Below are 56,379 nucleotides of genomic sequence, written 5' to 3'. Positions count from 1 at the left end.
CAAAGATCTCTTCACCAGACTCGGGAACCGGCGTTGCATAACCCGTTGTTGCGATAGACCAATCTGTAGCGAATTTTTTGGCCACATTAAGCGCCATTGCATCCGTGATCTCTTTTGAAACACAGTTGGCGGATCTGCCCTGCTCCGGATCGATACCAAGATGTTTTACTTTCTCTTCCAGAGTATATGCCGTTAATCCTCCTCTGAAAAACCGTTCTGCATCAGGCATCTGAGAAAAAGCCAGCTGCACGAATCCCGATGTTACGCTTTCTGCAATAGAAATTGTCTCATTTCTGTCGATCAGATAATAGCTGATTTTGTCTAATAGTATCTTTGGAAATTCCATAAGTTTGATTTTTTGTGTAATTATATATATTATCTATTTCTGCCTAACAAAAGCTTTGCCAGATTATGTTAAATAGAGACATTAACATATTTTTCAAAATAATGAAAATCTTCCTTCTTGTTTATCGTCAAATGAAACATCAATTGGATCGGATCTTTACAACCTATACTTTCAAAGCAATCAAAATTTGCAATAGATGCGTATATTTTGTTGATGTCTAAACCTTTAAGAATCACAAATAAGAGAAATATATTATGACTTATTTCCTTCGCGTATACAATAGCTTCTTTTTCAAACTTTTTTCCGTTGTTGATTACATTCAGAAAGCTTTCGGATTTCAGGGATTTTTGTAGTTTTTCACAGTTCATAGTTCTGTTTTTTTGGAAGTTAGAAGAGACTGCCTCCCAACCAATATTGATGAGAGGCAACCTCGAAAAAGAATGGATTGATAAGAGTCTGTTGTAACTTATACATCTCCGTCATTAAACGAAGACGCATAATAAAGTGCATTTCATTTCTCTTAAAAAAAGAGACTTTCTATTATTGTATTCCAAAGTTACAAAACATGACATTTGTCAGTTTATGATCCAAATCATATCAATGAAAATAAATTCTAATATAATATTTTCCTATTACGAATTTTCAGGATATTTTTCTTTTCCATTACCTTCAATGTCCTTATTGTTGTTTCCACACAAAGGCCGGTAAGATTTGCCATTTGTTGCCTTGTAAAAGGAATCTGGTAAGAAAAAGGTTCTTTGACCCGGTTAGAACTTTTAAGATAATCCATAAGGATTTTCAGTTTAACAGCAGGACTTTGTGAACACATATTCTGTGTCATTATTTGCTTGAAATACAAATTCTCAGAAATAAATCTGTTAATATCCATCCAAGTCTCCGGGTATTTTTCCAACATTTTGAAAAACTGAGCTTTCGGTAACTTGAGTATTTTGCAATTTGTTGTGGTAACTGCATTCATAGGATAACTTTTATCCATGAAAAGTAAAGACTCTCCAATACTTTGTCCCTTTTCAAGGATGTTCTGGAGAATCTCTTTACCTTCTTCGTTGTAATTATTCAGTTTTACCTTACCTTCAAGAATCTGATAATAATGGTTCGGGTTATCTCCTTCTGAGAATATATTTTCGGAAATATTGTAATTTTCAATTTCCGCACCCATTGCTTGTAAAATGTTTTCGTTGATAATCATAATAGATTAATTTTAATTTTCTTATGATTTTAGAATTCTTCACAACTGGTGAAATCAGGAGAAAATATGATTTGATTGAGTGTATATCCTTTAGGATAACGACTGCTTAACGTCTCTGAACAGAATCGACTCGAGTTGTCGCTGTATCAGTTCTAATAGATGCTGTATCTGCACCTGCTTGATTGTTAGTGGCTGCATTATCCTGTGTAACAGTACTAGAGTCAACGCCGCTGTTTTGATAGCCTGTGTCTTTTTTTGAACAACTCAGGACAAATATCATTATTCCGAGAATTGTGAACATTAAGTTTTTCATAACAATTATTTTTTATAATTACATCCGCAACAACATCTATTCCATAAAACAAAAAATTAATCTATTATGATTATCAATAAAACACCTTAATTAACAAATTAGTCAAACATTACAACTTTACAACTAAAATAATTAACAATAACAAAATTAAATTATAAAAAAAAATGCAATGATATAAACAAATACAATAGTGAAGGCCGTTAAAATCTGAAAATTAAAGATTCGTAATGAATGAGAGATTTAATTGTAAAATAAATTTTATTAAAAATATAACCATTTAAATTACAGACAATTTATAATACTTCATTACACAATGAAAATTAAATAATGACTGACAATAATTTATTTTTTTTGAATTGCGACGATAAAGTATCTATATTCGTAAAACAAAACTGATGTTATGAGAAAAATAATTCTTTCTGTCTGTACCGTTGCAATTTTGCAGTCGTGTGTCGTTTCTACTGCCGCAAAGGTGGTAAAAGGTGTTGCAAAAGTTGGTTACAAAACGGTAAAAGGTACGGTGAAAGGTGTAAGCTGGGCGGTAAGCAAAGCTAACGGAAAAATTGATGAAGACCGTATCAACGGAACCTGGAAAGTTGTCGGTGTTTACAAAGGTTCGTTTGAAACCTTCAGCAATGATCAAGCCCCTGACAGTTCCTTTAATAGTGATTGTGCAGAAGGTTTTGACCAGATTATCTTCAATTCCAAAAAATCCAAATTCAAACCGGTACATTGCAGCACCGATAAAGAAGACTGGCAAAAGTATGATTTCGAATTTGGAAAAAATCCTTTGACCAAAGAGAAAGAAAACTACATTGAGTACAATTCCAGCAATTATATTTCTGTAATCGATATCAACAGCAAAACTATGATTCTTGAAGGTAATCTAATGCCAAAACTAGCTTTTTCAGGTGCTAAGCTTTATCTTTTGGAAAAAGTAAAGTAACTGATATTTAACAAAATAAAAAAACCGTCTGAAAATCTAGACGGTTTTTTTATCAAGTTTTTCAACTTTGCAGAAAGGAAGGGATTCGAACCCTCGATACAGTTACCCGTATACTACCTTTCCAGGGTAGCTCCTTCAACCACTCGGACACCTTTCTAATTGAGGTTGCAAATATAATGAAATATCCGGATTTGCAAAATATTATTAAAACTCTTCTGTAATTTCGCCACAAATATTCTCACTAAAGATTTCAGGGAAAGCTTGGTCATATTTAGGATTTTTGAGAATATGCATGACTTTGGTAATAGCAGATTCTGCGGTCATATCTTTTCCACTGATTGCACCTATCTCCGTAAAAATATTACTATTGCTGTATTTTCCGAAACTAATACCTCCCGATATGCACTGACTTATCACCACAATCTCGATTCTACGGCTTCTTAATTCCTGAAGTACCGATCGTGTTTTATCACTATTGAAAATTGTTCCCGAACCAAAAACCTGCAAAACAATAGCTTCGGGTGTTTTTAGCTCCAGTAAAGATTCAAAGTTCATTCCCGGGAAGATTCTGTAGAACAGAACATTTTCATTGAGATAAGTATCCAATTGAAATTCGCCTTTCGGTTTCCAGAGCAAATCTTTTTCAATATTGAGATGAACACCGGATTGTCCAAGAATAGGGTAATTGGGACTTTGATAAGCATCGAAAAATTCTGCAGAATATTTTAAGCTTCTATTTCCGCGAAGAAGTTTGTATTCAAAGTAAACAGCCACTTCTTTTATAACCGCTTCATCATTTTCATAGAGACTTGCATAATATAGACTTGTCAGAAGATTTTCCTTAGCATCGGTTCGTAAATCTCCGATTGGCAATTGAGAACCTGTTAAAATCACTGGTTTGCCCAAATTTTTCAGCATAAAGCTCAATGCTGAAGCCGTGTACGACATTGTATCTGTCCCATGAAGAATCAGAAACCCATCAAATGTGTCGTAATTCTTATGAATCCATTCCGCAATCATCCGCCACTCTTTCGGTCCCATATCAGAAGAATCTACAGGATTTTCGAATGGATGAACCGAGACTTCACATTCCAAAAGATTCATTTCCGGGATTCTTTTGAAAATGGTAGAAAAATCAAACGGAACGAGACTGCCTGTGGTGTAATCCTTTTCCATCCCGATTGTTCCGCCGGTATAGATCAATAGAACTTTTCTTTTCATATAATAATTTGATTCGAAGGTCAAAACTGCAGCCTACTTTCTCAGGATAAACTCACGCCAATTAAGCAGCCATAAAAACCTCAGCAAAAGTAAAATTTTAATATGAATCGGAAAAATAAAAAATGCCCGTTTAAAAAACGAGCATTAATTTTATATTTAAGTTAAATTATTTAACCAAAAGGATACTGGCAATTTGATTAGCCAACTCGGTTCCGATTCTGTCCTGGGCTTCTTCTGTTGCTGCGCCGGTGTGAGGCGTTAAGGATATTTTTGGGTGTGTCAGGATTTTCTCGGAAGGTGTCGGTTCTTTCTCGAAAACATCAAGACCTGCAAACGCTAATTTTCCAGAGTCTAAAGCTTCAATCAAAGCTTCCTCATCAATTACGCCGCCTCTTGCACAGTTTACAATCGCGGCACCGGTTTTCATTTTATCCAGTTCTGCTTTACCGATAATTGGCCCATTCTGAGCAGGAACGTGAAGTGTGATGAAATCAGAATGCTGGATCAACTGCTCCAACGGCTCTGTTTCAATCTCCACATTAATATATTGCTGATTGTAGAAATCTACGCGTACACTTGCCTTTCCTATTTTGGTATCAGAAGCGATCACTTTCATTCCCAATCCAAGAGCGATTCTTGCAACCTCCTGCCCGATTCTTCCGATTCCGACAATTCCGATAGTTTTACCTCTCAGCTCAACACCTTTTTCGTAAGCTTTTTTCAGTTTTGCAAACTCAGTATTTCCTTTCACAGGCATCTGTCTGTTCGAATCCTGAAGAAATCTGCTTCCTGAGAAAAGATGAGCAAATACCAATTCCGCAACAGATTCCGAAGAAGCTGCAGGCGTATTAATCACATGCTTTCCTTTTTCTCTCGCATAGGCCACTTCGATATTGTCCATTCCAACGCCTCCTCTACCGATGATTTCCAGACTTGGACAGTTATCTATCATTTCCTTCGTCACCTTTGTTGCACTTCTTACAAGCAAAACCGTGATTTGATTTTCATTGATATAAGTAATTAGATTTTCCTGAGGCACTTTATCCGTAATTACCTCGAATCCGTTTTCTTTAAGCGCATCTATTCCGGACTGTGTCAATCCGTCATTTGCAAGTACTTTCATAGTATTATAATTGATAGTTGATAAATGATTATTGATGATGAATTGATTCCGAATTACTAAATCATTCACCATTCAATCGTTTATCATTGATATTGTTAGTCACGGAAAACTTCTATGGTCACTTGTTTTTCAACCATATCCGTGAATTTCCCTTTGTATCTTGTTGCTTTTACAAGGTGGTTGTCTATCCAGTGGTAGTTCCCGCCTCTTGGTTTGCCCATCAGCACACTGTGATATTTGAATCCGTGTTTGTCCAGCCATTCTTCTGTAATCTGTCTGAGATCCTCGGTTCTGGAAGTGAAGAAGCAAATCTGATGACCTTCATCATACCATTTGTTGATTGTTTCCAACGCATCCGGAAAAGGTTCGCAGGTTATCATTCTTTCCGGTTCTTCATTCGGAACATCATCCGTAATCGTTCCATCAATATCGATCAGGTAGTTTTTAATATCACCTTTCAGCATCGGGCTCAGATGTTCTATGTATTCTAATTCCATCGGGTTCAAAATTAAGTTTGCAAAATTAAATATTTCTATGCTAATTCACAAATCATTATCAAAAGCTTAACAAAAGGTTCATTTTATAGAAAATTTTTAAGAATAATTTACTTTTATTTTTACTAAAATAAGTTCTGGACCAAAAAATTTTAAGTTTCAGGGAAAATTATCGGGTATAATTCATCCGAAAAAGATATCATTAGTTTTTATATATTTGATTTCAAAGAAAAACTATGGAGAAAAAACTCAAACTTTGGGACGCTGTGATGATCGTAATGGGCTCGATGATAGGAAGCGGAATTTTTATCGTGAGTGCCGACATTATGCGAAATCTGGGTTCCGGCTATTGGCTGATTGTCGTCTGGCTAATCACAGCGGCTATGACCGTTGCAGCGGCGATAAGTTATGGTGAATTGTCAGCAATGTTTCCAAAAGCAGGTGGGCAATACACTTACATCACAGAGATTTTCGGCAAACCGATGGGATTTCTATACGGCTGGGGAATGTTCACGGTGATTCAAACAGGAACCATTGCGGCAGTTGCAGTTGCTTTCGGAAAGTTTACAGCTTATCTTGTCCCGGCACTTAATGATGCAGCCCCGATTTTCCAAAATGGTGATTTTAAAATCACCTGGATTCAGGTTCTGGCGATTTTGGTGATTCTTTTTTTGACTTTTGTCAATACACGGGGCGTAGAAAGCGGAAAGCTTCTCCAAAATGTTTTTACCTCATCCAAAATCATTGCACTTCTTGGTTTGATTGTTCTTGGTTTTGTTTTGATTTCTCAATCCAATTGGAATTCCAACATGAGTTTCGGTTGGGACGCATTCCAAAATCTGAAACAAACCGAATGGAAAAGTATTTCCGGAGCGACTATTCTGGGCGGAATTGCAGCAGCGATGGTTGGTTCGGTTTTCAGTTCTGTGGCTTGGGAGAATGTAACCTTCATTTCCGGCGAAATCGAAAATCCAAAGAAGAACGTTGTAAAAGCAATGATTCTTGGAACTTCTGCAGTAATGATTCTTTATCTTTTAGTGAATTTTGTTTACCTCAACGCACTCGACAGAGATTCTATCGCATTTGCTGCGAATGATAGAGTCGCCGTTGCTGCTGCCGAAAAGATGTTCGGAAATGCAGGAACCATTATCATTGCAGTTCTTGTGATGATTTCGACTTTTGGCTGTGTAAACGGCATTGTTCTCGCAGGCGCAAGGGTTTTCCAGACAATGGCAAAAGACGGATTGTTCCTGAAATCTGCCGTTGAAAATAACAAAAACGGCGTTCCCGCAAAATCACTTTGGATGCAAGGGATTTGGGCAAGTTTGCTTTGTCTGAGCGGACAATATGGCGATCTACTGGATATGATTTCGTTCGTGATAGTTTTGTTTTATATGATTACGGTTTTTGGTGTCATCTATCTGAGAATCAAAAAACCTGAACTGGAAAGAGGTTACAAAACATTCCTATATCCTTTCACACCTGTTCTTTATCTTTTAATCGGAACTGGATTTTGCATTCTGTTATTCATCTATAAACCGCAATATACTTGGCCTGGATTGGGATTGATTCTGCTTGGACTGCCGGTTTATTTTTTTATTAATAAGAAAACAAGTAGCTAATCATTTATGAAAAAATATCAAGTATTTGTAAGTTCTACTTATGAAGATTTAAAAGATGAAAGGAAAGAAGTAATTCAAGCCTTATTAGAATTAGACTGTATTCCTGTTGGAATGGAAATGTTCCCAGCAGCTGATGAAGACCAATGGAGCTTAATAAAAGATTTGATTGTTGATTGTGACTATTACATTTTAATTATAGGAGGTAGGTATGGTTCTTTAAGTAAGGAAGGCATAAGCTATACTCAAAAAGAATATGAATTTGCAATTGAAAACGGAATACCTTCTATTTCTTTTTTACATAAAACTCCAGACCAAATTATTGTTGCAAAAACAGATAAGGATAAAATTAAAACTGAATTATTAGAAAACTTCAGAAATATCGTCTCCGAAAAAATGGTTAGATTTTGGGAAACTCCCGAACAACTTGGTTCCATTGTGAGCCGTAGTCTTGTTAAGCTCATTAAATCAAGACCAAGAATTGGTTGGGTAAAATCCGATAGAATTAGTTCAGAGGAATCGTCATTAGAAATATTGAAATTAACTCAAGAAATACAAAAGTTAAAAAACACTTTAAATGATGCTACAAATAAACAAGTTGAAGATTTATCACAAGCTGATGAACTATTTGAGATTTCTTTCAAATATAAAAAATCACAAAATGTAAATTATAAAGATGAAAAAATAAAAATTAGTTGGAATGATATATTTACTAGAGCTTGTACGGTTTTTATTAATGAAGCTCCAGAAGAAGCATTTAGAGCAACACTAACAAGTTATATAAAATTTTTATTACGAAATAAAATTTCAGATATTAAAAATTTAGTTATAATTACTGATTATTTTATAACAATATTAATTCAATTCAAAGCTTTAGGTTTGATTGAAAAAAGTGTAAAAAATCGTTCCGTGAAAGACAATAATACTTATTGGAAATTAACTAAAAAGGGAGATGATTTGTTAACAAACTTGAGAGCAATAAAAAGGACTGAATAATAAACCTAATGTATATTTTAATAAATAGTTTTTTCTCAGACATAATCTCAAAATATTCCGATAATGAAATATTAAAAACTGATTATTGGCAAGAAATAGAAAAATCTTATTCTCAGAAAAGCAGAAAATATCACAATCTCATTCATCTTGAAAATATGATTCTAGAATTGGAAAATGTGAAAGATGAAATCTCAGATTATGATTCTTTACTTTTCTCCATTTTCTATCATGATATTATCTATAAAGCGACATCAAAAGACAATGAAGAAAAAAGTGCAGAAAAGGCAAAAATCAAACTTGAAAAACTGAATGTCCCTCAAGAGAAAATAACTAGAATTTACAATCAAATCCTAGCAACAAAATCACACAAAAAAAGTGAAGATTCTGACATCAATTTTCTCCTTGATGCAGATTTGGCAATCCTTGGTCAGGATTGGAAAATCTATGAAAATTACACTCAACAAATCCGAAAAGAATATTCAATTTATCCTGACTTTATGTATAAGCCTGGACGCAAAAAAATTCTGACTCATTTTTTAGAATTTGAAGAAATTTTCAAAACCGATTACTTTAAAGGAAAATATGAAGAAAAGGCGAGAGAAAATATTCAAAGAGAATTAGTAATCATCTAACTCTCCAGCAAAAACTCCTTATAATTCCCCAAAAACTTAACATCAGCTCCAATCGCTCTTAACTCATCAATTGAATTGATATAAAGAACATTGTTCCAATCGCCGACAACCGTTACAAAAAAGAAATAGTTACCGAGTTTGGTTTTCAAAGTTCGGGATTCGATTTTGCTAAGGTTCATATTTCGCCACGCAAAAACCGACAAAACCTGATGCAAGCCTCCGGCGTGGTCTTGTGGTAAAGTAATCAGAAGCGCTGTTTTCTTTCCGATACTTTCCATTTCATTTTGATAAGAATTTTCGGTCTTAGAAATTACAATAAACCGGGTGTGATTTTCTTCCACATCGTGGATATTGTCATTAATAATTTTCAAACCGTATAATTCAGCCGCAAATTTGTTAGCCACAGCCGCAATTTTTCGGTCAGGATTTTCAGAAACCCGTTTGGCAGCAGCTGCCGTAGAAGCGAATTCCTGTTTTTGAACGTCCGGATAATTTTTGTTAAGTGAATGAAAACTTTGCGCAAGAGCCTGCGGATGAGAATAAATTTTCTCAATCGTGTTGTCATTATCGTTATTTGGATGAATCATCAGATGATGTGCAATCGGCATTACAGCTTCCGCTTCCACTCGGATTTCAGGCGTCTGATAAAGATAATCCAAAGTCATCGAAACCGTCCCTTCTATAGAGTTTTCCAATGGAACCACCGCTTTGTCCACTTCATTATTCTGGACCGCCAGAAAGCAATCCAAAATATTAACTTTCGGAATCAATTCTTCATTTGGGAATAATTGAGTCGCTGTCAACTGCGTAAAAGAGGCTTCGGGTCCTAAGAATGCTATTTTCATACTGCGAAATTAAATATTATTCTTTATTTGAACACAAAAGAAGATTTATTCGTTAATAGAAAATCCTTCGACTCCGCTCAGGATGACAATTCTAATATTAACACAATCAATGTCAGGCTGAACAGAGTTGAAGCCTTTATCAACAAAAAGTAGAAAATTTGAATAAAACTTTTGTGACTTTTGTGGTTAGTCTAATCAAACGTCTTCTTAGAGAAATCAAAATTAAAATTTGCACTTATGATAAAACCATTGTTATACTGGAACACGTTTTTACCTTCCACTTCCCTTCCCAACTGCACAATTTGATTCAGATAACCGCCTTCTACTCTTACCAAATCATTGAATTTATACCCTAACAAAACTCCAATTCTGTTTTGGTCAAAAATATTCTCGCCGACATTTTTTCCGAAGCCAATCATTACCTCATCATAAACTGCCATATAAGGCGTTTTCGCTGCAATCGAAGTTCCTTTCAAAGGCATTTGCAAACGAATCATATACCGCGCTCGGTTCATAAAAGGATATTGGTCTTCCGAGGTGAGATTAGCATTAGAATATCTCCCGACCCAGCGCTGTTCCAGCATGAAGCGGTGCGACAAATCGATTTTTCCAATCTTGTCGGTTACCGTTGCCATCTCATAAATTCTGTGTTCTGTGAAGTCTTTTCCCATTCCGTTCAATGGGATTTCGCCGTAAGGAAAAGTCTCTGCCCAAGCGTAACCTAGTCGCAATTGCAGGTTTGGATTTGCCTGATAATTGATTCCCAGACGCAAAAGACTCTGTTGCCAGGTCGTGATATAATCATTTCTCCTCCACTGATATTCGGTGTGGATGGAGAATTTTGAATCTAATTTGAAAGTTCCGTTGTAAGCATACCAGCCAATATTGTTGTGATCGCTGATTCGGTTTTGTCCGAAAAAAGAATTTGAAATTAAAACTAAGAATAATGCGCTAAAGAATAAATTTGCTTTAGTGAAAACCATATTGAAATTTTATCGATTTCAGCAAAAATAGGGATTCGGAAAGGCAAAAGCAAATTGGGCAAACTGTATTTTGTTTTAACGCAAAGGCACAAAATAATTTAAAATGAAACTTATATTTAAGGTACCAAGATTTTAGCTTCGTTAAAATTTAATTGGTTTCTATGCTGATTGCGGGAACTTTATAATTATTGTATTTCTTATCGGGTTGGAGGATTCTGGCTCTTTTCAAAAGATCTTCCGAAATCAGAATCGATTGGTTATGAACTTCGATATCATTTAGGAAAAACCTTGATTCTTGAGTGAGATCTAATTTCGCTTTAGCTTCAGCAATTGTTACTTTTTCGATAGCCTGAGGTTTTTTCATGATGATATTAATCAAGCCATTTTTTACAAGGTCATCATATTGCTCGATTTGTGTGGATGGTGATTTGTAAACCTGAACACTTTCGATATCATTTGGATTGAAACTATGAAGCAAAACATTAGAAACAATCACATTATCAACAATGTAAATTGGATTGACTTCAGATTTCTGAGCAAAAGAAAATTGAACACAAAAGAAAATTGCCAAAGCAAGAATCAGCTTTTTCATAAAAATTTGATTTAATTTTAAACTAATAAAAATACAAAACCTTTATCAATTGGTATTTTTATTAAGAATATAAGTCTTTTTCAATGTTTTTGAACCTTGATTATATTCAATTGAAAAATAGTCCTTAAGATTGAGATAATTTTTAATATCATTAACAAAATTTTCTACCGGATGAAAAACAGAATATTTGTTTGAATGCGTCGTTAATTTGATCTCAGTTATATTTTTATCTTTTTCTAAAACTGAAATTTTGATTATTTGCGAAATATCAATAGTAATTAAAAAAGTTGTCTTAATTTTTAATTTTGTTCCTTTAAATTCATACAACCGTATTTTGCCAAAGTAATGTTGAAGCAAAATAAAAAACATTAAAGCAATAATGAGAAATGGAAAAAAGGTAAATCCAGCAAATGCTTTTGAATATATGCTATAATCTGAATTAAAAAGATAATTGATGAAAGCAAGTATTTTTTCTTTTTGCGAAAAGACAATCACTGCATAAATAAAGAATATGATAATTGTTACAATAAAATAATTAGTAAATTTTTTCCAATCAATAATATTCATTTTGGAATTTGAATTTTTCAAATCTATTAATTTCATCCTAAAACCTGAATATTAATCCTCATCTCAAAATATAAACTAATAATCTAGTTAGCATCGCCTTTTTCGATACCTTCTTCTATTTTTTCAAAAACCTCTTCTTGTTCATCATTAGAAATCTCGAATTGGTCTTCTTTATCCTCATTTCTTACAACCAATGAAATCCAAATCGGAAAATGGTCAGAATCCACAGATCTCATCACTTTCATATCGACCAATCGAAAATGCGGACTCACGAAAAAATGGTCAAGAGGCCAACGCAAAAACCAATATTTGACGTGAAATGTATTGAACATTCCTCTTCCACGCCGCGGGTCGAGCATTCCGCTGGATTTTAGAAATAATTTGGTTGTTCTGGACCAAGCGACATCATTCAAATCTCCAAAAACAATGGAAGGTTTGCCATAATTCTTCGCTTTTTCACCAACCAAAAGAATCTCCGCATCACGCTCGGTACTTTCCGAATTTTCCTGTGGAACCGGCGGTGTCGGATGGATTCCGAATAATCTGACTGTCTGATTATTGTATTCCAAATCGGCAACAATCGACGGAATATCATCGTCAATCAAATAATTGATTTCGTAATTCTTAACCGGGAAATGGCTGTAAAATAAAAGTCCGTAAGTGTTGGCCAAAGGAACTTCGATTTTGTATTCGTAATGTTTTGTAACCGATTTCAAAGCATTTTGCCATTCTTCATCGGTTTCCAGAAAAAACAAAACCGATGGATTTTGTTCTTTAACCAAATCAATCAATTTCTGATAATTCCTGTTATGCTGATAAACATTACAAACTAAAATATCGAGAACTTTCTCACCAGAATCGGGTTGGATTTTATCAATCATCGTTTTCCCGAATCTGGTGTAGGGAATGATGATGTAAAATAGATAAACGCTGCAAACGATCTCTACAGCAAGAATGATTTTTTCGCAAATATCTGGCTTATCAAAAACAAAAAACCAAACAATAATCAGAACAAGGAGAATTACAAATTTCTGAAATCGTGGATAATCGAAAACCCGGAACGTCCAGTAATTATTTCTGATAGCCGGAATCAGCACCGACAAAATCGCTAAAACGGAAATAACCCAATACAGACAGTGCGTGATACTTTCCATTTTACTTTAATCCTTGATGTTTTTTCCGAGAATAATCAGACTTCTTTTTTCACCGTCGAGTTCGGCAATATTTTTGAGATTTGCCCATAATTCAAAACCAAACTTTTCGAACAAATTCAAACTCGGAAGATTATGGGAGAAGATGAAAGCCAGTAGATTTTCGATTCCAAGGTCCTGAGATTTTTCGATGGCATATTCCAGAATCAATCTACCCAAACCTTTTCCCCGATATTTTTCATCAATATAAATACTGATTTCTGCCGTTTTCTGATAAGCCGGTCTTCCGTAGAAATCCTGAAAACTTACCCAACCAACCATATTTTTATCCGAATCCAAAACTATCCAAAGCGGACGGAATTCGGAGTTATGCTGATGAAACCAGTTGATTTTACTATCAATAGAAACGGGTTCCAAATCAGCAGTAACCAATCGCGATGCAACTGTAGAATTATAAATTTCCACAATCTTCGGAAGGTCTTCTAAAGTCGCATCACGAAAAGTCATTTTAATGATTAATTGTTAATTATTAATTGAGTTAAATGCTTGTTCCAAATCAGCAATCAAATCCTCTGCATCTTCGATTCCGACACTTAGTCTTACCAAATCAACTGTGATTCCCAAAACAGCTCTTTTATCTTCAGGAATCGAAGCGTGTGTCATCATTGCAGGAAGATTTGCTAATGATTCTACTCCACCCAAAGATTCTGCCAAAGTGAAAACTTTTACATTTTCCAGGAATTTAATCGCATCTTCTTTTTTACCGGATTTGAACGTGAAGGAAACCATTCCTCCAAATTCCGTCATTTGCCTTGTCGCCAAATCATATTGCGGATGAGACGATAATCCCGGATAATAGATCTTTTCTACCAAAGAATGATTCTCAAGATATTTAGCGATTTCGAAACCGTTGTCAGAATGTCTTTGCATTCTGAGCGCCAAAGTTTTGATTCCTCTTAGCACCAAATAAGAATCGTGAGGTCCCAAAATTCCACCACTTGCAAACTGGATAAAATGTAATTTTTCTCCTAATTCCGCATCTTTTGCAATCAAAGCGCCGGCAATCACATCAGAATGTCCGCCCAAATATTTAGTCGCAGAATGCATCACAATATCAGCACCTAAATCCAATGGTTTCTGAATATAAGGCGTTGCAAAAGTGTTATCAACCGCAATTAAAATATCTTTGCCTTTTACAGTATCAGCAACCATTTTGATGTCTACCAATTTCATCAAAGGATTGGTCGGTGTTTCAAGCCAGATCAATTTGGTTTTATCGGTAATAACATTTTCCAATTCCTCAACATTATCAAAACCGATGAATGTAAATTTCAACTGATACTTTTCGAATAATCTTGTGAACATCCTGTAAGAACCTCCGTAAAGGTCATCTACAGCAATTACTTCATCACCAGGACTTAGTAATTTCAGAACACAATCGATAGCAGCCAAACCTGAACCGAAGGCCAAACCTCTCGCTCCGTTTTCTATGCTAGCCAAAGCATCTTCCAAAGCTTGTCTGGTTGGGTTTGCACCTCTTGAATATTCGTAGCCGGAAAGCAGTTGTCCCGGACTTTTTTGTGCGAAGGTTGATGTTAAAAATACAGGAACATTCACCGCACCGGTTGCTGGTTCGTGGTGTTGTCCACCGTGTATAACTTTTGTATTGAATTTCATAATATTTAATTTACCAATCTAAAAATCTAACAATGTAACAATTGAATTTATTGGTAAACTGTTACATTGATATATGATTACATTAATTTTACATTTTAATAGCCGACTTTACTGCAAATTCTTCTGCAATTTCTCCCAACCATTGCGCCACATCTTCTTCGCTGGTTGCTCTTTCGTAAGTGTGTCCAATAGAAACCAGAATCTGATGAAAGAATCTTTTCATTTCGTCAACAGGCATATCTTTTGTCCAAAGGTCGATTCTAAGGGCTTCCATTGCTTTGCTGTCCCAGACTGAGATCATCGCCGCTTTGGTTTCCTGTCTTTTGATTCCGCCATCTTCGGCTTTCCAAAACAACTTTTCGGGAACGTGATTATCGTCCAATTCTACATCTATAACGATTTTTGTCTTTTTCATTGATTTTATTCTTAAATATTTACATTCTTTTTTAGACACAAAGTCCACAAAGATTTTTTTATTGTTAGCTGTTTTTAAGTTCACAAAGGCGTAAAACTTGACAAAAGAAGAATTCTCCTCCAGTAATATTACATTGTCAAATACTCCAACTCTATTTTGGTCTGTAATCTGAAGCATTGAAAATCTCCGTTGCATTTTTCTTCAAAAACACAGGTAATTTTTCTTCCGGATGAGCTTTCAAATAATGTTTGCAAATCTGCCAACCAGTCCAAATTGCAATCTGCGGAGAACTCTCTCTATCCACTTCCGTATAGAATTTTGAAAACGGGCCAACAGTAATGAAGCGCTCAGAAAGATTGGGGTCAGGACTGAAAAGCAAATCGTTTTCTACAAAATAATTCCAGATATTGGCTTCATTCGCAACAGCCCAGTCATATTGAGCTTTTGTATAATTCATTTTCAGATTATCCGGAACGTTTGGTAAAAAAGCATCTTGAAGAATCTGAATCTTTCCCTGGTAAACGATTTGATCTAAAAATTTTTGCTGCTCCATCTGAGCAGGAACCAATCTTGCGGCGAAAAACGCAGAAATCTTAGGAACTAGATTTTCCGGATTCATAGATTTTTGAAAGTAAAGGTCGAGACCATTATAATTTTTGTTTCCGTCTCCCATAAAACCAGTTATATCTACGAAAAGCATATTCTCATCTTCTCTCAGAAAAATCGGATCTGTAACATTTTGCGGATCAATAACCGATGAATATAAATAAACATGCGGCGGCACAAATTTCGGGAAATAGTTCTTGATATGAGAAAACAGATCAGCAAGTTCTTTGTTCAGCTTAGTCTTATCAATTTTTGAAATTGCTTCCTTGTAAACCCTAACTTCCATTGTATCTTTTCTTCGGTCTCCGTAATCGGCATCTGGAACAGAACCCTGAAACCAAGGATATTTCTTTTTGAAATCGTCCAAACTAACAGAAGAATTATAAAATTCACCAGACAAATCGGTAAGCTCAACTTTTTTGACAGGATTCTTGACCTCGACATCCCATTGGTTTTCATTTTCCTTTTTGCAGGCAGATAAACTGAAAACAATTATCGCCGAAAAAGAGATATATCGGAAAAACTTCATTATTTTTACATTAAGATTATCGAAAAGCAAAAATAAGAATTTTAAAGGATGAAGCTTCCAATTATTACCGAAAGATTGATGTTAAGAAAATTAACGCCAGATGACCTGGATGATATGTTTCTGTTGGACAGCAATCCCGATGTTGTAAAATATGTAGGCATACAGCCTTTGACGAAGAAAGAAGAAAGCCTTGAGATGATTGAAAATCTTATTGGTCAATACGAAAAGAACGGAACCGCAAGATTGGCGGTGGTAGAAAAAGAAAGTAATAGATTTATTGGCTGGAGTGGAATCAAACTTTTGACAGAAGAAGTCAACGGCTTCAAAAACGTTTATGAATTGGGCTATAGGTTTCTACCGGAATTCTGGGGAAAAGGTTATGCTACAGAATCCGCGAAAGCTTCATTAGATTTAGGATTTGACCAACTGAATGCTGATAAGATATATGCTTATGCCGATGTTGAAAATCTGACTTCCAATTATATTCTCACGAAATTAGGTTTTGAAAACAAAGGGACTTTTCTTGACAAAGGCGATATTTGTAATTGGTATGAATTAAAAGAAAATAATAGAAAATAAAAGAATGCAAACACAAAAAGTAATCAATCATATTGTAAACTGGCTAAAAGATTATGCTATCAACGCTAAAGTAAATGGTTTCATTGTGGGAGTTTCCGGAGGAATTGATTCCGCAGTGGTTTCAACATTAGCAGCAAAAACAGGTTTGAAAACTTTGGTTTTGGAGATGCCGATCCGTCAAAAAGCTGATCAGGTGGACAGAGCACAGGATCACATTGAATTTCTAAAATCCAATTTCCCAAATGTAGAAGGTTTCACTGTCGACCTTACTCCTGTTTTTGAAAGCTTCGAAACCACAGTACACGATTATAAGGAAGGTGCATGGAGCAAAAATCTTGCCTTGGCCAATACAAGATCCAGGTTTCGAATGGTAACACTTTATTATTATGGACAGCTTAATGGTCTATTGGTGACCGGGACAGGAAACAAGGTTGAAGATTTTGGTGTCGGCTTCTATACAAAATATGGCGATGGTGGTGTAGATATATCTCCTATTGCCGACCTTTACAAAACCCAGGTCTACGAAATCGCCAAGGAGCTTGATGTATTGGAAAGTATTCAAAAAGCTGTTCCAACAGACGGACTTTGGGATGCGGATAAAACCGACGAAGATCAAATGGGCGCAACCTATCCTGAACTGGAATGGGCAATGGAACAGCAATTTGCAGGTAAAACAGAAGCAGATTTTGAAGGCAGGCAAAAAGAAGTGATGGAAATCTATCTCAAACTTAACAAAGCCACCCAACATAAGATGAATCCGATCCCGGTTTGTGAGATCCCACAAGAATTGAAGTAAAAAAATAATAGTTCATCCAATCCGAAACAATAAGTTATGCAAGAGGAAATCAGTAAACATTCCAGAAAAATTTATAAAACTGTGAAAAGTCCAAAACATACAGTTAATGAAAAAATCAAAGAGATCATCATAGAAATCTTTATCATCGTTTTTGCTGTATCCCTTTCTATCTGGTTGCATGGCTGGAGTGAGCATAATCACGAACAAAAAGAATCTAATAAATTCCTGAAAGAACTGAAAGCAGACCTACAGGCAGATGCAAAACTTATTGAAGAAAATAAAAAAACATTATCAAACTTAGATAACGATTATAAGTTCATCCTTTCTCTAAAAAAACTTAAAGCTCCTATTACAGATAGTCTGGTGGGTTCACATTCTAATTTCTACCTTTTAGGGTCCGCATTCAATGTTGGACGGTATGAAGGTTTCAAATCTAGTGGTAAAATTGGGACCATAGAAAATGATGCTCTCAAGAATGAAATATTGGCATATTATCAACAAACCTTGCCCAATCTGACATTCAGAGTTAATTTTCTAAATTCTGAACAACTGAAAATAAAAGATGCGGATCCCGGTAATCTTAATTTATCCGATTTTTATAAAAGTCAAAGAATGCAGTCTAATTATTCTAATTTGAGTTATAATAGTAAAGGCTTGATCGATGAATATCAAAATGCATTAAATCAGATTAATCAAATCCTAAAGGAAATTGATTCTGAAAAATAAATTAGAAGGTAATTAGATACAAACAACAAATCTAAAATATATGAAAATCAGAAACCTACTTGCTATTTCAATCGGCTTAGCTTTTTCATCCCTTGTTCACTCTCAGGAAACTAAAACAGAAGAAACTACAGCTCCTGCTCCTGTTGAAGTGATTGACAGACTTAATATTCCGGGACCATTAACCTTCAATGGCAATGAATATTTTCTAACCTGGAGCAAACAAAATTCGGCAACCTGGGCGCAGCAGCAATATATTTTAAGGGACGACGATTTCAACAATTACAAAGAACTTATCAATATCTCTTACTTCGATAAAGAAATTGATATCGAAATGGCTGTTAAACAAAAAGTAGAATACGTTGAGAATAGAAAAGAAAGGACTCAGGACAAATATTCATTTGTTAGCGTGACCGAAAGTCCTGATGGTAAGGAAATTATTGTAGATTATCTCGTAACGGTTGTTCCAAAAGAAGGCGAATCTTATGCAGAATATAATATTGATCGATTCAAAAATTTTGATACCAACGGTAAAAAATCTTTCCTGATTTTTTCTTATTCAAAAAGAATTGCCGGTGATTTGAAATATTCCAGCAAAGCCCTATCCAAAGAAAGAAACAAATTGATGGAAGCTGTTATCACAACTGCAATTCCCACTGTAACTTACAAACCGACTGCTGTAGAACCGAAGAAATAAATTTAATTTGAAGTTAGATTAAAGATGTCAGAAGTTAAAAATGATGATGAGTTTTACATCAAACGTTGTATAGAATTAGCCGAAAAAGCCTTGGGGAAAACTTACCCGAATCCTTTAGTCGGTTCGGTAATCGTTTATAATGACCGAATTATCGGCGAAGGCTTTCACAAGAAAGCAGGCGAACCACACGCAGAAATCAATGCAATTAATTCGATTAAAGACGAAGACCAACATCTGATCCCGGAATCCACTATTTACGTTTCACTGGAACCTTGTGCTCATTTTGGAAAAACGCCACCCTGCGCTCTTAAGATTAAAGAACTGGGGTTCAAAAAAGTAGTAATCGGTGCAATGGATAGCCATGACAAAGTGAATGGCAAAGGAAAAAAAATCATTACCGATGCAGGAATTGAAGCTATTTCCGGAATTCTCGAAGACGAATGCAGACGACTCAATAAACGATTTTTCACTTATCATGAGAGAAAAAGGCCTTTCATCATTTTGAAATGGGCGCAGTCCGCAGATGGCTTTATGGATAAAGACTTCAGACCTTATCCAATCAGTAATTCTCTTTCAAAGCAATTGGTTCATCAGATGAGAAGTGAAGAGCACGCTATTCTAATTGGAAAAAACACGGCACTTCATGACAACCCGAGTTTGACTGTAAGAGAAATTGAAGGGAAAAATCCTATTAGAATTTTGATTGATTTCAATCTCGAAGTCTCTGAAAATTCTAATATTTATAATGACGAAGCTAAAACAATTATTTTTAATTCGGTTAAAAACGTCGAAGATAACAATCTGAAATTCATCAGGATCGAAAGAGAAAACTCAATCAGTCAGATTTTAGAAAAACTGTATGAATTGCAAATTCAATCTGTGATTATCGAAGGCGGAAGATTTACACTACAAGAATTCATCAATAAAAATCTTTGGGATGAAGCCCTGATTTTTAAAAATCCGAACTTAAATCTAAAAACAGGGACACAAGCTCCTAATTTTGATTTTGAACCTGAGAAAACTCAAAACCTGAGAGACACCGAAGTGTTATTTTTCAGTAACGGAAGTCTTGATTAATATCAGAATTACAGCTCAGAAAAAATCCGTAAATTCGCATCTTTAATTTGATTTTCATTCTATGAAAAATCTGAGTGCACCAGTAAAAGGTTTGATTTTTTCTTTGTTGGCAATGGGATTTGCTTTTGCGATTTACTTTTTGTTTTTGGCAAAACCGAATTATTATCTCGTAGACAATCCTACACCGGAAACTTATTATTTCAAAATCAATAATGGTGAGGAAAAAATACTATCCGCAGGACAATATCTGAAAGTTGATCTCAACAAAGGAAAAAACAGCGTGAAAGTTTTTGATCAAAATAAACAGATGCTTTACGATTCAACTTTTACGGTTAATAAATTAAGAGGGCTTCTGAATATCACGCACAAAGACTATTACATTAACAATCAATATTACGGTTACGGCCTGAACAAAGATTCGTTGATGGCCACAAAACCAGGAATCCAGATTGATAAAAAGCAATATCTTGGCGATGTTAAAAAAGTGAACAAGCTTTATTCCGAAGACTTTTATTACAACCTTGACGAAGATTATGACCGGGTTATCAAAAACGTAGCGAAAGTAGAAAGCAGATCAAAGATTTTCAGAAAGCAGGATTTCATCAATTATTATAAAAATTATTATAAATTCTAACTCCCCTGAATTTATATTCTCATATTAACTTACCATAATTTATAACATTGGAACACAACAAAGTAACACCATATAATTCTGACAACAGCAAGAAAAGCCAGGTTGAAGATATGTTTGACAATATTGCGCCAAAATATGATCTCTTGAATCATGTTTTATCCATGAAGATTGATGTGATCTGGAGAAATAAACTGGTGGAAATGTTGAAACAAGATAAGCCGGAATTGGTTTTAGATGTTGCAACAGGAACAGGAGATTTGGCGATCACTGTACAAAAAGGAACCGGTGCAAATGTTGTCGGGCTTGACCTTTCACAACAAATGCTGAACGTTGGGATCGAGAAAATCAAGAAACAGAATCTTGACAATAAAATTACGATGCAGAAAGGTGATGCGGAACAACTTCCGTTTGAGGACAATAAATTTGATGGAGTTACCGTTGCATTTGGAGTAAGAAATTTTGAAAACCTGGAAAAAGGATTAGCAGAACTGAGAAGAGTAGTGAAAGAGAACAAAAGTATTTATATATTAGAGTTTTCAAAAGTTGAAGGATTTTTAGGACCTTTCTACATGTTCTATTTTAAGAACATTTTGCCTGCAATCGGGCGTTTGGTTTCTAAAGATAACAGAGCTTACACATATCTTCCTGACTCTGTAAACGCTTTTCCTTTTGGAGAAAAAATGAAAACCATTCTTCTGAATACGGGTTTCAAAAAAGTAGAATACAAAAAACTAAGTTTAGGGATAGCCACCATTTATAAAGCTACGAAATAGAATGAAGCAGCGTTTTATCAAAATTTTATCATTTGCAGTACTTTTGAGCAGTAATTTTAATGCTCAGACTTTCAATAATCTTTTCAGGACAAAGGACAGACCAGATAATTTGGAAGACTTTGATCTGCAAAAATTTAGCTGGGGATTTTTCCTGGCTGGTAATAATTTTGATTATAAAATGGTCCTTAATCCTACTTATGGGATGGATGGCAATCAGAGTCTTGTCGAATCCAAATCCACTTACAGTTTTGGAGCAGGATTAATTGGAAAAATGAGACTTAATGAATTTCTTGATCTCAGGATAGAGCCGGGTTTGCACTTTGTACAGAGAGATTTGACCTTTAAGACTTTTGATCACATCAATGAATTATATCCTGGAGGTTTTCCTTTACCTGATGGAAGTTCTACAACAGTCATAACTGAGCCAACCGATGTTGATATTAAGAAAATTGTAAAATCTACTTATGTAGATATTCCTATCATGTTAGAAATTCATGGAGATCGTTGGTATAATTCCCGCCCTTACGCTGCTGCGGGTATCAATTATCTGGTAAATTTACAATCCAACCAAACATCAGAAAACGACAACCAGTTAAATACCTTTCGGTCAACAACGCACAACTTTGGCTGGTCTGCAGAATTGGGAATTCAGTTTTACTTCAACAGATTTAAGTTGACACCGGCCATCCGTGGAACATTTTTCACAAACAATGAGATCGTCCAGGACAAATCAACAACCTCTCCGTATTGGACACCTGCTATTTCTATGTTGCAATCCAGAGCATTCATGTTTGTCCTGAAATTTGAATAAAAAATAACAGAGCTTTCCAAGGAAGCTCTATTTTCAGCAATCTACCTAACACCCGCTCTGTTAGGCGACAAACTTTTTTTTACAACTATGTAAAAGTAGATGGTTTTACCCTAAAACATAGCATTATCCTAACGTAAAAAATAATTGGTAAAACTTTAATTCCTTATAAATCAAACAAAAACCGCTAGTTTTTCAGAAAACAATAATATCCTGTTAATTCATCATTAATTTTTCCTATTTTTGTAAAAGTTAGAATTTAACTCTGGTTATGTTAAGTGAATTAGAAAATAATTTTTCTGTTTTGGAAAAAAAGATTCTCAGTCTTTACAAGAAGCACAAGAATCTTTCGGAAAAACACGCAGAATTATCTGATGAGCTACAAAAGCTGAAGGCAGATTATGATGAGGAAAAACGCAGAAACCAGATTTTAGTAGAAGAAAATAAAGAATTAAAGCTCTATTCAGCAATATCCGGAAACGCAGAACACAACCGGCTGATGAAGAATCACATCAACAGATTGGTAAAAGAAATTGATATGTGCGTGTCCGAACTACAAAACAGCGGTTTATAAAGATGGATTTTAGAAGAATAACAATCAATATTGCCGGACGAAATTATCCGCTGAATGTACCTGCTGCCGAAGAAGAAACGCTTCGTAAAGTAGGAAAACAGATAGAAAGTATGATCAAGGATTTCGAAGCCAGCTTTGATGTAAGAGACAAACAGGATGCTCTTGCGATGTGCGCTTTGAAACTGGGAACCAATGCAGAGGTATATTCTTTAAACAACGATAAAAATATTAAAAATACAAACGAGCGTATCAATAAGATTAATGCGCTTTTGGAACAGCTGGAAAAGTAATTTTCCGGTTACAAGTTGCCTACAATAGTTCTAACACAAAGAAGTAAACTCAACAATTAAAAATTACCGGACGAAAGTTCATTTGATGGCGTGCTGCCCTGCGCAGATTACAGAAAATGAAAATAAGTTCAAATCGTGTTTTTATGGAGTTTACTCTATAACTGAACTGTTGTAGGTTTTTTTATGCTTTGTAAAAAATAAATGCATAAAGTATTAAAATTAAATTGAAAAGTCATTGTACATATTACATTGTACTTTTTACAAATGAAAGAAGAGACAATTAAAACTCAATATATATAAATTTATGGACACAATTACCATTATTATCGGTGTTGTAGCACTTCTTATAGGAGCTGTTGGCGGACTTTTCTTCGGGAAAAGCTCTATCAATTCAAAAGCGAAGTATATGATCGAAGATGCTAAGAAAAGCGCCGAAAACATTATAGAAAAAGCCAATGTACAGGCAGAAGCCGTTAAAAAAGAAAAGCAACTTCAGGCGAAAGAAAAATTTCTGGAACTGAAATCCCAGCATGATGCAGATATCCAATCTAGAGAGAAAAAAATGCAGGAGGCTGAAAAGCGTACAAAAGATAAGGAAAATAAGCTTAATGATGAGCTTAGCAAAGCCGGAAAATTAGAAAAAGATCTTGAAAAACAGATTAATGATTATAACAAAAAGCTGGAAGTTCTTCAGAAAAAACAACACGATCTGGATGTTGCTACCGCTCAGAAAGTAGAAATGCTTGAAAAAATTTCCAACTACTCTGCGGAAGAAGCCAAGAACGAGCTGGTAGAATCTTTGAAAGCTGAAGCTAAAACCAAAGCTCAGGCCCACGTTCAGAGCATCATGGAAGAAGCGCAACTGAATGCGAAGAATGAAGCCAGAAAAATCGTTATCCAGACCATTCAGAGAATTGGAACGGAACAAGCGGTAGAAAACTCTGTATCTGTATTTAATATAGAATCTGACGAGATCAAAGGTAGAATCATCGGTCGTGAAGGTAGAAACATCCGTGCGCTGGAAGCTGCAACTGGGGTTGAAATTATTGTTGATGATACGCCGGAAGCGATTCTTTTATCTTGCTTTGATCCTGTAAGAAGGGAAATCGCAAGATTATCTCTTCATAGATTGGTAACCGATGGCAGAATTCACCCGGCGAGAATCGAAGAAGTGGTTGAAAAAACAAGAAAACAAATCGAGGAAGAGATCATAGAAGTTGGTAAGAGAACAATTATTGATCTTGGCATTCACGGTCTGCATCCAGAATTGGTTAAGATTGTTGGTAGAATGAAATTCCGTTCTTCATATGGTCAGAATCTATTGCAACACTCTCGTGAGGTTGCTAACATCGCTGCAACCATGGCTGCAGAATTAGGATTGAATGTTAAACTAGCTAAGAGAGCCGGTTTATTACACGATATCGGTAAAGTTCCTGAACAGGAATCTGAATTGCCACACGCGCTTCTTGGTATGCAATGGGCTGAGAAATATGGTGAAAATGCTGAAGTAATTAACGCCATTGGTGCTCACCACGATGAGATCGAAATGACTTCTCTCCTATCGCCGATTATCCAGGTTGCGGATGCTATTTCCGGAGCAAGACCAGGTGCAAGAAGACAAGTTTTGGAATCTTATATCCAAAGACTAAAAGATCTGGAAGCTGCTGCTTTAAGTTTTGAAGGCGTTTCGAGTGCGTATGCAATCCAAGCCGGCAGAGAATTAAGAGTAATGGTAGAAAGCGGAAAAGTGAATGACGAAAATGCTTATCAATTGTCTTATGATATCTCTGAAAAGATCCAGAATGAATTGACTTACCCTGGTCAGGTTAAAGTAACTGTGATCAGAGAAACTAGAGCTGTGAATATCGCAAGATAACTCATACTTTATAATAAAATATAAAAGGCTTCCAGATTTGGAAGCCTTTTGTCTTGGTTTATATTGGCTATTTTATTCTACACCAACAGAATCATCGCCTCTTCCGTCTGCAACGGCATGGATATTTTGATTATCATCAACCAAGATTAGTTCCGTTCTTCCAATCTGTTTGATTTTATCAAATTTGTAATTCTTTTTTTCCAAAGCTTTGATTGTGGTCTCAGGGAAATTATTCTCAACTTTCACAACTTCCGGTAACCATTGGTGATGAAACTTTGGTGCATTAACTGAGAAATTAGCATCCTGTTTAAAATCAACGACATCAACAATGGCTTGAAAAACAGATGTTGGAATTGTAGTTCCACCAGGTGTTCCCACAACCATTTTGATTTTGTTATCTTTAAGAACGATTGTAGGCGTCATAGACGACAGCATTCTTTTGCCGGCCTGGATCTTATTCGCTTCCCCTCCAACCGCACCAAACATATTGGGCACGCCGGGTTTTATAGAAAAATCATCCATCTCATTGTTCAGGAAAAATCCAGCTCCGGAAACGACCGTTTTACTTCCATATAATCCATTGAGAGTCGTCGTTACAGAGACTGCATTTCCAAATTTATCCAAAACTGAAATGTGGGTAGTTTCCGTACTTTCTTTTTGAGCATTAATGATTTTGCCTACATCTTTACTTGGTGTTGCTAAATTAGGATTATAAGACTTCCAACGATTTTTAAGGTAGTCATCCGAAATCAACATCGTGGTTTTATCTTCAATAAAATCGGGGTCACCCATATATTCTGCTCTATCTGCATAAGCTCTTCTCTCTGCTTCTACCATAATCTGAACCGCTTCTTCGGAATTGAGCTGGTATTTTGAAAGATCCTCATACGAAGCCATTTTCAGCATCTGAGCCAGTAAAGTTCCTCCGCTTGAAGGCATTGGCATGGATACAATCTGATGTCCTTTGTAATCAAACACTAGAGGTTTTCTTTCTTTTGCTTTATAATTTTTAAGATCCTGAGACTGGATGATTCCGTTTCCGTTTTTCATTTCAGAAACAATTAACTGAGATGTTCTTCCTTCATAGAATTCCTTCTCTCCCACTTCCTGAATCCTTTTTAGTGTTTCTGCAAGTTCCGACTGAATCAAAAGATCTCCCGCTTTCCAATTCTGATCTTTCACAAAAGCAATCTTATTTTTATTATGCTTAAGAAAATCCTGTTTGTGAGAATTGAGTAATCCTGCTTCCTGTTCTGTGATTGCAAAACCTTTTGCCGCTAGATCTATAGCAGGTTCTATCAGTTTTGAAAAAGGAAGTTTCGCATATTTCATTGTTTCGAACATACCTGATATACTTCCAGGGACGCCAACCGCTAATCTTCCGTTTTGAGATAAATCGGTATTCGCATTTCCGTTCTTATCCCAATACATATCAAATGATGCTTTGGAAGGTGCGGTTTCGCGGTAATCCAAAGCCAACTTTTTCCCGTCAGAGGTTGTAGCCACAAGAAAACCGCCTCCTCCGATATTACCCGCCTGAGGATAAACCACAGCTAAAGCCAATTGTGTTGCAATTACAGCATCAAAGGAATTTCCACCCTGTTTAAGCATTTTTGCCCCAGCCTCGCTGGCCAATGGATGTGCCGAGACGACAACACCTTTGTTCTTAACTTTTACTTCTTTTAAAATATTGAAGTCGGTATACTGTGCAGAAAGTGTTACTGATAAAAGTAAACTTGCATAAAATATTCTTTTCATTATTCTATTGTAATTTGAAATCCTGATAATAATCCCGAAAGATTGTTTCTGGAGAATTTTGCTTTCTTAAGTTGGTTGTGATTTGGATTAATGGAAAAATTACTGGCATTTCTAAAATCCGAGCTTTCTAAAATTGTTCTGTCAAAAACAGCACTTGTCAAATCACAGCCTTGAAAAACCGAATTTGAAAGATCAGTTTCTGTGAAATCGACTTCATTCAGACTGCAATTTTTGAAAACCGTTTTCCTAATATCCAGCTTATAAAATGACGAATGGTTCAGAATGCAATCTTCGAATCTGAATGACAAATTGAATGGATGTGCATCTTCAAAATTAATTCCGATTAACTTACAATTTTTGAATACAATTTCCCGCAAGGCCGCTTTATGGATTTTGACGTTGCTGAGATCACAGTCCTTAAAGTCACAACTGGAAAATCTGTAATCCGAAAAGTTATACCCAGAAAAATTGATGCCCATGAACATGCAATCTTCATAATCACCCTGCTCTATTTGCTTTGGTTTATAATTTTTTGAGGAAAAATTCTTCCCTGTTTCATACATCATTGTAATAGTTTTGAGCATATAAAATTACAGAATAGTTGGAGTATGCAGAAATTATGTATTGGAAATTTTAAAAATAATGATAGATTATTTAAAATCAAAAAACCTCAAAAGAAAATTGAGGTTTTTATCTTATTTATGCTTGTTTGGTCCTCCCTTATGATGTTTATTTTGTCTAAAATGGTTTTTCTGATGAAAGCTTTTTTTTGATGGCGGACCAACTTTCGCAAAATTGTAATGCTTATCTTTTATTGGTTTAGATTTGTAGTGATGACCATAGTTACTTACAATCAATCCGTGAGGATTATTCCTATATCTGGCATATTGTTTATAATGAATTTTATGTTTCTTGAAAGGATATCTATCAACCAATACAATTTTGTGAGTCTGATAAAGATTGATATGGCGATATCTGACTGGTAAAGCTGTTGAGTACAACCATCTATTACCGGAAAAATAATAATACCTGCGTTTTGGGACGTTATAGTAAATATCATATTCTGGTAAATAATAAGACTCAACATAATTATAACCTCTTGGACCCCATTCCGGCTGGCTATTTATATTAATATTTACATTAACCTGTGCCTTAAAAAGATTCGTAGTGAAACTTGTAGTTGTCAATACGAATAAAAATATCAACCTTTTCATACTTTATATTTTAAAAACAATAAACCTCAACAAAGATAATACCACTAGAGAATCTGACCAGAAATAGATATTTCATTTTAAGTTTAGAATCATTTTGAAATCGCTTTAAAAACAAATAAATTTACAGGACCGTTAAGTTGAAAAATGGAAAAAACAAAGAAAGTTTTAATTGTTACTTATTATTGGCCGCCCGCTGGTGGGCCCGGCGTTCAGCGCTGGCTGAAGTTTGCCAAATACCTGCCGGAATTTGGATGGGAACCCATTATATATACTCCAGAAAATCCGAGTTATCCTTTAATAGATAAGACTTTGGAAAATGATGTCCCGAAAAACCTTAAAATAATCAAGACCAATATTTGGGAACCTTATCAGATTGCGGAAAAATTTAGCAAGAGTAATCAAAAATTCAAAGGAGGGCAGTTTGATGTAGGCAAGAATCAATCATTTTTATCTAAACTTTCGATTTTTATCCGGGGGAATTTTTTCATTCCTGATGCAAGGAAATTCTGGATCAAGCCTTCTGTAAAGTTTTTGAAGCAATATCTCAAGGAAAACAATATTAACAACCTGATTACAACCGGACCACCACACAGCTTACACCTAATTGGATTGGCCTTAAAAAAAGAATTACCAAATCTGAAATGGATTGCTGACTTCCGTGATCCGTGGACAGAAATATCCTATTATAAACATTTGAAATTAACTTCTGCCGCTGATAAAAAACACAGGCAACTGGAGCAATCAGTTTTTCAAACGTCCGATATTACTTTGGCAACGAGTTATACTGATGCAGATAACTTCAAAAAAAATGGTGCGAATTCTTTTTGTATCACGAATGGATTTGACGTGTCAGAGAATTCAAAAGCTGGAGAATTGGAAGGTCTGAACGCCGGAAGTTCTGAAAGCATAAGAACGCCAGAAGAATACCATCAAACTTTAAAACATTCAAACTCTAAAACCAATAAACTCAAGTTCACATTAAGTTATGTCGGGATTTTGGAACAATTACGAAATCCTGAAAATCTTTGGAAAGCTTTAACTGAATTGTGTGAAAAGTATCCTGACTTTGCGAAAGAATTTGAGCTAAAATTAGTTGGAAGAATTGATGATAAAATTCTGAATGAGATTGATAACTCGGTTTTAAAAAATAATATTAAAAATCTGGGTTATTTGGCTCACCAAGATTCTGTGAATGAAATGCAGAATTCTCATTTGCTTTTGATTACTAATTTCCCGGAAGAAAGCTCAAAAGGCATTATTCCCGGAAAGCTGTTTGAATACTTGGCGACAGGTAAAAAGATTATTTCATTTGGTCCAAAAGATGCTGATGTTGAGACGATTCTTCGTAAAACCAATGCGGGAAAACATTTTGATTATTCGGAAGTTATGGGGATCAAAGATTATATCCTATCGCTTTATGAGGATTGGAAAAGCGGAAAATCTATTGAGAATTCTGCCGATATTAATGAATTCACCAGACGAGAACTTACGTATAAGCTTTCTGAGATTTTGGAACAATTGATTTAAGAATAATTATTTTGTCCACTTCTTTAACCGTTTCATCATGAAAACTTATCTTGTTACGAATGTCGTCAATTTTCTAATTGGCGCAGCGCGTGAGCGATGGTAGCGGCTATCCTTTTGTCTGGAAAGGAAAGCAATGGTGACAAAAGATAATAGTGGACAGCGCGACCCGAGCGTAGGAAAAGCTTTGGAAAGGGGCACGTCTTAAAAATATTTTTCGTTAAAATTAATCTGTGGCATAAATTTTTCTACTAACTTAGTAATCAAATATTAATATAAAAAATTATATCATGGGAAACAAAACAAATGGCCTGTTGGCTTTGTTAGGATTAGGAGCGCTTGCTTGGTGGAAGTACAAAAAATCTTCTCCTGAAGATCAGCAAAAGGTGAAAGACACGATCAATAACGCAAAAGATAATCTGACGAAATTCGGAAATGATCTGAAGGATAAAGCGACACAAACAGTAGATCAGCTGAAAAATAAAGCTGAAGATTTTAAAAACGAAGCTCAGCAATCGGCTGAATAAAGCTGAATAAAAACGAAAACCGGAAATTAATTTCCGGTTTTTTATTTGAATCTGATTTTTGATTATTTATTGATAATCATTTTAGAACTATAGTTAAGTCCAATCCCAGATGCTTTTACAACATAAGCTCCATTTGGTAACTTCTGTGTATTGATAGCTTCTCTGGCAGACGGATCAATCTGTTGGTTGGAAACCAATTTTCCAGATGCGTCATAGATTTCAACATTTACTTTACCCAAAATATTGTTTTTGAAGTTTAAGTAAAATTCGTTTTTAGCAGGATTAGGATAAATACTGAATCCTTTTGCAGCTGTCACCTCATTTGTTGCTAAAGCACATTCTGCTGGTACTGTGAAATCCTCAACCTGATCATTGATATTGGTTTTTGAACCTGCACTTGCATTAACTCCAACTCCTCGCTTAGCAAAAGTATTCCAGATAAGGCATTTGTTACTTCCGCCTGTTGAAGCCTGATCAGCTGCAATAATAGCATCTCTTCCCATGATAAAGGTCGGATAGCATCCTTGTAACTTAAGTCCGTCAACAACAGCTTGGAAAACCCTTGCAGATCCGGAATTAGCATCTGCAGTGATATCATTGTTGAAACCATATTTTTCTACGTACTTCCAATGAAGATCCCAAAGAATCGTAGCCCAAACAAAACCAATTGAGTGTACATCCGGAACCAGTGCACCACTAGAGTTTGTATATTCCATACCATTGGTATCTCCATAAGTGTAACTGTTGATTGATGTATCAGGAGAATACTTAGCTGGCCTGATACCATCACCGGTTGTTGGCTCATCCGTAGCATAAGTTCCTATACCTCTCGCAACGGAAGCATTATCTGTAGGTTTCATTGTCAGCATTAATGCCAAGAAATCTGACCATCCTTCTCCCATTTGTTCTTTATCTGCACTTGAGCTTAAACAACTAACGGAAGTACCTGTTAATCTTGTCGATAATCCGTGACCATATTCGTGGCTGATAATACCGTTATCAAGACTTCCATCTTTCACCGGAATCTTAAGTGTCACGTTTACATTTTGTCCTCCATTAATTAATGCATTAATCGCTTCGCCTCTAGATTGCGGAAGGAAAACAGAAGGGATAGTAACCGGAGTAGTCCCATCTCCTGACATGTTACTGATGGCTTCTCCAGGATTGGTTGCTGCATCTGGTGAATTATAAATAATAGCTCCAATTGCTCCGGCATCCTGAATATTTTTTACTTTTAAAATAAAGTTACAAGTCCCTCTTTGCGCAATACCTATTTTACCCGTAAGCGATCCTGCAGGAAGCGCTGTACAAGCATCCAAAATTGGAGAGATTGCCACATCTCCAGTTACAGACTGTTTCCACAACGGTGTTCCGAAATAACCTAAACCAATAGAAGGAATGCTAGTTCCCGCAACACTGGAAGGCCCATTAAATGAAAAATATGGTTGAGCACCTAACCAAATATACATTTGCATTCTTGGTTTTGATCCATCGGAAGGGGTTGAGAAGTTTGCATTATTATAATATCCCAGAGACAAATCGGCTACACCTGCACCGTCTCTCGCTTCTGCTAAAACATAATCATTTTGAGATCCACCCTTTCCGAAATTATATGCCTGGAAGTTTTTTGATGTTTCCGTAAATCCAAATTTATACAATACATCATGAACCCTGTTATTTACATAGAACAGATTGGTAATAGATGCATTTTTATAACTTTCCAATCCATTTGCCGGATCAAAAGGAAAATCAAAGATATGAGAAGTCCCACCATCTGCTGATGCTCCAATGGCATTGGTACTGCCTTCATCCAGATAAGTATGTACATTATTTCCTCTTGTAATATTATATTCTGTAGTATTATCATTTTGCCATCCAAGTGAAGATGCTGATAAATCCCATGGATTAGTAAGTAATGACCTGTCGCCGAAAGTTGGAGCTTCTACCGGAAAAGGAAAAACTCTGTAAGAAGCATTATTTGCCAATAGAGATATCCCTTTGTTGCTATTATTCTGAGGATATGCAACTGTATGATTTAGAACCTCTCCATTATGGTTATGTTCTCTTCCGTAGGCTTCTTCAGCAAAATTACAAGAATTCGTTAAGTTATTCTGATCGTAGATTTTTCCCGTTTTAGCATCTGCAATGATGTGCCAAAGATTACTGGATTTTTGCTCATAAAATTCTATTTCATAAGAAAGAACCAGATCAGAACCATTATCATAATATACTAAAGCAGGCGTTTTTATTTCACTCGTACCAAGAGAAGCATTGTAAACCTGGGCGTTAGGCAACTTAAGATTTTCTACAACTTTTGTAAGAATTGTTGCCACATCCTGTACCTGGGAAATATTTGAGGATCTCGCTACACTAGATGTAAAATCTCCAGTAAAATTCAATACGCTGTTATCTCTGATTAATATTGTGGAAGAATTACCAAATACTGGAATTCCATTATAAGTCTGCTGTATCTTTACAACAGTAGCATTTAAAGATTTGGAGGGATCTTCGGAAGAGATCAAAAAATCTTTGTTAACGGCATTTTTGCCTACTGATGTTTTCAGGTAGTTTTCTATCACACTTTTATAATTCTGTCCAAAAACAGAATTAACAGTGAGCAAAGAAACAACCGCAACAATAAGAGGTAGTTTTCTTTTCTTCATAATAAATTTCGCATTTAATTAAAAAATCAATCGAATTTATTAAAAATAAACTAAATATCAGCAAAACATAAAAAAACATTCCAAAAATTTGGAATGTTTTTATTAGAAAAGATAATTTATTTTTACTTTTTTACAATCTTATCAGATGTTGATGTTCCGTTTTTGTAAATGATTGAGATTACATAAACACCTGCTTTCAGGTCATTAAGTTTCAATTCTTTCGAAACCTGATTGATTGTTTTTACAGTTCTTCCGGAAATGTCTGCAATCGAAATATTATCCACATCCTCAGAATTATTTAAGAATAAGACATCATTAAACGGGTTTGGATAAACCTCAGTCGTTTTTTTAGAAATATCAGAAGCTGATAAAAATGGGGATTGTGTTAATTTAAAATCATCCAAGATCACCCAATAATCACCAGAAGTCCATTGTCCGGAAACTCTTAATTTAAAGTTTGCAGAATTTGGCACCGTACCTTGCTGCAAAGAACCAGACCAATTAGCGCAACCTGCCACAGATGTTAAACTAATAGTTTGTAGAGTCTGATAATTTTGGCCACCATCAATAGAATACTCTACTTTCAAAGTTCCGTTAACAGATCCATTATTATATATAAAAGTTTTGTATTTGAAGGAGATATCCAGCTTTCCACCATTAGATGATGTAGATGAGTAAGTTGTAGAACCTAACGTACCGCCACTCCAAAAATTTCTTGTCAAGCCATAGCTCCCTGCACATGGTGTTTCTACACTACTACGGAAAAATGAAACATTTGTAAAACCAGGATAAGTCGTAGACTCAAAACTTTCACTCGCATTAATTTGTGCTGATGAAAAAGCTGCTGTGATTAAGCTTAAAGATAATAGAATTTTTTTCATAGGTTATTTTATATAATAAATTATTTCTTTGGCTAAAAAAGCCACCTTTTGTAGGTGGCTTTATATTTCAAAATGGTGAGAGGTGATTATTTACCTTCTTCCATTTTTCTTTTCAATTCTGCTAATGCATCGATATCTCCAAGAGTTGATCTTTCTTCGTTATTTGAAGAAGATGCTACGTTTCTTGTAGAAGCTTCTTTAGCATTTTTCTTCTCTTCATCTCTGAAGATACCTGTGTGAGAAACTACTACTCTCTTGAATTCTTTGTTGAATTCGATCACTTTGAACTCAGCAGTTTCACCTTTTTTGATTTTAGATCCGTCTTCTTTCTCTAATAATCTTGATGGACAGAATGCTTCAACTTCCTGATCTTCGAACTGGATAGAAGCACCTTTATCGTGAACTTCTACTGCAGTTCCTGTGTGTACAGTTCCTTCAGCGTATTTAGTTTCGAATTTATCCCAAGGATTTTCAGTCAATTGCTTGTGACCTAGAGATAATCTTCTTGCCTGGGTATCTAGTTCCAATACTACAACATCTAATTTATCTCCAACTGCACAGAACTCAGATGGGTGCTTGATTTTCTTGGTCCAAGAAAGATCAGAGATGTAGATTAATCCGTCGATTCCTTCTTCTAACTCTACGAATACACCAAAGTTTGTGAAGTTTCTTACAGTTCCTACATGCTTAGATCCTACCGGATATTTAGCTTCGATATTTTCCCATGGATCTTTGCTTAATTGCTTGATACCAAGAGAAATTTTTCTTTCGTCTCTATCTAAAGTAAGTACTTCAGCTTCTACTTCATCACCTACTTTTACAAAGTCACCTGCAGATCTCAAGTGAGTAGACCAAGACATTTCAGAAACGTGGATTAATCCTTCTACACCTGGAGCGATTTCTACGAATGCACCATAGTCAGCAAGAACTACAACTTTTCCTTTTACTTTGTCACCTACTTTTAAGTCAGCAGAAAGAGCATCCCAAGGGTGAGCTTCTAATTGCTTCATACCCAATTGGATTCTTGTTTTCTCATCATCAAAGTCAAGGATAACAACTTTTACAGTTTGTCCGTCCTCAAGGATTTCAGATGGGTGGTTCACTCTAGACCAAGAAAGGTCTGTAATGTGGATCAATCCATCAACACCTCCAAGGTCGATGAATACACCGTAAGAAGTAATATTCTTAACAGTACCTTCAAGAACTTGTCCTTTTTCTAACTGAGCGATGATTTCTTTTTTCTGACCTTCGATATCTGCTTCGATCAATGCTTTGTGAGATACTACTACGTTTTTGAACTCAGGGTTGATTTTCACAACTTTGAACTCCATAGTTTTACCTACGAACTGATCGTAATCTTTAATTGGCTTAACATCAATTTGAGAACCAGGTAAGAATGCTTCGATTCCGTGTACATCAACGATCATACCACCTTTAGTTCTGGATTTCACAAAACCGTTTACAATTTCTCCAGTTTCGTGTAGCTCATTTACTTTATCCCAAGCTTTAAGCGTTCTCGCTTTTTTGTGAGATAACTGTAACTGACCTGATTTGTCTTCTCTTCTGTCAACCATTACTTCTACAACATCACCTACTTTAAGACCTTGATTGTAACGGAATTCGTTAAGAGAAATAACACCTTCAGATTTGAAGTTGATATCTACGATAGCTTCTTTATCAGTTAATCTTACAACTTTACCAGTGATTACATCATTGTCTGTAAGATCATTAAGAGAACCATTGTAGATTTCTTCTAGTTCTTTCTTCTCGTTTCTGTCCTCTGCATTAAGTCCTGATTCGAAAGATTCCCAATCAAATTGTTCTGGTGCTACGTTTTGGTTTAATAAAACCTCTGCTGAATTTGTCTCTTTTGACATTTTCTAAAAAATTTGTATTCCAATTCTTAACGATTCAAAAACTGCGGAATCAAAATATTGGAAGTTGTTAATTATTAATAGTTTACTTTTCTGAATCTGCTCCGCAAAAAGTGGTGCAAAGATATGCTTTTTATTTGAAACTAACAATAGCTTAACAAACTTCAAAACAAATGATAACTTTCTAAAAATCAACAGCAAAATTTAAAATTAACAAGAAAGAAATGCCAAATTCAATTATCATACTTTCAAGTTATCTATCACTTAATATCAAAACAATAAAAGTTTAATAACAAAAAGCTCTACAACATAGTAGAGCTTTATTAATTAATAAAATATTAAAATATTATTGTTTTTTCTTCAGTTCATCACGTATTTCCATTAATAATGCATCTGTAGATGAAGGTCCCGCAGGAACAACTTCTTTTGGTTCATCTTTTTTTAATTTATTTATACCCTTGATAACCAAAAAAAGACAAAACGCAATAACAATGAAAGAAATAGTCGAAGATAAAAAGTTACCATATTTAATGGCAGTTCCCGGAACAACCAGTTGAGAGAGATTTTCCGCATTTATAGCTTTCATAGCCGGGTTTAGAATAGCAGGAGTAATAATATCGTCAACCATAGATGTTACTATTTTTCCAAAAGCACCTCCAATTATTACACCAATTGCTAAATCCAGTACATTTCCTTTGACAGCAAATTCTTTAAATTCTTTTACAAATCCCATAGTTGTATTTTTTATAGTTATATAACAAAAATATAATTTTTTCCTTTAAAAGTCTTTATTTTTTCATTTTTTGTAAAAGTTTTATTAACTAAATTTGATGTTACTCTTTAAACTGTAAAATGAAAATCCTGTCTTCCTCACAAATCAAATCCTGCGATATTGCAACTACTGAAAGTGGAGTCTCATCATTAAATCTGATGGAACGTGCCGCTGCCAAATGCGTGGAATGGATAGAAATGAACTTTAAAACTACAAACAGATTTTTAATATTTTGTGGAACGGGAAATAACGGCGGCGACGGTTTGGCAACAGCAAGAATGCTTTATGAAAAAGGATTTGATGTGGAGGTTTATATCGACAGAGCTAATTTAAATTTCAAGGCAGATGCAGAAATCAATTTCAGAAAAATCAAAAAAATCAGTGGAATTGAAATTAAAGACTTCAGTGATTTCTCAAAAACCATCAAAGAAAAAACCGTTCTTATTGACGCTCTTTTTGGTTATGGATTGAACAGAAAACTATCAGGAAAGGTTAAAAATCTTGTTGAAACGTTAAATCAAACCACACTTCCGAAAGTTTCTATTGATATCCCAACAGGGTTGTTCGCAGATAAAGTAATTGAAAAAGATTCCGTTGTCTTCAAAGCTGATTTTACACTGACTTTCCAGTTTTATAAAAGAAGTTTTCTTCATCCGGAAACCGGAAGGTTCTGTGGAAAAACCGAAGTTTTGGACATTGATTTGGATTCAAAATTTATAGAAGATGCAAAAACAGATTATTTCGTTATTGACAACAGTATAATTCGAAAAATTTACAAACCGAGAGAAGACTTCAGCAACAAAGGCACTTTCGGAAAAAGTATTTTGGTTGGTGGAAGTTATGGTAAAATAGGTGCGGTTTTGATGTCATCATTATCAGCTCTGAGAACAGGTAGCGGATTGACTTTTACAATGGCGCCGGATTGTGGAAATTTGATTTTACAATCTCAAATTCCCGAAGCAATGTTTATTAGCTCCGGCAAAAATTATATTTGTAAAATTGAAATTCAGGATAAAGCGATTTACGGGATTGGTCCTGGATTAGGCAAAGAAAAACAAACCCAAAAAGCTTTATTAGAATTTTTGAAATCATATAAAAATCCTGTAGTTCTTGATGCAGATGCTTTAAATATTTTAGCAGAAAATCAAAATTTAAATTTAATCCCAAAACATTCTGTAATTACCCCGCATCCTTTGGAATTCGAAAGATTGTTTGGTAAAACGGAAAACTCTTTTGACCGAATTGAACTGGCAAAAGAAAAGGCAAAAGACTCACAAATCTTTATCGTACTGAAAGATCATCACACTGCGATTATCACGCCTGATAAAAAAGTGTATTATAATATTACAGGTAATTCCGGAATGGCGAAAGGCGGAAGCGGCGATGTTTTGACAGGAATAATTACATCATTGATTTCTCAAAAATATGAGATCAAAGAAGCCTGCATTTTTAGCGTTTGGCTTCACGGAAAAGCAGGAGATTTTGCTGCTGAAGAATTCTCAAGAGAATCCATGTTACCCACCGATTTAATCAATAAAATAGGAGAAGTTTTCAAGAGTCTGAATTAACGCAATTTAGATTTCAGCATATACAAAACCCCAACTTCGGTTTCGGAAAGATTTTCATTTTTCCGCAAAAGTTTTTTAATTTCTTTTTTAAAATACTGTATGGTATGTCCGTTTTTATAATGTTCAAAAATCCGTGGATCAATGTAAGAATCTCTCGCAACGGAAGGTGTGTTGCCTAATTTTTCAGAAACGGCAACAATTGCATTACGGATTCTCTTTTTAAGTTCTTTTTGTTGCTGCTTTTCGCATATTCCCAATTCATCCAGGATTCCAGCCGCAATCATCGTTCCTGCCCATGTTCTGAAATCTTTTGCAGAAAATTCTTCACCCATGATCTCTTTGATGTATTGATTAAGATCCTGACTTTCAACCGTAATCAGATTATTATCCTTATCATAATATTTGAAAAGCCGATAACCCGGCAGATCCTCTAAATCAGAAATTACTTTTGTCAATTTCGAATTGATAATATGTTTTTCCTGAAATTTTCCTGATTTTCCTTTGTAGGAAAAAATCATTTCATCACCTTCAATATTGAGATGCTTTTTTCGGATGGTTGTCAATCCGTAACTTTTGTTTTGCTGGGTGTACTTTGGGCTGCCAGGACGAAAATAAGCTGAATCTAAAAGCCTTACCATTGCTGCCAGAACTTTTTCCCGGCTCATCTTTTTCTTTCTGAGATGCTGACCGGTCACACGCCTCATGTGTTCAAGATTTTCTGCAAAATGAAGGATTCTGTCAAATTTGTCAGCATCTTTTTTCGCACGGAATCTTGGGTTATATATATATTGTTTACGACCTTTCTGATCGCGCCCAACTGCAAGGATCTTCGCCCGTTTATTTGTCGTTATTTCAACATTGGTCCAAGCCGGTGGAATCACAAGAGATTTGATGTAATCGATTTTTTCCGGATCTTTTAATTTTTCCTTGTTTTTATCAATATAGACAAAGTTTTTTCCGGACGCTTGGCGTGTGAGTTTCATAAACTGATATTTTATATTGACCTTTACAATAAAAATGCCGATTTTGAAATTTTTACAATTACCATAACTCAGAAAATACGAAAGAACAGATTATGTTTTATGATTTTATTAACAGTGACTAACAAGGCTTTTTAAGCTAAAATTTCTATTTTAGCAAAAATTTTTTTGATGCCAAAGACCGTTGACGATTTTAATAAAAGCAGATTGAGATCCAGTAATATTACTGTAGTCATCAGTATTTCACTGGTTTTATTCCTTGTAGGATTATTTGGATTAATATTGATTAATGCTCAGAAATATTCGGATTATATCAAAGAGCAACTTGTAGTAGAAGCTTACTTTGATGAGTATCTTGATCCGAGAGATTCTGCAAAGACTCTGAAATTCCAGGAAGAAACTTTCACAAAAATTAAACAGCAGAATTACGTAAAGCAAGCACAATATATTTCCAAACAACAGGCTTCTGTATTAGCAAAAAAACAATTGGGGATCGATTCTGATGCGCTTTTTGAGGAAGATATTTTCCCGGCATCTGTAGAGGTTACACTTAAACCGGAATTTGTAGATCCTGCAAAAATAGATGGTGTCGTTAATCAACTAAAAGCGATTGATGGTGTTAAAGATGTTGTTAATGACAATCAATTAACCATTGATGTTTATAATAATCTGAACAGAATTTTAACCTGGATTTTAGCATTCTCGATTTTATTTTTGATTGTTGCAATGGTTTTGATTAACAATTCGATAAGATTGAAGATTTTCTCTAAGAGATTCATTATCAAAACAATGCAATTGGTAGGTGCGAAAAGAAGATTCATTCTCATGCCATTTATCAGAGAAGCATTGGTTTTGGGACTGATTGGAGCATTCATCGGGATTTTGGCTTTGGGTGGCGTTTGGTATTATTTTACAAGCCAGATAGGGACACCTTTTGTTCAGGACACTGATCAATATGTGATATTGTTGTTTATAATTTTACTGGTAGGTATTATTATAACCGTTGCAAGTACTATCTTTGCAACCTGGAGATTCTTACGTAGCAACGTAGATGACTTATATTACTCATAACAATGGCAAAGAAGGCAAAAAATAAATATTCTGCAGATCAGTTTGGGAAATCTGAAGAATCTGTTGAAAGAAAATCATTCTACTTCGGGAAAAAGAATTTCAAACTAATGCTTATTGGACTAGGCCTTATTCTATTAGGATTTGTACTAATGATGGGTGCAGATGCCAATACAACTCCCGATGGTAAATTTGACCCCAGTTATTGGAATGAGGATATTTTTTCGTTCCGCAGAATCAGATTAGCCCCGCTTATGGTCATTGCCGGATTTGTAATCCAGATTTTTGCTATACTGAAAAGAAACAAAGATTAAACGCTAAATAAGAAATACAATAACAACTTTGTCTTGGTCAAACTGAGACAAAGTTTTTTTTAATAAACTACAAAACTATGGATTTAGTAAAAGCGATCATCATCGCTATAATAGAAGGTCTTACAGAGTATTTACCTATATCTTCCACTGCTCACATGGGATTTGCAGCAAGTCTTATGGGACTGGAAGAAACCGAGTTTCTAAAGATGTTTCAGGTATCCATTCAGTTTGGGGCAATACTTTCCGTAGTGGTTGCCTATTGGAAAAAGTTCTTTGACTTTAGCAATCTTCAGTTTTATTATAAATTGGCGTTTGCAGTTTTACCAGCCTTGATTATAGGATTTTTCTTAGATGATAAAATCGAAGCCGTTCTTGGAAATCAGATTGCCATCTCATCTGTATTAGTTCTAGGTGGAATTGTTTTGTTATTTGCTGATAATTGGTTCAAGAATCCGGTAGTTCACGATGAAAAGGAAATTACCATTAAAAAAGCGGTAACAATTGGCTTCTGGCAATGTCTGGCAATGATGCCGGGAACAAGCAGAAGTGCAGCTTCTATCATCGGAGGAATGACACAGGGATTATCAAGAAAAGCAGCTGCCGAATTTTCATTTTTTCTGGCAGTTCCAACCATGTTGGCAGTCACAGTTTATTCCGTTTTTGTGAAAACATGGGGAAAAGAAACATCAAATCCGCAAAAAGGCTACGAAATGATCATGGCTTCACAGGATCATATTTTGATTTTTGTAATTGGAAATCTAGTGGCATTTGTTGTTGCTTGGATTGCTATCAAATCCTTTATCGCGTTGCTTAATAAATATGGTTTCAGACCCTGGGGTTGGTACCGTATTTTTGTTGGTGTGGCTTTGTTGATCTATTTTTATTTCTTTAAATAAAATTATTCCGGCAGCTTCCTTTGCTTAAAAAAGCGAGCATAAAATTCAAAACCTCTTATATTTAGAATGACAGCAGAACAATTACAATCCGGGCATATATTTTTACTAGACAAACCTTTGGATTGGACTAGTTTTCAGGCTGTCAATAAGATGAAATATAAACTCAAAAGAGAATTCAAAGAATTACCGAAAAAATTCAAAATTGGACACGCCGGGACTTTAGATCCAAGAGCGACAGGGCTTTTGATTGTTTGCACTGGTAAATTCACAAAGAAAATTCCTGAGATTCAGGATGCTCCAAAAGAATATTGGACAGAGATCAAAATAGGTGTTCAAACCGAATCTTATGACACAGAGAAACCGGAAATCCTACCAACCGATTATTCTCATATTACAGAAAACCGGATTAACCAGGTCTTAGAAAAATTTGTTGGAGAGATCGATCAAAAACCGCCAGTTTTTTCGGCAATAAAAATCGATGGTAATCGCGCCTATGACCTTGCTAGAAAAGGTGAAGAAGTTGAAATGAAATCCAGAAAAACTACCATTCACTATATTAATAATATCGAAATCAATTTGCCATTCGTTTCCTTTACGGTGGGTTGCTCAAAAGGAACTTACATCAGAAGTCTGGCGCACGATATTGGTCAGGAATTGGGCATTGGTGCTTATCTCACACAACTTAGAAGAACCAAAATCGGAGAATATTCTGTTGAGAATGCTACCTCAGATTATCTTGAAAATGAATTTCATTTTAATAATTAAATCTTTTTATTTTATTAAATCCATAGTCATATTTCACAATCAATTAAAACAGCAACCGTTTTATATTAAAAATGGCATTAACATACGACATTACACTATTAAATTTTATCGACCAGATTTCCAATTAATTATAAATTCTAAATCATCAGTTTTTAAAATACGTTCTGAAAAATTATTATATTCTGGATTAGAAAAATATTGTTCTAAGTTATGGATTTGATTAATTTTAATTTTTCTAGGAGTTTGCCCATCAAACATTTCTAAATGTTCTAAAATAATACAATGGATATATTCTTCAACGAGATATCCTTTTTTATTATTGAAAGTATATTTATAAGTCAATAAAGCATCAAATTGAAATAGAGTGTCAGTATACAAATTCATATTTAAAAGTTTAATTTATGGAATATCAAATATATACAAAAAAAGAAATCACAAACAAAATCTATTATCCTCAAAAAATTGAAGGTAATATTTTTAACGGTTATGATATTACTGGTTTAGAAATTGGTAAAATAGACCTAGATGATTTACCAGCAAGTAAATTTCATCCACTGATTTTAGAAATTCCACAATCAAAAATGGATGAACTTAATGAAAAAGGACAAACCATTTTTACAGTTATAACAACTCAAACAATAGTATTGACTAAGCAACTTTAAGATTCTGCCAAGTTAATCTTTTGTTTTCTGTCGTTTGAAGAAATAAATCGAATCTTTGAGCCGTTTTCATTTGTTTAGTATTATATCTAAAAGTTGATTCATTGACATATAATTGAAGATGTTTTCTACTGGTTTTATAATAAACCCCAATAATACTTCTCTTGAGATGTGACCAGTAACATTCTATTGCATTTGTAGTAGTATCTTGGTTGGCATATTGTTTTCTGCCATGATCTACAAAAGTATGTTTATAATAACCTTGGATATTTTTATATGCGTGCCATTCATCCGTCATTACATGAGAACCTGATTTGATATGTTGTTTTAATAGTGGTTGGATAGTCTGAGCTTTTGTATCTTCTATAACAATTGCTTTGACAAAACCAGTAGATTTTTCTACAGCTCCGAACACTGGTGTTTTTTTCTTGAATGAACGCCCTTGAGAGTTTTTGACTTTTTTGTCTGCGTGTCGATTGCGATTTTTGCCACCAACAAAGGTTTCATCACATTGTACAATGCCTTCGAATTGTCTCGAAAATGACTCATGTTCTGTAGCGTGTCTTAACCTTTGTAATATGAAATAAGCTGTCTTTTGAGTTACGGCTAAATCACGTGCTAATTGATAACTGCTGATACCACGCTTATGTGAAGTGTAAAGGTAAATGGCTATAAACCAAGTTTGGAACGAAACTTTAGAGCCTTCAAATATTGTTCGAGTTTTAACAGTAAAATATTTACCTGTGTTCTTACACTTGTATCTATTGTTTTTACAGCTATAAACCTGTGATGTAGAATCAAAAGGACTAACAACACCATTTTTCCAACGAAGATTTTCTAAATATTTAATACAAGATTCTTCGGTTGGAAATGCTCGAATAAGATCTAATATACTACTGAACTTCAACATATTGTGTTGTTTTATTAGTTAACAATATACTAAAAAAATTTGAGATATGCAAATAAAATCATACCTTCGGCTTAGAAAAATTTCGATGAATCATAAAAGAACAATACTTGATGAGTTAAAAAATCAGTACGAAAAGAAATTTTCGGACAAAACTTTCTTTGATGAATTTTTTAAAAAATATGTTCTTGATACAATAACAGACCAAGAACTATTAAAAGAAATCAACCGTAATGATCGGGATATAGAAAATATTCATCCTATTAATTATCTTGATAATTTTAGAATACTCCTAAGAACAATCCGTGTAACCCTTTTATTAGAAATCTCTAAAGACTACAAAGAATTCAAGAGATTAAATAAAAAAATTCAAAAAGATAAAGAACAAATAGATGTAGAATTTGAAAACATATTATCTGCAATAGTAAAAGTAGATACAAAGAAATAAAGCTTCTGATTAGAAGCTTTTTATTTTTTCATAAAATGAATTTCATATATTTGCAATAGACATATCGAAAACAAAGCATTGCTTTTTATCTCTACCTTGCGGAATCTGGTAAATTCAAAAATTAGGTGTAGAATAAATAAGTGAAGTGCTCATGCTATAGGCATGGGCTTTCCTATTTATTACCTAATGGCTTACCAGAGCCTCGCAAGAATAGATGGGCAAAGTCCCATGCTTTTTTGCATTTATAATCTTCACTTTTGGGACTAGGTGAATTAAAATTCATCTTATGAAAAAATTTCTATTTACAATTGGTCTTGTATTACCAACACTGATTTTTGCTCAGGAATCAAAAAAAGAATGTGACCTACCAGCAGATTTTAAAGAGCCATCTAAAATGCCGCGACTGAAAAAATTTATCTCAATAGATAAAAATGTAGATCAAAGTAAAATCATTATCGTTCAAGCTCAAAACGGATATGGTAGCGGTATCTATAATGTATGTGTAGATGGAAAATTGATGAAGTACAAAAAGATGGGATCAATCTTTATGAACTATGATGATAATCCTTTAGATGCGGTTAAGAAATAGTTCGGTTATGAAAAAAATCTTAATTGCATTTTTATTAACAGTGAGCTGTTTTTATTTCGGACAGACTAACATTCAAATGGATCGTTTTAGTTTTCGAAAAACTAATAGTAATTGGGGTGCTTGGCAGACTACTAAGGCTTCAGTAAAATTAGATACTGAATTTCTCATGGTAATCATTAATTATGGTAAAAATCAGGAGACATATACAATTATGAGTTCGGAACCAACTCGTCATACTGGTAATACATTATTACAAGCATGGCATTGTATTGATTCACATGGTAATAAATGTTTAGTCATATTAGGTATTGGAAAGGATAAAAAAAGAACAACAATGCTTAATATAATGTATGATGAGGATGAATATCGACTTGCGGGGTATCTTCAATAAGATTAATCTAAAAATTAACTCTTTTTGAATTAATAAATCTTATTGCTAATTTTACAAAGCATTAATTAGTAAGAATATGGCTCTATTAGTAGATACAAAAATTCAGTATTTTTCAGAAGAAGAAAAACAAATCAAAGTATATGAATATATTGATAAGTTAATTCCTTTATTCCCTGATTTTAAATATTAGTGGAATTGATTCAAGAAAAGAAAAAACATATAATGAAATTGATCCTACACTTGACAGTGCAATGACAAAACCTAAATATTAAAAATAGTAAAATAAAAAACAAAAGACCAGTTGAGATACTGGTCTTATTTATTATGAAAAAATTTATGACTGAATATTATAAAGAAGGAATTTTGTATGGTAAAACTATTAAAGCCCCTTCGTGGGACGAGGCTCAAATAATTGTAAACATGCGAGGTCTTGGAGAAATAGTTATTGGCTATGTTCCTGTATAACCAGAAAATCTAGCATTATTAACTGCATTTTGTCGTGAGGAAAATCCTTCACTTGAAGCTGCAACTATTCTACCATTACTGGAAATAGCACGCCATCTCCAATTGTTACCGGGATCTTGATAAAATTCCCATTTTAAATCACTCATGATAATATGTTTTTATTATAGCTAATATACAAAAAATCAAATAAATACAAAAAAATCAAAGACAGCATAGTGCTGTCTTTTTTTAATTCAAAATAATCGGTGTAACATTGTATGTTAGTGCCTTAAAAATCGAATTATTATGCTAATCTTAATAATAAGTTAAAGTTTAAATTACTATTTAATTCTATTGTTTATTTAATAAAGATGCCCTACTTTAGCCATCCTTTTTTAAAACGAATGTTTAATTTAAATAAATAATATGAAAAAAATTCTATTATCTTTTTTTGCTACATCAGCAATTTTTTATTCTGTCAATGCACAAACAAAAATTTCTTTCGAAAGTTCCGAAGGTTTTACCAATGGTAATATTGATGGACAGAAAGATTGGGACGCTGCAACTTCTTATTTTAAAGTATCAAATAACAGAGCAACTGACGGCGTTAATTCTTTATATATTCAGGATGATGGCAGCGAAGATTGGAGTAATGCTTACACGACAATTCCAAGTTATAGTAAAACTGAAATCTCTGCGGATGTATATTTTGATGGCTTTGATTCTGATTATGCTATAGGATTATACACAGCGGATGGAGATGTAGTTGCTGATTTCTGGTTGACCTATCAGAGCTGGAATGTAGTTGTTTATGACCCTGCCCAGGAAACTTATGTTGAGACCGACTTAGAATGGGATTCTACGACTTGGTATAGCTTCAAGGCGGTAATCGATAAGGCAAATAATACGCTTGAGTATTATGTTAATGGAGATGTTATCTATTCAACAACATTGGGTGCTACAGATTTTTCTCTTTTAGATGTATCTATAGAAAATTATGGTTCCGATTTCAATGTTGATAATATCCAAGTTAAAGACGCTACACTGGCGGTTTCTGAAGCGGGTAAAAAAGACATTTTCACTATATATCCAAACCCAACTGCAGATGTAGTTAATTTTGATCTTCAAAACAAAGTGACTTCTGTTGAAGTTTATGATGCGGCAGGTAAATTGGTTAAGTCCGTGAAAGATGGTACTAAATCTATAAATATTTCTTCTCTTACAAAAGGAAGCTATATTTTGAAAGTAAACGCTGATAACAAAATTTATACTAAGAAAGTAATCAAAAAATAATTAAATTCTGATTGATTAATAAGCTCTACTGAAAAGTGGAGCTTTTTTTATTGTATTCAATTTTAATAAAACATAGCTTTGCTGAAATATTGGTAAGAATTGGAAAAAACAAGAATCAATAAATATTTATCCGAGGTCGGCTATTGTTCCAGAAGGGCCGCAGATAAGCTTTTGGAAGAAGGCCGCATTACTATCAATGGAAAAATTCCGGAACTGGGAACAAAGGTTTCTGATGAAGACGAAATCTTTGTCGACGGAAAATCTATCAGAAAAACTGAAGAAGAATTTGTGTACATTGCTTTCAATAAACCTGTCGGAATCGTTTGTACTACGGACGTAAAAAGGGAGAAAAACAACATTATAGATTACATCAGTCACCCCAAAAGGATTTTCCCGGTTGGACGTTTGGATAAGCCAAGTGAAGGACTTATTCTTTTAACTTCTGATGGCGATATAGTCAACAAAATCCTGCGTGCTAAGAATAATCATGAGAAAGAATATCTGGTAAGAGTTGACAAGCCGATTACGGAAAAATTTCTTGAAAAAATGAGAAATGGTGTTCCGATTCTTGACACCGTTACAAGAAAATGTGAAGTTGAGAAAATTGATACCATGAACTTCCGGATTGTATTGACACAAGGGCTTAATCGCCAGATCCGCAGAATGTGCGAATACCTGGGTTACGAAGTCAAAAAGCTAAAGAGAATCCGTATAATGAATATCAAGCTTGATCTGCCTGTTGGAAAATGGAGAGATTTGACTTCTGGTGAACTTTCGGAACTAAATAAGCTATTATCAGGTTCCACCAAGACATTTGACTGATATTTTGCCTTATATATTGTAACCACATAATTTTCCTGATATAAATCATTTTTTTAATAGCCTGAATTGTTTCCGGACTTCATAGCTTTGCAGCCTGAAAAATTAAACTATTACAAACAAATGAAAAAATTAATCATTGCCGGTGCAGTTGCTGCCTTCGGATTAGTATCAGCTCAAAAAAACACCTTATTAGTTGGTGGGAATATTTCTTATGATAATACAGTTAAAAAGAATTTCTCTACTGCAGGAGATTTGAAAACTGACAATTTCGAATTTAATCCGATGGTTGGTTATCAGTTTGATGATCACTTTACAGTGGGGGTAAAATTTGGAGTTGGTTCTTCTAAGCAAGATTACAATGATACATATTTCAATGGTATGAATATGGTTACAAGTATTACAAATATCAAAACCAACAGTTTTACATATGGCGTTTTTGGTAGATATACAATGCCATTGAGCGAAACGTTCTCAGTTTTTGGAGATCTTGATGTATTATTTAACAACAGCAAATCAACCGTTTCAGCTCCTGGATATTCTTATTCCAATACTACTAAGTCAACAGGGTTTGGAATTGGTTTTACACCCAATCTTTTCATCAACTTCAAAAATTCTTTCGGGCTTAATTTCAATATCGGAGGAATCAGTTATCAATCAGAAAAAATTAAAGATTCTGACATGAAAACAAATACATTTGGATTTGGATTCGGGAAAGGAATTACAGTTGGGATTTCTAAAAACTTTGGTTTAAAATAATCAACTTATTTAATAAACTTAAACCGCAGATTACTCTGCGGTTTTTTATTTAACATACAATCTCATTTTTTGCTCATATTCCGGCTTCAGTTTTAAGAATTTCCAGATCTTTTTATCATCAGGATTTGTAATTCTGTAATAGATGATCCGGTCAGCGGAATATCGGAAATAGGGATGCGTTTTCAGCCATTCTTCTGGCGCCTCGGAAAGAGAATATTTGGCAACATTAGAATTATTGATTTGAACAGAATAAATTAATTTTTCGCCCATAGTTCTATCAATATCATAAGCCTCTAAAAGTTGTTGCTTGCTGATAAAACCGCCTAATTTTTTCCTGAAAGCTAAAATTCCTGCAGCATCTTTTTCAGAAAAGCCAAATTCACATAATTGTTTGAAATTAATTTGGTTAAGATCTATTTTCGCAAAATCGGTTTTTTCGGAAGCCATTGGTTTTTCTTCTTTCTTTTCAGGATAAGAAAGCTTGATCCATGGTTTCATTTCTCCAAATTTTTCTTCGGAAATAACAAAGCAATTCTGAATGTCTTCCAAAGATCTGAATGAGCCTTTAAGATTTTTATCCCGATAATTGACAATTACATTCGCTTGCTTCTCAGAAAATCCAAGTTGCTGCCATTCTTCTGCATTCAAAGAATTTGGATCGAAATAATGACTGACTTTTATGACCTCTTTCCTACTTGCATTTGCAAAGTTTCTGGCAAAAATCCCTGGGGTTTTGTCTTGTAAAATCAAATAAGGCAACATTTGTGAGAATTGCTCTTCATTGATGATAAAACATTCTTTCAGCTTTTCTTTGCTGATGAAACTTCCGCCGAGGTAATTTTTATATTTTAGAATTGCCACAGCCTGCTTATTGGAGAAACCTAAGCTTTCCCAATCCTTCTGAGAAAAATTATCAGGATTAAATTTTCCTTTGATAGTCAGTTTTTTCTTTTCGTAAGTTTTGAAACCGGAATTACTTTTCTGATTTTCGGAATTAGTTTCCGGAAGCAGGATATATCTTTCAAGGGATCGATATTTTTCTGCAGAAATAGCATAACATTTCCCGAATTGTTGCTTTGATTGGAAACTTCCGCCGATAATTTTTTTATACTTTAGAATTGTCTTGATTTGCCTATCTGTGAATCCCAGATTTGACCATTGCTTTTCATCCAGAACATTGGGATCGAATTCGGTTAAAATGATTTCAGATTTTGCCTCCGAAACAAATTGGATATCAGGAATTTTATAAACCTGATTTTTTTTGTAAATTAAAAATGATAATTGTAAAGCAATTATCAAGATTCCAAAAAAGATGAGGCTGTAAAATTGCCTTTTTCTGATTTGAAAAGGTAATTTTGGTTTCATATTGTGTTTTCGGCAAATATATAAAATGCCTGAAAATCCCTAACCAAATTATTAAAAAAAATTAATCGTTTAAAGAATTTTTTAATTTAAGCAGCTCAGCTTTAACAAACTCCAGACGATCAATAATAGTAATGGTTTCAGATATTCTGGAATTGGTTGTCAATGCGACTCTGGCACCGTCAAGCGTATAACCTTTCTCTTTTACGAGATGGTAGATAATCTTAAGGTTTTTAATGTCTTCCGGGGTAAAATAACGATTTCCCTTTTTATTTTTTTTCGGCTTGATAATAGGAAATTCCTGTTCCCAATAACGAATCAAGGAAGTGTTAACATCAAAAGCTTTGGCAACTTCGCCAATAGAATAATAAAGTTTGTCAGGAAGATTAAGTTTCATTGATTAAAATCGAATTCTCAAAGATAATTATTTTTAATTCGTTTATACAAATTGTAAATTGCGGTATTGGAAATTTTGTGGAATGAAAAGATATTTGAGATTTGGTTTGATAGGATTATTGTTGGTTTTGATGAATTGTCAGATTCACAATCATAAACAATTATTTAATGGTCAGCCAAAGTTAGTATCAAACCAGTTTACGTTTACCGAAGGACCGGCAACCGACAAATCGGGAAATATTTATTTTACAGATCAGCCCAATGATAAAATCTTTTTTTGGAATTGGAAAACCAATCAAGTTGAGCTGTTCCTTGATAAAACAGGAAGGGCAAACGGGACTTACTTTGATCAGAATGATAACCTGATCACTTGTTCTGATGAAAACGGCGAAATCTGGAAAATAGCTAAAAGCAAAAATGTCGAAGTTTTGTCCAAAGGCTTTAACAGCAAAAGATTGAATGGTCCAAATGATCTCTGGATAGACAATTTTGGCGGAATATATTTTACGGATCCTTTATATGAAAGAGATTATTGGAAGAGTTTCAAGCAAGAAATCCCTCAGAAAAATCTTTATTACAGAAAAAGCAATGGCGCGATTTCCAAACTCGATACTTTTGTTCAGCCCAACGGAATTATCGGAAGTGAAAGACTGAAAAAGCTTTTTGTTTCTGATATCGATGCCCGTAAAACTTATGTCTATGACATAGTTGGTGAAGGAAAATTATCGGAAAAGAAATTATTCTGTGAAATGGGTTCGGACGGAATGACTCTAGACAGCCAGGGAAATCTTTATCTGACAGGGAAAGGTGTTACGATTTTCAATCAAAAAGGAGAAAAAATTACGAACATCGCAATTCCTGAAGAATGGACATCCAATGTGACTTTCGGTGGGAAAAACAATTCTACTTTATTCATTACAGCTTCCAAATCTATTTATACTTTAGAAATGAATGTTACAGGAACCAAATAAAAATCGCTTATTAATAAGCGATTTCTATTTTTACTTTTTTACCTTTCAGTTTTTCGTTGGCCAATTGTTTGAGCAGGTCAATGGTTTTTTTCCGGTTTACAGCAACATAAGATGTAGTGTCTTTTACCTCGATCAGTCCAATGTCGTCTTTTTCAAGACCACCTTTTTTAATGAGATAACCAACAATATCCACTTTGTTGACCTTATCTTTTTTTCCGGCGCTGATGTATATCGTTTGATTCGGAGTTCGTTCAGGAACTTTATTAAAACCCGTTACATTTTCCTCTGGCGTATTATTTTTGATAAAAGGAAAATTCTCATCTTCCGTCATTATCAGATAAGCAGAACCTTTGGCGTTCATTCTTGCTGTTCGACCGTTTCTGTGGATGAAAGCGTCTTCTTTTGGCGGTAACTGGTAATGAACAATGGATTCTATCTCAGGAATATCCAAGCCTCGTGCAGCAAGATCTGTCGTAATCAGAATTCTGGCAGAATCATTTCGGAATTTTAAAAGAGCACGTTCTCTTTCGTCCTGCTCCATTCCACCATGGAAAGTTTCTCTGGCTATTCCCTTTTCTCTGAGAAGTTCAGAAATACGGTCAACTGCATCTCTGTGATTACAGAAAATCAGAGTTCTTTTATTTCCTATTTTACAGATTAAATTAAATAATATATTCAATTTTTCTTCCGGGATAGTCATTACTTTTTTTAGCTGAATATCTGGTTTGGTATCGTTAAGTTTAAGAAAATTAATAACTTTTTCATTCTTTAATCCTGTGAAACCCGGGATCTCGTCCATTGCAGTTGCAGAAGTCAGAATTCTCTGATTAACCTGGCTCAACGAATTAATGATGAAATCCATATCTTCCTGGAAACCTAACTCCAGAGCTTTATCGAACTCATCCAAAACCAAAGTCCGAATTGTTTCCGGATCAAAGTTGTTGTTTCTAAGATGATAAACAACCCGTCCCGGCGTGCCTATCAATACAGCAGGAGCTTCAATTAAATTATTAACTTCAATTTTTTTATCGTGCCCGCCATAACAAACGGATACTTTGAAATCGGTTCCCATCGCTTTGAAGACATGCTCAATCTGTAACGCTAATTCTCTTGCAGGAACTAGAATGAGTGTTTGGATTCCTTTAACATCAGATTTCAGATTTCTCAGAACCGGGAACAAAAACCCCAATGTTTTTCCGGAGCCTGTTGGTGATAGCAGAATAACATCATTTTGATTTTCAGATGCTTTGTAAATAGACTTCTGCATTTGATTCATATCCTGAATCTGCAGTTTTTTATAGATCGAATCTAATTCCATTCTGCAAAGATAATCATTTAGACAGGAGTTTTTTGTAATCGTTAAAGGCAGATGAAGAGTATAGTAAGTTCTGTAAATAGTTTATTTAGAAAAAAAATTATTTAATGATATCCAGTTCTATCTTATTATTATCTTTTTTTATCTGGTTTCTAAGACGCTCTTCCTGTTCCTTCGCAACTTTTGCAGAGTTGCCGTCTTTTCCTGTCAGTATAACGGTTGCTCCTCCCATCTGCAATTGTTTGATTCCTTTAGTCGGATCATTTTCATACTCTTTGACAACCTTCTGGAATTGTTTGGAATTAACGGCAATTTCTTTAGCCTCAAAAACATTGATATCAAGCTCTCCGGTTATATTTTTTATCCCTTTTAGTTCCAACTTGTGAGAACCGGTTTTGTCTTCAATCTTTACAATTAATCCCGGCAAACCGTGAAATTTATATGGTCCGTCCTGAATCGGAATCTCAGCGGAAAACCAAGCCGTCCAATGTCTTCCTGCAAAATCAGCTTCCGCTTTCTGAGCATTCCACTCTCCTATTTTTGCCTTTTCCGGTAATATTTTCCAGTTGATTTTTCGTTCATCAGAGATATTATAAGCATCCATAGATAACCTGCGATGCAGATTAATTTTATAATCGGGATAAGTTTTCGTTACTGAATATCTGACATTTCCTTTTCTCATATCTGATTTGACATTAATAGAGCCTGTTGCTTTCAACTGTCTTTCCAAATCAGCTTTCATTAATGAATCTGAATTAAATACCGTATAACTGTAGTATTTGGAACCATCTTTCGTTGTGTCTAGAAACATCATTTCAGTTTTAACATCTTCAATATTAGTTGAATCCGGGATAAACTTGTATTCGTAAATGAATCGTTTATTCTGGGCAATTGTTAAAATTCCTAAAATCAGAAATAAATTAATTAATAGTTTTTTCATAGTTATCAAATATTAAAAAAGCCGGCGAACCGGCTAAAGTGTATGAAAATAAAGTATTATTTTGTGACAACTTCAATTTTTCCAGTTCCGTTTGTTTTGAAAACGTTCATTGATGAAATTGTGCTTGGTTCAAGCTTCTGAAGCTCGGTTCTATCTACCTCTTTCCCATTGACATAAACCTTTATATTATCCATCGATTTATCAAGAACAAGCACTTGGCTTGCTTTATTGATTCTAAGTGATGGAGTAACATTTTTGTTGTAAACCATGGCTTTAGGAGAATCCAGGGTAGAATTAAAACTAATTCTCCAAGGATTGTTCTGCTGCATCTCCTTGTTCAATTCTCTTTGTTTTTCCTGGAGCTTCTTTTGTTCTTCCATCAGATCTTTCTGCTTTTCCTGAAGTTGTTTTCTCTTTTTCTCCATTTTTCTCAATTCTTTTGGAGATAATTTGGATTTTGCTTCATTAAAAAATTTATCATCAGAAAACTTGAAATTAAAATTAGTTGCCAAATCCTTGAACTCCGGAAAGTCACTTGCGTCAAATCCAAAAGCTATAGTTCCATCTGTAAAAGCATCTTTTCCATATTGGTCTTTTATGATTTTCTGAAAATCTTCTTCAGAAAGTTTACCATATTTTTCAGACGCTTCCTGAGCTCTTTTCTGAGCATCCTGAATCATTTTCTGAAATTCAGGCGAATTGACTTTAATTTGCATTTTTTCAGCCTGTTCCTGAGCATTCTTCAAATCTTTCTGGAACTTAGGAGAATTCATCATTCGCTCCGCAATTTTTGCCTGTTTCTCTGCAGTAGCAATTCTCTTTTTGAATTCCGGAGAATTGACCATAGCTTCAGCCTTTTTCGCAACTTTCTCAGCATCCGCGATTCTTTTCTTGAACTCTGGTGAGTCATACATTTTCGCCATTGCTTCCGAATGCTCTTCTAAGCCTTTGATATTTCTCTTGTAATTATCAGAATTTACAACATCATCCATCTGGTTTGAAAGCGATTGCATTTCATCTTCCAAAGCTTTATATTCCGGAGACTCTTCTTTTTTAGCTTTTTTCAAAGCTGATAATGCTTTGCTTTTTTCAGCCATTTTTTTGCTGATTGCCGACATTTTCAAATGATCTTCCTGCAAAGCATCAGAATAGGCTTTTGTTTGTCTCTGATGATTGCTTGCCAGACTATCAAATTCTGACTGTTTTGGCTGGATTGTATCCATTTTGATTTGTTTAACAGCGATCTCTATCGCCTTGTTCGTTTCTTTGATTTCTTTGTTTTTAGCATTGACCATATAGGCAAATACCATAAAAAATAAGATTGGTAATGCAAATAACTTGCGTGCATAGCTGTACTTGGTTTGATTTTTTGTAATCATTGTAAGTCTTTTTTTGAGGTTAGATGATAAAAAAGGACTTGTAACAGGCAAAACAGAACCCGAGAAATGACTCTCCAACAGCATCTGCGCAAATGCTTTTGTGTCCGATTTTTTGACTGCTTTGTTGTCCGCCAAGTATTCGTGAATAAGATTGATTTCTTTGTTGATAAAGTAAAACACAGGATTGAACCAGAAAATGGATTTCGCCAATTGCATCAGGAGTTTATCCCAGCTGTGTTTCTGTTCTATATGAACCATCTCGTGCTTCAGAATCTGCTGACCAACGGGAGAATTGATCTCTATTGATTTTTTCCAGAACAGGTTTCTGAAGAATGAAAACGGTGCATTATTAAGATTAGTCTGATAAAATTTGATTCCTTCGATAGTTTCATTCGGGAACTGATTTTTTATCGAATTGATTTTTAAAATTCCTTGTATTAATCGAATTAAAAGAGCGATTGAAACCACTCCAATAATTGTATAAAGAACTGAATAAATAGTGATATCATAGTTTGTAGTTTGAGGTTGGCTTTGATTGAATCCACTCAACAGCAGATACAAATTTTTGTTTGTTTCTATCGTAAAATAAGAAACTTTTACCAGAGGTAGAACCAGACTGATTATGACCAAAAATAAAAGATAAAATCTGTTATAATGATGAAAGGTCTTGTCCTTTAAAAACAAAAGATAATAAGCAAACATCACTGCTGAGCAGAGAATCATCTTGCCAAAATAAAGTAATATTGGTTCCATTATTCCTTGTTTTTAAGTTCGTTTAATAAAAGCTCCAAATCTTTCACACTGATTTCGTTTTCTTCTACCAAAAATGAAACAGCATTGGTGTATGAACCTTCAAAATAATTCTTAACCAGACTTCTGATAGACTTCCCACTGTAATTTTCTTTACTTATCAAAGGAAAATATTCGTGCTGTCTTCCAAAAGTTTTATAATTCACAAATCCTTTCTCCATCAATATTTTAAGAATCGTGGAAATCGTATTGGTATGCGGTTTTGGTTCAGGAAACAATTCTAAAACGTCTTTCAAGAATCCTTTCTCTATCTGCCAAAGGTACTGCATCACCTGTTCTTCTGCTTTGGTTAACTTATTCATATTCATTTACTTTAAAAACAATCAATCTTATATCACTAAAAACTTAGTAATACAAATGTAGGATTAATTTCAATTCATACAACTATTTTTTTAGTTAAAAGAAGTTAAAAAGCATAACTGATTGATTTTCAATTTATAAATTTAACAAAAGTACTGATTTCAAAAATTATTAAAATAATACTTGACTTGAGACGAATAAGCCGTATATTTGCAGTCCAATATCGCGAGGTAGAGCAGTAGGTAGCTCGTCGGGCTCATAACCCGGAGGTCGCACGTTCGAGTCGTGTCCTCGCAACCAGTTCAAGAGAATCACAATTGTGGTTCTCTTTTCTATTTATGGAAAAATTTGTTGTTTACATTTTATATTCAGAGAAATTTGACAGAACTTATACCGGTTTTACATCAAATCTTGTGGAAAGATTCAAATCACATAACGAATTAGGAACAAAAGGTTATACAATTAACTTTAGACCTTGGACTGTAATTCACGTAGAATTTTTCAAAGAAAAGAAAGATGCAATGAAAAGAGAAAAATTTTTAAAAACTGGACAAGGAAGATTATTCATTAAATCTTTGATTAAATAAATGGAGGGTTCATATCCGCCATAGGCGGGCGCACGTTCGAGTCGTGTCCTCGCAACCAGTTCAAGAGAATCACAATTGTGGTTCTCTTTTTTATTTTCAATAATTTAATCAGTA

The 56,379-nt window shown here is 34.5% G+C and carries 64 protein-coding genes and 2 tRNA genes (1 of these 66 cut by a window edge); 32 read left to right on the top strand and 34 right to left on the bottom strand.

From position 1 onward, the window contains the following. The 4 genes from QOL71_RS10215 to QOL71_RS10200 all read right to left on the bottom strand — a co-directional run. A protein-coding gene (locus QOL71_RS10215) for a CinA family protein (protein ID WP_283416824.1) crosses the window boundary here: on the bottom strand, positions 1-346 show its 5' portion. 167 nt of this gene lie to the left of the window's left edge; 346 of the gene's 513 nt are visible here — the first part of the coding sequence; it begins with the start codon at positions 344-346; the stop codon falls past the left edge of the window. A 68-nt stretch (positions 347-414) separates the two neighbouring features. Beyond that, entirely contained in the window at positions 415-714 is a 300-nt protein-coding gene (locus QOL71_RS10210; RefSeq protein ID WP_283416823.1) for a hypothetical protein, read from the bottom strand. Positions 715-959: 245 nt separating this feature from the next. After that, complete coding sequence (locus tag QOL71_RS10205; RefSeq protein WP_283416822.1) at positions 960-1,556, bottom strand: Crp/Fnr family transcriptional regulator; 597 nt, start codon at positions 1,554-1,556, stop codon at positions 960-962. A 106-nt stretch (positions 1,557-1,662) separates the two neighbouring features. Then, on the bottom strand, positions 1,663-1,857 hold the full coding sequence (locus QOL71_RS10200; RefSeq protein WP_283416821.1) for a hypothetical protein: 195 nt from the start codon (positions 1,855-1,857) through the stop codon (positions 1,663-1,665). A 412-nt stretch (positions 1,858-2,269) separates the two neighbouring features. Between QOL71_RS10200 and QOL71_RS10195 the strand changes: the two genes are divergently transcribed. Next, the gene (locus QOL71_RS10195; protein WP_283416820.1) at positions 2,270-2,815 is read left to right on the top strand and encodes a hypothetical protein; all 546 of its coding nucleotides are present in this window, start codon (positions 2,270-2,272) and stop codon (positions 2,813-2,815) included. A 70-nt stretch (positions 2,816-2,885) separates the two neighbouring features. Here the strand turns inward: QOL71_RS10195 and QOL71_RS10190 are convergent. The 4 genes from QOL71_RS10190 to QOL71_RS10175 form a co-directional block, all read right to left on the bottom strand. Then, positions 2,886-2,972: transfer RNA gene (locus tag QOL71_RS10190), tRNA-Ser, on the bottom strand. A 47-nt stretch (positions 2,973-3,019) separates the two neighbouring features. Further along, positions 3,020-4,036, bottom strand: a complete 1,017-nt coding sequence (locus QOL71_RS10185; protein WP_283416819.1) for an asparaginase — start codon at positions 4,034-4,036, stop codon at positions 3,020-3,022. A 166-nt stretch (positions 4,037-4,202) separates the two neighbouring features. After that, a complete protein-coding gene (locus QOL71_RS10180; RefSeq protein ID WP_283416818.1) occupies positions 4,203-5,159 on the bottom strand; it encodes a D-2-hydroxyacid dehydrogenase in 957 nt (318 codons plus the stop codon). A gap of 95 nt (positions 5,160-5,254) precedes the next feature. Further along, entirely contained in the window at positions 5,255-5,656 is a 402-nt protein-coding gene (locus QOL71_RS10175; RefSeq protein ID WP_283416817.1) for an LNS2 domain-containing protein, read from the bottom strand. Positions 5,657-5,889: 233 nt separating this feature from the next. Here QOL71_RS10175 and QOL71_RS10170 point away from each other — a divergent pair, with 233 nt between their 5' ends. Genes QOL71_RS10170 through QOL71_RS10160 form a run of 3 tightly spaced genes read left to right on the top strand, consistent with a single transcriptional unit; the run spans position 5,890 to position 8,900 of the window. Continuing rightward, positions 5,890-7,275 carry an APC family permease gene (locus QOL71_RS10170; RefSeq protein ID WP_283416816.1) on the top strand — a complete coding sequence of 462 codons (1,386 nt, stop codon included), beginning with the start codon at positions 5,890-5,892 and terminating at the stop codon, positions 7,273-7,275. Positions 7,276-7,281: 6 nt separating this feature from the next. Next, a complete protein-coding gene (locus QOL71_RS10165) occupies positions 7,282-8,268 on the top strand; it encodes a DUF4062 domain-containing protein (RefSeq protein WP_283416815.1) in 987 nt (328 codons plus the stop codon). Between the two features lie 8 nt (positions 8,269-8,276). Then, complete coding sequence (locus QOL71_RS10160) at positions 8,277-8,900, top strand: HD domain-containing protein (protein WP_283416814.1); 624 nt, start codon at positions 8,277-8,279, stop codon at positions 8,898-8,900. Here the strand turns inward: QOL71_RS10160 and pheA are convergent. From pheA to gldB, 9 genes are all read right to left on the bottom strand, one after another. Further along, positions 8,897-9,745 carry a prephenate dehydratase gene (pheA, locus tag QOL71_RS10155; RefSeq protein WP_283416813.1) on the bottom strand — a complete coding sequence of 283 codons (849 nt, stop codon included), beginning with the start codon at positions 9,743-9,745 and terminating at the stop codon, positions 8,897-8,899. The genes QOL71_RS10160 and pheA overlap by 4 nt on opposite strands. Positions 9,746-9,936: 191 nt before the next feature. Next, positions 9,937-10,728 (bottom strand): DUF2490 domain-containing protein, encoded by a 792-nt coding sequence (locus QOL71_RS10150; protein WP_283416812.1) that lies wholly within the window; start codon positions 10,726-10,728, stop codon positions 9,937-9,939. Positions 10,729-10,876: 148 nt separating this feature from the next. Continuing rightward, the gene (locus QOL71_RS10145; protein ID WP_283416811.1) at positions 10,877-11,320 is read right to left on the bottom strand and encodes a SusC/RagA family TonB-linked outer membrane protein; all 444 of its coding nucleotides are present in this window, start codon (positions 11,318-11,320) and stop codon (positions 10,877-10,879) included. 45 nt (positions 11,321-11,365) lie between these two features. Next, positions 11,366-11,923 (bottom strand): hypothetical protein, encoded by a 558-nt coding sequence (locus tag QOL71_RS10140; protein ID WP_283416810.1) that lies wholly within the window; start codon positions 11,921-11,923, stop codon positions 11,366-11,368. Positions 11,924-11,970: 47 nt separating this feature from the next. Continuing rightward, a complete protein-coding gene (locus QOL71_RS10135) occupies positions 11,971-13,041 on the bottom strand; it encodes an endonuclease/exonuclease/phosphatase family protein (protein WP_283416809.1) in 1,071 nt (356 codons plus the stop codon). Between the two features lie 6 nt (positions 13,042-13,047). Next, positions 13,048-13,545, bottom strand: coding sequence for a GNAT family N-acetyltransferase (locus tag QOL71_RS10130; protein WP_283416808.1), 498 nt, complete (start codon positions 13,543-13,545; stop codon positions 13,048-13,050). Positions 13,546-13,560: 15 nt separating this feature from the next. After that, positions 13,561-14,715, bottom strand: coding sequence for a cystathionine gamma-synthase (locus tag QOL71_RS10125; protein ID WP_283416807.1), 1,155 nt, complete (start codon positions 14,713-14,715; stop codon positions 13,561-13,563). Positions 14,716-14,803: 88 nt separating this feature from the next. Then, the gene (gene gldC / locus QOL71_RS10120; RefSeq protein ID WP_027384849.1) at positions 14,804-15,130 is read right to left on the bottom strand and encodes a gliding motility protein GldC; all 327 of its coding nucleotides are present in this window, start codon (positions 15,128-15,130) and stop codon (positions 14,804-14,806) included. Positions 15,131-15,281: 151 nt separating this feature from the next. Further along, a complete protein-coding gene (gene gldB, locus QOL71_RS10115; RefSeq protein WP_283416806.1) occupies positions 15,282-16,265 on the bottom strand; it encodes a gliding motility lipoprotein GldB in 984 nt (327 codons plus the stop codon). A 48-nt stretch (positions 16,266-16,313) separates the two neighbouring features. Between gldB and QOL71_RS10110 the strand changes: the two genes are divergently transcribed. The 11 genes from QOL71_RS10110 (at position 16,314) to rny (ending at position 25,092) form a co-directional block, all read left to right on the top strand. Then, positions 16,314-16,844: a GNAT family N-acetyltransferase gene (locus QOL71_RS10110; protein WP_283416805.1), complete on the top strand. Its 531-nt coding sequence runs from the start codon at positions 16,314-16,316 to the stop codon at positions 16,842-16,844. Positions 16,845-16,848: 4 nt separating this feature from the next. Further along, on the top strand, positions 16,849-17,640 hold the full coding sequence (gene nadE / locus QOL71_RS10105; protein WP_283416804.1) for an NAD(+) synthase: 792 nt from the start codon (positions 16,849-16,851) through the stop codon (positions 17,638-17,640). A gap of 36 nt (positions 17,641-17,676) precedes the next feature. Then, positions 17,677-18,366, top strand: coding sequence for a DUF6090 family protein (locus tag QOL71_RS10100; RefSeq protein ID WP_283416803.1), 690 nt, complete (start codon positions 17,677-17,679; stop codon positions 18,364-18,366). Between the two features lie 40 nt (positions 18,367-18,406). Beyond that, the gene (locus QOL71_RS10095) at positions 18,407-19,060 is read left to right on the top strand and encodes a hypothetical protein (RefSeq protein ID WP_283416802.1); all 654 of its coding nucleotides are present in this window, start codon (positions 18,407-18,409) and stop codon (positions 19,058-19,060) included. Between the two features lie 24 nt (positions 19,061-19,084). Beyond that, complete coding sequence (gene ribD / locus QOL71_RS10090; RefSeq protein ID WP_283416801.1) at positions 19,085-20,137, top strand: bifunctional diaminohydroxyphosphoribosylaminopyrimidine deaminase/5-amino-6-(5-phosphoribosylamino)uracil reductase RibD; 1,053 nt, start codon at positions 19,085-19,087, stop codon at positions 20,135-20,137. Positions 20,138-20,198: 61 nt separating this feature from the next. Further along, positions 20,199-20,771 (top strand): hypothetical protein, encoded by a 573-nt coding sequence (locus QOL71_RS10085; RefSeq protein WP_283416800.1) that lies wholly within the window; start codon positions 20,199-20,201, stop codon positions 20,769-20,771. Positions 20,772-20,818: 47 nt separating this feature from the next. After that, positions 20,819-21,544, top strand: a complete 726-nt coding sequence (gene ubiE, locus QOL71_RS10080; protein WP_283416799.1) for a bifunctional demethylmenaquinone methyltransferase/2-methoxy-6-polyprenyl-1,4-benzoquinol methylase UbiE — start codon at positions 20,819-20,821, stop codon at positions 21,542-21,544. A 1-nt stretch (position 21,545) separates the two neighbouring features. After that, positions 21,546-22,355 (top strand): type IX secretion/gliding motility protein PorT/SprT, encoded by an 810-nt coding sequence (gene porT / locus QOL71_RS10075; RefSeq protein WP_283416798.1) that lies wholly within the window; start codon positions 21,546-21,548, stop codon positions 22,353-22,355. A 268-nt stretch (positions 22,356-22,623) separates the two neighbouring features. Further along, positions 22,624-22,926 carry a hypothetical protein gene (locus QOL71_RS10070; protein ID WP_283416797.1) on the top strand — a complete coding sequence of 101 codons (303 nt, stop codon included), beginning with the start codon at positions 22,624-22,626 and terminating at the stop codon, positions 22,924-22,926. A gap of 2 nt (positions 22,927-22,928) precedes the next feature. Continuing rightward, a complete protein-coding gene (locus QOL71_RS10065) occupies positions 22,929-23,216 on the top strand; it encodes a cell division protein ZapA (protein WP_283416796.1) in 288 nt (95 codons plus the stop codon). A gap of 304 nt (positions 23,217-23,520) precedes the next feature. Beyond that, positions 23,521-25,092: a ribonuclease Y gene (gene rny, locus QOL71_RS10060; RefSeq protein ID WP_283416795.1), complete on the top strand. Its 1,572-nt coding sequence runs from the start codon at positions 23,521-23,523 to the stop codon at positions 25,090-25,092. Positions 25,093-25,164: 72 nt separating this feature from the next. On the opposite strand, the gene ggt is transcribed toward rny, so the two are convergent. From ggt to QOL71_RS10045, 3 genes are all read right to left on the bottom strand, one after another. Further along, positions 25,165-26,850 (bottom strand): gamma-glutamyltransferase, encoded by a 1,686-nt coding sequence (gene ggt / locus QOL71_RS10055; protein WP_283416794.1) that lies wholly within the window; start codon positions 26,848-26,850, stop codon positions 25,165-25,167. Beyond that, a complete protein-coding gene (locus QOL71_RS10050) occupies positions 26,850-27,416 on the bottom strand; it encodes a pentapeptide repeat-containing protein (RefSeq protein ID WP_283416793.1) in 567 nt (188 codons plus the stop codon). The genes ggt and QOL71_RS10050 overlap by 1 nt, the downstream gene beginning before the upstream one ends. A gap of 129 nt (positions 27,417-27,545) precedes the next feature. After that, positions 27,546-28,064, bottom strand: a complete 519-nt coding sequence (locus QOL71_RS10045) for a hypothetical protein (protein ID WP_283416792.1) — start codon at positions 28,062-28,064, stop codon at positions 27,546-27,548. Between the two features lie 144 nt (positions 28,065-28,208). Here QOL71_RS10045 and QOL71_RS10040 point away from each other — a divergent pair, with 144 nt between their 5' ends. Both QOL71_RS10040 and QOL71_RS10035 read left to right on the top strand, forming a co-directional pair. After that, complete coding sequence (locus QOL71_RS10040) at positions 28,209-29,591, top strand: glycosyltransferase family protein (protein ID WP_283416791.1); 1,383 nt, start codon at positions 28,209-28,211, stop codon at positions 29,589-29,591. Between the two features lie 287 nt (positions 29,592-29,878). Further along, positions 29,879-30,115, top strand: coding sequence for a YtxH domain-containing protein (locus tag QOL71_RS10035; RefSeq protein ID WP_283416790.1), 237 nt, complete (start codon positions 29,879-29,881; stop codon positions 30,113-30,115). A 62-nt stretch (positions 30,116-30,177) separates the two neighbouring features. Here QOL71_RS10035 and QOL71_RS10030 read toward each other — a convergent pair whose 3' ends face one another. From QOL71_RS10030 to mscL, 4 genes are all read right to left on the bottom strand, one after another. Beyond that, positions 30,178-32,778, bottom strand: coding sequence for a T9SS-dependent M36 family metallopeptidase (locus tag QOL71_RS10030; RefSeq protein ID WP_283416789.1), 2,601 nt, complete (start codon positions 32,776-32,778; stop codon positions 30,178-30,180). Between the two features lie 122 nt (positions 32,779-32,900). Then, positions 32,901-33,659 (bottom strand): T9SS type A sorting domain-containing protein, encoded by a 759-nt coding sequence (locus QOL71_RS10025; RefSeq protein ID WP_283416788.1) that lies wholly within the window; start codon positions 33,657-33,659, stop codon positions 32,901-32,903. An 86-nt stretch (positions 33,660-33,745) separates the two neighbouring features. Beyond that, positions 33,746-35,536, bottom strand: coding sequence for a 30S ribosomal protein S1 (rpsA, locus tag QOL71_RS10020; RefSeq protein WP_283416787.1), 1,791 nt, complete (start codon positions 35,534-35,536; stop codon positions 33,746-33,748). Positions 35,537-35,879: 343 nt separating this feature from the next. After that, entirely contained in the window at positions 35,880-36,266 is a 387-nt protein-coding gene (gene mscL, locus QOL71_RS10015) for a large conductance mechanosensitive channel protein MscL (RefSeq protein ID WP_283416786.1), read from the bottom strand. Positions 36,267-36,385: 119 nt separating this feature from the next. Here mscL and QOL71_RS10010 point away from each other — a divergent pair, with 119 nt between their 5' ends. Then, a complete protein-coding gene (locus tag QOL71_RS10010) occupies positions 36,386-37,873 on the top strand; it encodes an NAD(P)H-hydrate dehydratase (protein ID WP_283416785.1) in 1,488 nt (495 codons plus the stop codon). On the opposite strand, the gene QOL71_RS10005 is transcribed toward QOL71_RS10010, so the two are convergent. Next, positions 37,870-38,856, bottom strand: coding sequence for a DNA topoisomerase IB (locus QOL71_RS10005; protein ID WP_283416784.1), 987 nt, complete (start codon positions 38,854-38,856; stop codon positions 37,870-37,872). The two genes, QOL71_RS10010 and QOL71_RS10005, sit on opposite strands and share 4 nt — an antisense overlap. 168 nt (positions 38,857-39,024) lie before the next feature. Between QOL71_RS10005 and QOL71_RS10000 the strand changes: the two genes are divergently transcribed. From QOL71_RS10000 to truB, 4 genes are all read left to right on the top strand, one after another. After that, positions 39,025-39,924 (top strand): cell division protein FtsX, encoded by a 900-nt coding sequence (locus QOL71_RS10000; RefSeq protein WP_283416783.1) that lies wholly within the window; start codon positions 39,025-39,027, stop codon positions 39,922-39,924. A 2-nt stretch (positions 39,925-39,926) separates the two neighbouring features. After that, a complete protein-coding gene (locus tag QOL71_RS09995) occupies positions 39,927-40,235 on the top strand; it encodes a DUF3098 domain-containing protein (protein WP_283416782.1) in 309 nt (102 codons plus the stop codon). 77 nt (positions 40,236-40,312) lie between these two features. Next, positions 40,313-41,131, top strand: coding sequence for an undecaprenyl-diphosphate phosphatase (locus QOL71_RS09990; RefSeq protein ID WP_283416781.1), 819 nt, complete (start codon positions 40,313-40,315; stop codon positions 41,129-41,131). A 66-nt stretch (positions 41,132-41,197) separates the two neighbouring features. Then, positions 41,198-41,896 (top strand): tRNA pseudouridine(55) synthase TruB, encoded by a 699-nt coding sequence (gene truB, locus QOL71_RS09985; protein WP_283416780.1) that lies wholly within the window; start codon positions 41,198-41,200, stop codon positions 41,894-41,896. Positions 41,897-42,001: 105 nt separating this feature from the next. On the opposite strand, the gene QOL71_RS09980 is transcribed toward truB, so the two are convergent. Continuing rightward, positions 42,002-42,280 (bottom strand): hypothetical protein, encoded by a 279-nt coding sequence (locus QOL71_RS09980; protein ID WP_283416779.1) that lies wholly within the window; start codon positions 42,278-42,280, stop codon positions 42,002-42,004. A gap of 17 nt (positions 42,281-42,297) precedes the next feature. Here QOL71_RS09980 and QOL71_RS09975 point away from each other — a divergent pair, with 17 nt between their 5' ends. Next, entirely contained in the window at positions 42,298-42,558 is a 261-nt protein-coding gene (locus tag QOL71_RS09975; RefSeq protein WP_283416778.1) for a hypothetical protein, read from the top strand. Here QOL71_RS09975 and QOL71_RS09970 read toward each other — a convergent pair. Continuing rightward, a complete protein-coding gene (locus tag QOL71_RS09970) occupies positions 42,545-43,465 on the bottom strand; it encodes an IS1595 family transposase (RefSeq protein ID WP_283416777.1) in 921 nt (306 codons plus the stop codon). The genes QOL71_RS09975 and QOL71_RS09970 overlap by 14 nt on opposite strands. 85 nt (positions 43,466-43,550) lie before the next feature. Between QOL71_RS09970 and QOL71_RS09965 the strand changes: the two genes are divergently transcribed. From QOL71_RS09965 to QOL71_RS09955, 3 genes are all read left to right on the top strand, one after another. Continuing rightward, positions 43,551-43,910: a hypothetical protein gene (locus QOL71_RS09965; RefSeq protein WP_283416776.1), complete on the top strand. Its 360-nt coding sequence runs from the start codon at positions 43,551-43,553 to the stop codon at positions 43,908-43,910. 286 nt (positions 43,911-44,196) lie between these two features. After that, on the top strand, positions 44,197-44,499 hold the full coding sequence (locus QOL71_RS09960; protein ID WP_283416775.1) for a hypothetical protein: 303 nt from the start codon (positions 44,197-44,199) through the stop codon (positions 44,497-44,499). 7 nt (positions 44,500-44,506) lie between these two features. Continuing rightward, entirely contained in the window at positions 44,507-44,890 is a 384-nt protein-coding gene (locus QOL71_RS09955) for a hypothetical protein (RefSeq protein WP_283416774.1), read from the top strand. 449 nt (positions 44,891-45,339) lie between these two features. Here the strand turns inward: QOL71_RS09955 and QOL71_RS09950 are convergent, their stop codons facing one another. After that, the gene (locus QOL71_RS09950; protein ID WP_283416773.1) at positions 45,340-45,501 is read right to left on the bottom strand and encodes a YegP family protein; all 162 of its coding nucleotides are present in this window, start codon (positions 45,499-45,501) and stop codon (positions 45,340-45,342) included. Between the two features lie 259 nt (positions 45,502-45,760). On the opposite strand from QOL71_RS09950, the gene QOL71_RS09945 reads away from it, so the two are divergent. The 3 genes from QOL71_RS09945 (at position 45,761) to QOL71_RS09935 (ending at position 48,205) form a co-directional block, all read left to right on the top strand. Beyond that, the gene (locus QOL71_RS09945) at positions 45,761-46,627 is read left to right on the top strand and encodes a T9SS type A sorting domain-containing protein (RefSeq protein WP_283416772.1); all 867 of its coding nucleotides are present in this window, start codon (positions 45,761-45,763) and stop codon (positions 46,625-46,627) included. 99 nt (positions 46,628-46,726) lie between these two features. Further along, on the top strand, positions 46,727-47,449 hold the full coding sequence (rluF, locus tag QOL71_RS09940; RefSeq protein ID WP_283416771.1) for a 23S rRNA pseudouridine(2604) synthase RluF: 723 nt from the start codon (positions 46,727-46,729) through the stop codon (positions 47,447-47,449). A gap of 120 nt (positions 47,450-47,569) precedes the next feature. Continuing rightward, entirely contained in the window at positions 47,570-48,205 is a 636-nt protein-coding gene (locus QOL71_RS09935) for an outer membrane beta-barrel protein (protein WP_283416770.1), read from the top strand. A gap of 45 nt (positions 48,206-48,250) precedes the next feature. Here QOL71_RS09935 and QOL71_RS09930 read toward each other — a convergent pair whose 3' ends face one another. Beyond that, positions 48,251-49,570 carry a ComEA family DNA-binding protein gene (locus QOL71_RS09930; protein WP_283416769.1) on the bottom strand — a complete coding sequence of 440 codons (1,320 nt, stop codon included), beginning with the start codon at positions 49,568-49,570 and terminating at the stop codon, positions 48,251-48,253. A 61-nt stretch (positions 49,571-49,631) separates the two neighbouring features. Further along, complete coding sequence (locus QOL71_RS09925; protein WP_283416768.1) at positions 49,632-49,964, bottom strand: MerR family transcriptional regulator; 333 nt, start codon at positions 49,962-49,964, stop codon at positions 49,632-49,634. Between the two features lie 82 nt (positions 49,965-50,046). Here QOL71_RS09925 and QOL71_RS09920 point away from each other — a divergent pair, with 82 nt between their 5' ends. Beyond that, complete coding sequence (locus QOL71_RS09920) at positions 50,047-50,934, top strand: SMP-30/gluconolactonase/LRE family protein (RefSeq protein ID WP_283416767.1); 888 nt, start codon at positions 50,047-50,049, stop codon at positions 50,932-50,934. Between the two features lie 10 nt (positions 50,935-50,944). On the opposite strand, the gene QOL71_RS09915 is transcribed toward QOL71_RS09920, so the two are convergent. The 4 genes from QOL71_RS09915 to QOL71_RS09900 form a co-directional block, all read right to left on the bottom strand. Beyond that, positions 50,945-52,252, bottom strand: coding sequence for a DEAD/DEAH box helicase (locus QOL71_RS09915; protein WP_283416766.1), 1,308 nt, complete (start codon positions 52,250-52,252; stop codon positions 50,945-50,947). 97 nt (positions 52,253-52,349) lie between these two features. Next, entirely contained in the window at positions 52,350-53,189 is an 840-nt protein-coding gene (locus QOL71_RS09910; RefSeq protein WP_283416765.1) for a GLPGLI family protein, read from the bottom strand. 56 nt (positions 53,190-53,245) lie between these two features. Further along, entirely contained in the window at positions 53,246-55,321 is a 2,076-nt protein-coding gene (locus QOL71_RS09905; protein ID WP_283416764.1) for a M56 family metallopeptidase, read from the bottom strand. Further along, a complete protein-coding gene (locus QOL71_RS09900) occupies positions 55,321-55,686 on the bottom strand; it encodes a BlaI/MecI/CopY family transcriptional regulator (protein WP_120212899.1) in 366 nt (121 codons plus the stop codon). Before QOL71_RS09900 ends, QOL71_RS09905 begins: the two co-directional genes overlap by 1 nt. Positions 55,687-55,902: 216 nt before the next feature. On the opposite strand from QOL71_RS09900, the gene QOL71_RS09895 reads away from it, so the two are divergent. Together QOL71_RS09895 and QOL71_RS09890 are read left to right on the top strand one after the other, a co-directional pair. Continuing rightward, positions 55,903-55,978 (top strand) — tRNA-Met (locus QOL71_RS09895). Between the two features lie 38 nt (positions 55,979-56,016). Further along, a complete protein-coding gene (locus QOL71_RS09890) occupies positions 56,017-56,265 on the top strand; it encodes a GIY-YIG nuclease family protein (protein WP_283416763.1) in 249 nt (82 codons plus the stop codon). Positions 56,266-56,379: the final 114 nt, after the last annotated feature.

The sequence above is a fragment of the Epilithonimonas pallida genome, assembly GCF_900182975.1.
Classification (GTDB): domain Bacteria; phylum Bacteroidota; class Bacteroidia; order Flavobacteriales; family Weeksellaceae; genus Epilithonimonas; species Epilithonimonas pallida.
This window is presented reverse-complemented; position numbering and strand designations above follow the sequence as displayed.

Bases quoted from the DNA above. Each gene is read 5' to 3' on its own strand.
- QOL71_RS10025 (WP_283416788.1), bottom strand. From the start codon at position 33,659: ATGAAAAAAATTCTATTATCTTTAAGCTTAATCACAGCAGCTTTTTCA.
- mscL (WP_283416786.1), bottom strand. From the start codon at position 36,266: ATGGGATTTGTAAAAGAATTTAAAGAATTTGCTGTCAAAGGAAATGTA.
- QOL71_RS09990 (WP_283416781.1), top strand. From the start codon at position 40,313: ATGGATTTAGTAAAAGCGATCATCATCGCTATAATAGAAGGTCTTACA.
- QOL71_RS10065 (WP_283416796.1), top strand. From the start codon at position 22,929: ATGGATTTTAGAAGAATAACAATCAATATTGCCGGACGAAATTATCCG.
- QOL71_RS09945 (WP_283416772.1), top strand. From the start codon at position 45,761: ATGAAAAAAATTCTATTATCTTTTTTTGCTACATCAGCAATTTTTTAT.
- QOL71_RS10140 (WP_283416810.1), bottom strand. From the start codon at position 11,923: ATGAAATTAATAGATTTGAAAAATTCAAATTCCAAAATGAATATTATT.
- QOL71_RS10170 (WP_283416816.1), top strand. From the start codon at position 5,890: ATGGAGAAAAAACTCAAACTTTGGGACGCTGTGATGATCGTAATGGGC.
- QOL71_RS10050 (WP_283416793.1), bottom strand. From the start codon at position 27,416: ATGATGTATGAAACAGGGAAGAATTTTTCCTCAAAAAATTATAAACCA.
- QOL71_RS10100 (WP_283416803.1), top strand. From the start codon at position 17,677: ATGCAAGAGGAAATCAGTAAACATTCCAGAAAAATTTATAAAACTGTG.
- QOL71_RS09930 (WP_283416769.1), bottom strand. From the start codon at position 49,570: ATGAAACCAAAATTACCTTTTCAAATCAGAAAAAGGCAATTTTACAGC.
- QOL71_RS10035 (WP_283416790.1), top strand. From the start codon at position 29,879: ATGGGAAACAAAACAAATGGCCTGTTGGCTTTGTTAGGATTAGGAGCG.
- gldB (WP_283416806.1), bottom strand. From the start codon at position 16,265: ATGAAGTTTTTCCGATATATCTCTTTTTCGGCGATAATTGTTTTCAGT.
- QOL71_RS09915 (WP_283416766.1), bottom strand. From the start codon at position 52,252: ATGGAATTAGATTCGATCTATAAAAAACTGCAGATTCAGGATATGAAT.
- ribD (WP_283416801.1), top strand. From the start codon at position 19,085: ATGTCAGAAGTTAAAAATGATGATGAGTTTTACATCAAACGTTGTATA.
- QOL71_RS10175 (WP_283416817.1), bottom strand. From the start codon at position 5,656: ATGGAATTAGAATACATAGAACATCTGAGCCCGATGCTGAAAGGTGAT.
- QOL71_RS09960 (WP_283416775.1), top strand. From the start codon at position 44,197: ATGAAAAAATTTCTATTTACAATTGGTCTTGTATTACCAACACTGATT.
- QOL71_RS10165 (WP_283416815.1), top strand. From the start codon at position 7,282: ATGAAAAAATATCAAGTATTTGTAAGTTCTACTTATGAAGATTTAAAA.
- QOL71_RS10145 (WP_283416811.1), bottom strand. From the start codon at position 11,320: ATGAAAAAGCTGATTCTTGCTTTGGCAATTTTCTTTTGTGTTCAATTT.
- QOL71_RS10210 (WP_283416823.1), bottom strand. From the start codon at position 714: ATGAACTGTGAAAAACTACAAAAATCCCTGAAATCCGAAAGCTTTCTG.
- gldC (WP_027384849.1), bottom strand. From the start codon at position 15,130: ATGAAAAAGACAAAAATCGTTATAGATGTAGAATTGGACGATAATCAC.
- QOL71_RS10030 (WP_283416789.1), bottom strand. From the start codon at position 32,778: ATGAAGAAAAGAAAACTACCTCTTATTGTTGCGGTTGTTTCTTTGCTC.
- QOL71_RS10125 (WP_283416807.1), bottom strand. From the start codon at position 14,715: ATGAAATTCAATACAAAAGTTATACACGGTGGACAACACCACGAACCA.
- QOL71_RS10160 (WP_283416814.1), top strand. From the start codon at position 8,277: ATGTATATTTTAATAAATAGTTTTTTCTCAGACATAATCTCAAAATAT.
- QOL71_RS10040 (WP_283416791.1), top strand. From the start codon at position 28,209: ATGGAAAAAACAAAGAAAGTTTTAATTGTTACTTATTATTGGCCGCCC.
- QOL71_RS10150 (WP_283416812.1), bottom strand. From the start codon at position 10,728: ATGGTTTTCACTAAAGCAAATTTATTCTTTAGCGCATTATTCTTAGTT.
- QOL71_RS09905 (WP_283416764.1), bottom strand. From the start codon at position 55,321: ATGGAACCAATATTACTTTATTTTGGCAAGATGATTCTCTGCTCAGCA.
- QOL71_RS09970 (WP_283416777.1), bottom strand. From the start codon at position 43,465: ATGTTGAAGTTCAGTAGTATATTAGATCTTATTCGAGCATTTCCAACC.
- QOL71_RS10205 (WP_283416822.1), bottom strand. From the start codon at position 1,556: ATGATTATCAACGAAAACATTTTACAAGCAATGGGTGCGGAAATTGAA.
- porT (WP_283416798.1), top strand. From the start codon at position 21,546: ATGAAGCAGCGTTTTATCAAAATTTTATCATTTGCAGTACTTTTGAGC.
- ggt (WP_283416794.1), bottom strand. From the start codon at position 26,850: ATGAAAAGAATATTTTATGCAAGTTTACTTTTATCAGTAACACTTTCT.
- pheA (WP_283416813.1), bottom strand. From the start codon at position 9,745: ATGAAAATAGCATTCTTAGGACCCGAAGCCTCTTTTACGCAGTTGACA.
- QOL71_RS09920 (WP_283416767.1), top strand. From the start codon at position 50,047: ATGAAAAGATATTTGAGATTTGGTTTGATAGGATTATTGTTGGTTTTG.
- QOL71_RS09900 (WP_120212899.1), bottom strand. From the start codon at position 55,686: ATGAATATGAATAAGTTAACCAAAGCAGAAGAACAGGTGATGCAGTAC.
- QOL71_RS10130 (WP_283416808.1), bottom strand. From the start codon at position 13,545: ATGACTTTTCGTGATGCGACTTTAGAAGACCTTCCGAAGATTGTGGAA.
- QOL71_RS10070 (WP_283416797.1), top strand. From the start codon at position 22,624: ATGTTAAGTGAATTAGAAAATAATTTTTCTGTTTTGGAAAAAAAGATT.
- QOL71_RS10180 (WP_283416818.1), bottom strand. From the start codon at position 5,159: ATGAAAGTACTTGCAAATGACGGATTGACACAGTCCGGAATAGATGCG.
- QOL71_RS10200 (WP_283416821.1), bottom strand. From the start codon at position 1,857: ATGTTCACAATTCTCGGAATAATGATATTTGTCCTGAGTTGTTCAAAA.
- rpsA (WP_283416787.1), bottom strand. From the start codon at position 35,536: ATGTCAAAAGAGACAAATTCAGCAGAGGTTTTATTAAACCAAAACGTA.
- QOL71_RS09995 (WP_283416782.1), top strand. From the start codon at position 39,927: ATGGCAAAGAAGGCAAAAAATAAATATTCTGCAGATCAGTTTGGGAAA.
- QOL71_RS10010 (WP_283416785.1), top strand. From the start codon at position 36,386: ATGAAAATCCTGTCTTCCTCACAAATCAAATCCTGCGATATTGCAACT.
- QOL71_RS10095 (WP_283416802.1), top strand. From the start codon at position 18,407: ATGAAAATCAGAAACCTACTTGCTATTTCAATCGGCTTAGCTTTTTCA.
- QOL71_RS09975 (WP_283416778.1), top strand. From the start codon at position 42,298: ATGGAATATCAAATATATACAAAAAAAGAAATCACAAACAAAATCTAT.
- QOL71_RS10110 (WP_283416805.1), top strand. From the start codon at position 16,314: ATGAAGCTTCCAATTATTACCGAAAGATTGATGTTAAGAAAATTAACG.
- QOL71_RS09935 (WP_283416770.1), top strand. From the start codon at position 47,570: ATGAAAAAATTAATCATTGCCGGTGCAGTTGCTGCCTTCGGATTAGTA.
- QOL71_RS09955 (WP_283416774.1), top strand. From the start codon at position 44,507: ATGAAAAAAATCTTAATTGCATTTTTATTAACAGTGAGCTGTTTTTAT.
- QOL71_RS09950 (WP_283416773.1), bottom strand. From the start codon at position 45,501: ATGAGTGATTTAAAATGGGAATTTTATCAAGATCCCGGTAACAATTGG.
- QOL71_RS10195 (WP_283416820.1), top strand. From the start codon at position 2,270: ATGAGAAAAATAATTCTTTCTGTCTGTACCGTTGCAATTTTGCAGTCG.
- QOL71_RS10005 (WP_283416784.1), bottom strand. From the start codon at position 38,856: ATGAAACTCACACGCCAAGCGTCCGGAAAAAACTTTGTCTATATTGAT.
- QOL71_RS10135 (WP_283416809.1), bottom strand. From the start codon at position 13,041: ATGGAAAGTATCACGCACTGTCTGTATTGGGTTATTTCCGTTTTAGCG.
- truB (WP_283416780.1), top strand. From the start codon at position 41,198: ATGACAGCAGAACAATTACAATCCGGGCATATATTTTTACTAGACAAA.
- QOL71_RS09980 (WP_283416779.1), bottom strand. From the start codon at position 42,280: ATGAATTTGTATACTGACACTCTATTTCAATTTGATGCTTTATTGACT.
- QOL71_RS10085 (WP_283416800.1), top strand. From the start codon at position 20,199: ATGAAAAATCTGAGTGCACCAGTAAAAGGTTTGATTTTTTCTTTGTTG.
- QOL71_RS09925 (WP_283416768.1), bottom strand. From the start codon at position 49,964: ATGAAACTTAATCTTCCTGACAAACTTTATTATTCTATTGGCGAAGTT.
- rny (WP_283416795.1), top strand. From the start codon at position 23,521: ATGGACACAATTACCATTATTATCGGTGTTGTAGCACTTCTTATAGGA.
- QOL71_RS09890 (WP_283416763.1), top strand. From the start codon at position 56,017: ATGGAAAAATTTGTTGTTTACATTTTATATTCAGAGAAATTTGACAGA.
- QOL71_RS09910 (WP_283416765.1), bottom strand. From the start codon at position 53,189: ATGAAAAAACTATTAATTAATTTATTTCTGATTTTAGGAATTTTAACA.
- QOL71_RS09965 (WP_283416776.1), top strand. From the start codon at position 43,551: ATGAATCATAAAAGAACAATACTTGATGAGTTAAAAAATCAGTACGAA.
- nadE (WP_283416804.1), top strand. From the start codon at position 16,849: ATGCAAACACAAAAAGTAATCAATCATATTGTAAACTGGCTAAAAGAT.
- QOL71_RS10045 (WP_283416792.1), bottom strand. From the start codon at position 28,064: ATGAAAAGGTTGATATTTTTATTCGTATTGACAACTACAAGTTTCACT.
- QOL71_RS10000 (WP_283416783.1), top strand. From the start codon at position 39,025: ATGCCAAAGACCGTTGACGATTTTAATAAAAGCAGATTGAGATCCAGT.
- QOL71_RS10185 (WP_283416819.1), bottom strand. From the start codon at position 4,036: ATGAAAAGAAAAGTTCTATTGATCTATACCGGCGGAACAATCGGGATG.